This is a genomic window from Streptomyces sp. NPDC031121 (assembly GCF_055570615.1).
On sequence record NZ_JBVIGV010000008.1, the window covers coordinates 216,426 to 273,300 of the forward strand.

Here is a 56,875-nt window from a genome sequence, read left to right on the forward strand (position 1 = left end):
TGTGCTGTTTTCCCTTTTCTGGTTGGAGTGGCAAAACGTTCGCTCGCTTTCCCCCCCCCCCCCCCCCCCCCCCCCCCCCCCCCCCCCCCCCCCCCCCCCCCCCCCCCCCCCCCCCGCCGCGCATCCCGCCCCCCGCCGCGCATCCCGCCCCCCGCCGCCGACCCGCCTCTCGCCCCGCCCCTACCCCCGCCCCAGCACCACCGTTCCCGCGGTGCAGAACCAGCCTCCCGTGCCCGAGGCGACCGCCACCTCCGGTGGGCTGCCGTCTCGGCGCGTCACCTGGGTCGGGCCGCTTTCGCCGCGGAGTTGGCGGACCGCTTCGACCAGGAGGAACAGGCCCCGCATGCCGGGGTGGCAGGCCGAGAGGCCGCCGCCGTCGGTGTTGACCGGGAGGTCGCCGTCGTGCAGGAGGCGGCCCTTCGCGGCGAAGGCGCCGCCTTCGCCCTTGGGGCAGAAGCCGAGGTCCTCCAGGGTGACCAGCGTCATGTACGTGAAGGCGTCGTACAGCTCGGCGATGTCGACGTCGGACGGGGTCAGGCCGGCGCGCCCGAAGGCCAGGCGGCCGGAGGCCGCGGCGGGGGAGACGGTGAAGTCCTCCCACTCCGACATGGTGGTGTGGGAGACGGCGGTGCCGGCGCCGAGGACCCAGACGGGCCGCTTCGCCGTGTCGGGGACGTAGTCCTCGGCGGCGAGCAGGACCGCGCAGCCGCCGTCGGAGCGGATGCAGCAGTGCAGCTTGGTGAACGGGTCGGCGATCATCTCGCCGGACAGGACGTCGTCGACGGTGATCGGGTCGCGGAACATGGCGTCCGGGTTGCCGGCGGCGTTGGCGCGGGCCTGGACGGCGATCGAGGCGAGCTGTTCGAGGGTGGTGCCGTACTCGTGCATGTGGCGGCGGGCGGCCATCGCGTACTTCGCGATCAGGGTGTGCCCGTACGGCGCCTCGAACTGGAGGGGTCCGCGCGCGCCGAAGGAGAGGTTCGCGGTGCGGCGGCGGGCCTTGATGTCGGCGCGGGCCGTGGAGCCGTAGGCGAGGAGGACGGCGTTGGCGTGGCCGGCGGCTATGGCGTCCGCCGCGTGCGCGGCCATGACCTCCCAGGCGGCCCCGCCCACCGACGTGGAGTCGGTCCAGGCGGGGCGCAGCCCCAGGTACTCGGCGACCTCGACCGGGGCGAGGGTGCCGAGGCCGGCGGAGGCGAAGCCGTCGATGACGGAGCGGTCCAGGCCGGAGTCGGCGAGTGCGCGCCGGGCGGCCTGGGCGTGGAGGGCGTACGGGGTGGGGCCGTCGACGCGCCCGCAGTCGGAGAGGGCTGCGCCGACGATCGCGACGCGGCGGCGGGGGGCGGCTTCGGGTGCGGGTCCGGAGAGGGGTCCAGGTCCAGGCATGGGACGAACGTACAGCTGACGGATCGTCAGTTCCAGTGGCGGGCGGTGGTGGTCGGCGGTGGATGTCCGTGCGCTCCCCGCTCTGGGCATGTCGCGCCCCCGCCCCTAATATGACGGCCCGTCAGTTACGGGGAGGAGCCCGATGATGGATGCCGCCTTCACCGCGGAGCAGGAGGGGATCCGCCGCACGCTGCGCGAGGTCCTCGGCAGGCGCTGCGGCCCCGACCGGGTCAAGGCCGCCGTGCGCACCGCCGACGGCTACGACCGGGAGCTGTGGGAGCAGCTGTCGCGGGAGATCGGCCTGCCGGGCCTGGCCGTGCCCGAGGAGTACGGGGGCGTGGGCTGCGCCCCCGCGGACCTGGTGCTGGCCTGCGAGGAGACGGGGCGGGCGCTCCTGCCGTCGCCGCTGCTGGCCACCGCCGTGCTCGCCGCGCCGCTGGTTGCGGCGCTCGGCAGTGCCGGGCAGCGTGCGGCGCTGCTGCCGCCGCTGGCCGGCGGCGGGCTGACGGCCGCGCTGGCGGTGCCGGGCCCGGCGTTGTCGGCGGCGCTCGGGCTGACCGGGGACGGCGGGGCGGGGGAGTGGGCCGGCGGCGGCCGGGCGGGCGGGGTGCAGGCGCGCCGGGCGGCGGACGGGGGGTGGCGGCTGTACGGGGAGGCCGCGCAGGTCCTCGACGGGCACAGCGCGGGCCTGCTGCTGGTGCCCGCCCACGCGGGGGGTTTCGCGCGGAGCCGCGTTCTGCTGTTCCTGGTGCGGGCGGGCGCCGCGGGCCTGGTACGGGTCCGGCAGACGGCCCTGGACGAGACGCGCCCGCAGGCCCTGGTGCAGCTGCGGGACGTGGAGGCGGAGTGGCTCGGCGACGGCGACCCGCTCGGCGACGACACCGGCGCCACCGCCGCCGGCGGCCCCGCCGCGGTGCGCGGTGCGCTGGCCGCCGTGGGGCGCACCGCGGCGGCCGTGGTCGCGGCGGAGGCGGCCGGGGCGGCGGGGCGGGCGCTGGAGCGGACGGTGGAGTACGTCCGGACCCGGGAGCAGTTCGGGCGGCCGATCGGCTCGTTCCAGGCGGTCAAGCACCGGCTCGCGGACCTGTACGTCCAGGTCCAGGCGGCCCGCTCGGCGGTCTGCTACGCCGCGTGGGACCCGGAGCAGGGCGGCCTCGCCCTCGCCCAGGCGCTGGAGGCGCTGCGGCTCGCGGCGGCGGAGGCGATCCAGCTCCACGGCGGGATCGGCTTCACCTGGGAGCACGACGCGCACCTGTACTTCAAGCGGGCCGCGGCGGACGAGCTGCTGTTCGGGCCGGTGCACCTGCTGCGGGCGCACGCGGCCCGACGGGCGGGCCTCTTCGACCCCTCCTCCGGCCCCGACCCGTCCTCGGGCCCGGACCCCTGCCCCGGCCCGCACCCCGCCCGCACCACCCCCGCGCCCGTCCCCACTCCGACCGGGAAGGCGGCCGTCTGATGGCCCTCGGCACCACCCTCATGCAGAAGGCGTCCTCGACGAGGCTGTTCGCCAAGGTCGCCCCGCACGTCATCCCCGCCCTGGACAAGGCGGTGCACCGGCTGACGGGCGGAAAGGTGATCCTCAGCGCCCGCATGCTGCCCGGGTTGATCCTCACCTCGACGGGCGCGCGGACGGGCCGGTCCCGCGCCACGCCGCTCGCGTGCATGCCGCTGGAGTCCGGCTCCGGCTGGATCCTGATCGGCTCGAACTTCGGCCGCCCCGGGCATCCGGCGTGGACCGCGAACCTGCTGAAGAACCCTGACGCGCAAGTGAGTTGGAAGGGCCGGGACATCGCCGTACGGGCACGGCTGCTGCGGGGCGCGGAGCGCGCCGAGGCGTGGCGGGCCGTGCTGCGGTTCTGGCCGCCGTACGCGACGTACCAGGCGCGCATCGAGCGGGAGATCCGGCTGTTCCGCCTGGAGCGCCGCTGATCGGAGGTGGGCCGGCGGGCCGGGTGGGCGGCCCGCCGCTACTTCGTCGGCTTCTTGCCGGTGATGCCCAGGTGGACGAGGAGGGCGAGGTTGGGCTTGAGCTCGGCCTGCTTGACGCCCCAGGTCTGGAAGCCCTTCTGGTGCGAGGCGACCGCCGCCAGCATGGCGACCAGGGAGCCGGCCATGGCTGCCGGGTTGACGTCCTTGTCGACCCTGCCCTTGGCCTGGAGTTCCTTCACCGACTCCGTGAGGGAGTTGGTGACGGAGTTCAGGATCTTCATGCGGATCTTGTAGAAGCGCTTGTCGCCCTCGGCCGCGCCGAGGTCGACGACGCGCAGGATCGCGTCGTTGCGCCGCCAGAAGTCCAGGAACCCGTCGACGAGCTCCTCCGCGGCCTGCCAGCCGGCCTTGCCGACCCAGGTGCGGCCCTCGACGAGCGAGGTCAACTGCGCCCCTTCGGCGGCCATGTGGTCGGCGATCTCCAGGACGGCGCCCTCGACGTCCGGGAAGTACTGGTAGAAGGTCGCGGGGGAGGTGCCGGCCTTGCGCGCGACGTCGATCACCTTGACATCGCGGTACGGCGAGGAGCTGAGCATCTCGCCGAGGCAGTCGAGCAGCTTCTGCCGCGTCGCCTGACCGCGCCGGCCGGCAACGCGGCCGTCGACGGTGCGTACTTGTCCTGTCATGCCGTCAGCTTACCGAGGGGGTGTCGGAGCGCGATTCGGCCGCCTGCAAATGGGGATACCAGCCGCCCGGCCTGGGGGAAGTCCGCCCCGGGCCGCTCCGGGCGAAGGATTTCGGCCGTTCGCGGCCCCCTCCGCAGCCCGCCTCGCAGCCCGCCTCGCAGCCCGCCCCGCGGCCCCTCCCGCAGCCGCGCCGCCGACCCGACCGCTTCCTCCCTTTACCACCCGATTAGTCTTGTCAACAGGCTGTGGACAACGCTTCGGGCGGACCATGGCCCCGAGAGGACACCGCACCGCCGCGGCTGCGCGGGAGCGTGGGAGCGTACGGAGGGTACACACCCCCGCACAACGGAAGGAAACGGGCCATGGCCGCATTCGCGGAAGGCACCCCCTGCTGGGTGGATGCCTCGCTTCCGGACGTCGAGGCGGGCAAGCGCTTCTACGGCGAGCTCTTCGGCTGGACCTTCAGCGCCGGCTCCCGGCAGTACGGCGGCTACACCCAGGCCTACAGCCACGGCCGCAACGTCGCCGCGCTCGCCCCCAAGCCCGACGGCCGCATGCCCACCGTCTGGGGGATCTACCTCGCCACCGCCGACGCCTACGCCTGCGCCGCCCGCATCCGCGCCCACGGCGGCCAGATGGTCATGGACCCCCAGCCCGTCGGCCCGTACGGCACCGCCGCCCTGGCTGCCGACCCCGGCGGCGCCGTCTTCGGCCTGTGGCAGCCCGGCACCCACGACGGCTTCGAGGCGCACGGCGAGCCCTTCACGTACTGCTGGGCCGAGCTGTACACCCGCGCCCGCGACGCCGTCGACGTCTTCTACGCGAACGTCTTCGGCTACGTCCCCGAGGACCAGGACGACGACGGCTCCGGCGTCGAGTACCGGCTGTGGTCGCCGCCCGGCAGCCCGCCCGGCGCCGAGACGGCCGTACTGGGCCGCAGCCTGATCACCGACGCCTTCCCGGAGATCATGCCGGCGCACTTCCTCGCCTACTTCGCCGTCCCGGACTGCGACCGGTCCGTCGAGGCGGTCAAACGGCTCGGCGGCCGGGTCACCGCCGACCCCTTCGACACCCCGTACGGGCGGATCGCCGTCGTCGCGGACAACCAGGGAGCCGTCTTCGCCCTGCTCTCCGAGAACCCCGGCCGCCCGCCCGCATAGCCGCCCCCCGCCCGCCGGGACCGCCCCCCGCACCCCTTCCCGCCCCGCCCTCCGGCCCCTCCCGCACCACGCGCACCGGCGCGGCCCCGACTGTGGCGACACGGCCTGGGCGCGGGCCTGACAGAATCGGGGTTGCACGACCACCGGCGGCGCCCGGAGTGAGACGCTGCACGGGGCCGACCGCCGTGCCGGCGTGCGTGCAGGTGTGAACGGGCCAGGCCAGGCCCGTACGGGGAGGTGTGGGAGGCGAGTGGTGGAGCAGCTGACGCAGCACGACCCGAGACGGATCGGCCCCTTCGAGGTGCTGGGACGTCTCGGCGCCGGCGGCATGGGGCTGGTCTATCTCGCCCGGTCGGCGTCCGGACGCCGCGTGGCGATCAAGACGGTGCGCACCGAGCTGGCCGAGGACCAGCTGTTCCGCGTGCGCTTCACCCGGGAGGTGGAGGCGGCCCGCGCCGTCTCCGGCTTCTACACCGCCGCCGTGGTCGACGCCGATCCGCGGGCCGCCGTGCCGTGGCTGGCGACCGCGTACGTCCCGGCGCCCTCCCTGGAGGAGATCGTCAACGAGTGCGGGCCGATGCCCGCGCAGGCCGTGCGGTGGCTGGCCGCCGGCATCGCCGAGGCGCTCCAGTCGATCCACGGGGCGGGCCTCGTCCACCGCGACCTGAAGCCGTCGAACGTGCTCGTCGTCGAGGACGGCCCCCGCGTGATCGACTTCGGTATCGCCAGCGGTGTGTCCAACACCCGCCTGACCATGACGAACGTCGCCGTCGGCACCCCCGCCTACATGTCGCCCGAGCAGGCGAAGGACTCCCGCAGCGTCAAGGGCGCCAGCGACGTGTTCTCCCTCGGCTCGACCCTCGTGTTCGCCGCGACCGGCCACCCGCCCTACCACGGCGCGAACCCGGTGGAGACGGTGTTCATGCTGCTGCGCGAGGAGCCCAACCTGGAGGGGCTGCCCGAGGAGCTGCGGCCGCTGATCGAGTCCTGCATGCAGATGGACGCCTCCCAGCGCCCCACCCCCGCCGACCTCCAGGCCCAGCTCGCCCCGCACCTCTTCGACGGCGGCGACGACAGCGGCACCGCCTCCGCCTGGCTGCCGGGGCGGGCCGTCGCCCTCATCGAGTCCCGCCGAGCCGGCCAGCGCACCTCCGCCCTCCCCGCACCGCCAAGCCCCCGCGGCGGCGACGCCCCCGCCGCCCGGCGCGAGCCCCGGGGCGTCGCCGACCCGTGGGTGGACCCGCGGACCGGCCAGGCGATCCCGCAGCGGCCCCACCACCCGCCGCGTCCGGCGGCCGCGCCCGCCCTGTCCGGCGAGCCCGTCCGCCTCGGCGGCTCGCCCGTGCCGATCGGGCCCGGCCCGTTCGCGTCGGCGGCCTCGCCCGCCGCGCAGGCGGGCGCCGCCGACGCGGCGACCGGCTGGATCCGCCCGCCCGGCGCGACCGGCTCCGCCGCAGCGCCCGCAGGCGCCTCCGCGGCCGCCCCCGCCGCACCCGCCGTCCCGAACCCGGGCCCCGCGCCGGACAGCGGCCGCTGGCGGCCCTGGCGGTTCCGCATGTCGAACGAGGTGTGGGGCACCCCCGCCGTCGCCGGCGACCTGCTGTACGTGACCTCCTTCGAGGTCCACGCGCTGGACGTGGCCACCGGCCGCCGCCAGTTCAAGACCCGGGACGTCGCCTGGGCCATGGCCGTCTCCGACGGCCGCATCCACGCCTCCGACGGACCCTCCCTGTACGCCCTCGACGCCTCCGACGGCTCCGAGCGCTGGCGGCTGTCCGCCGACGCCTGGGTGTACGCGCTGCGCGCCGACCGGGGCACCGTCGTCACCGCCACCCGCGGCGGCGGCGTCCAGGGCTGGGAGGCCTCGAACGGCCAGAAGCTGTGGGAGCTGACCGGCGCGCAGAGCGACTTCGAGACCCCCGAGGCGGCGCCCGTCCTCCACGACGGCACCGTCTACGTGTGGCAGGACGCCCGGCTGCGCGCCCTGGACGCCCGCACCGGCCGCGAGTCGTGGTCGTACCCGGTCGGCGACGCCGCGGCCTGCGGGAACGTCCCCGTACGGGTCACCCCCGCGCCCGACGGGAACGTGTACATCAGCGCCGGCACCCGCGTGCTGTCCGTGGACCGGGCCTCCGGCCGGGTCCGCTGGCACTTCGAGGCGCCGGCCGTGTTCCTCGCACCGCCCGCGTTCGCGCCGGGCGCGGCCGTCACCGGCGGCGGCGTGTACCTGGCGGACTACCTGGGCACCGTGTACGCCCTCGACGCGGCCACCGGCAAGGACCGCTGGCGGATCGCCACCGAGCCGCGGACCTCCGCGGACCCGGTGCTCGTGGCCGCCGGCAACGTCCACCTCGGCGCGGGCAGCGCCGTGTACACGCTCGACGCGGTCACCGGCACGCCGAAGTGGCGGTTCGCGGCGGGCGGCGAGATCACCGGCCCGCCGGCGGTCGCGGACGGCCGCGTCCACTTCGGGTCGGCGGACCACTGCCTGTACACCCTGGACGCGGCGGGCGGCCAGCTGCGCTGGAAGCTGGCCACCGGCGGGGAGATCACCGGCGCCCCGGTCGCCGAGGGCGGCGTGGTGTACGCGTGCAGCAAGGACCGCTGCGTGTACGCCCTGGACGCGGCGAAGGGGACGGGCACCCGTACGGCCGGGTGAGCGCGGGCGGGGCCGTGTACCGGCCCCGCCGAGTCGCACACGGCACCGGGAGTGACAGGATGGACCCCATGAGCAACGTCTACTTCGACATCACCATCGACGGCCAGCCCGCCGGCCGCATCGTCTTCAACCTGTTCGACGAGGTCGTCCCGAAGACCGCGAAGAACTTCCGCGAGCTCGCGACCGGCGAGCACGGCTTCGGCTACGCGGGCTCGCCGTTCCACCGCGTCATCCCCCAGTTCATGCTGCAGGGCGGCGACTTCACCCGCCAGAACGGCACCGGCGGCAAGAGCATCTACGGCGAGAAGTTCGCGGACGAGAACTTCGACCTGAAGCACGACCGCCCGTACCTGCTGTCGATGGCGAACGCCGGCCGCAACACCAACGGCTCGCAGTTCTTCATCACCACCGTCGTCACCCCGTGGCTGGACGGCAAGCACGTCGTCTTCGGCGAGGTCGTCGAGGGCAAGGACATCGTGGACCAGATCGAGAAGCTGGGCACCCCGTCGGGCGCCACCCGCGCCAAGATCGAGGTCGCGGCGTCCGGCACCGTCGAGGCCTGATCCCTTCCGTTTCCCGGGCGCGCCCGGTACGGCCGGAGGCCCGCCCCTCGGGGGCGGGCCTCCGCCGCGTCGTGCCCGTCACCGCAGGCCCGTCACAGCCGGCCGAACAGCACTCCGCGCCAGGTCCAGCCCGCGCCGAGGACCGCCTTCTGCAGCGGCGCCTTCAGGTCCGACGTGGCGAAGCGGAACGTCTCCGTGGCCTCCGTACGGCCCCCCTTGCCGCGGCCGATGGTCCACTGCTTCGACAGCGTCGTCACCTGGCCCCGGGCGTACTCGCCCGACGTCCTCAGCTGCGGCGTGCCGCCGATCCACGTGACCTCCCACTGCCGGTCGGCGCTGCGCACCTCGTGCCCGTCCGGGTCGATGCGCATCCGGATCTGCACCTGCCGCTCCAACTGGTGGCGCTGGAAGAAGCCGTGCCAGGCGGGCTCCCGCACCCGCCACTCCGCCACCAGGTCGGCGTCCTCCCCGGGAAGGGCGTTGCGCACCGTGTAGGGCGCGCCCTGCCCGCCCAGCGCGAGCAGCGCGGCCCGGACCTCCGCGGCCGGCTCGGGCGGGATGCCGCCGTCGGGGTGCCGGGTACCGGTCAGCCTGTCCTTGAAGCCCACCGCTACGCCCCGCCCGCGGCGTCCGTGCCGGGGGTCCCGGGGTCCGGTGCGACCGAGCGCAGGAACTCCTGGAAGTCCGCCCGCACGGCGTCCTCCTGGGCCGCGGTGACGGTCAGGATGAGCCGGATCACCACGCGCTTGCGCGGGTCGCCCACGTCCTGCATGGCGAGGTAGACCTGGGACTGGACGAGCTCGCGCGGCACGCCGCCCACCACGGCGGTGAGCGTCAGCCTCTGCGCGAGGCCGGGGGAGTCCTCGGAGCCGAGGGGGCGGCGGCCGGCGACCTCGACGGACCCGACGGACCGGCGGAGCCGTTCCACCGAACCGTCGGCGATGTCGGCGAGGGTCTCCTCCTCGGCGGTCCAGAAGTCACCGTCGATGGTGATGTTGGCGGTGAATCCGGCGTCGGGTTCCGGGTGCAGGGCGACGAACGCCGCGTCCGGGGCGCCGACCTCGTCCGGCGGGGCGGGCCGCCAGCCCTCCGGCAGGACGAACTGGATGGGAATCGGCAGTGTCGTGGGCATGTTGTCTCACGCCCTCCTTCCGTCTGCGGGACAGTGCATCAGTCGAACAATCCGACGACGCCGTCCTTGATGTCGCCGGCCGTGTCGCCCACCCAGTCGGCGGCGTCACCGGCGGACTTCTTGAGCTTGTCCGTGTCGAAGGTGAACTCGCCGCCCACGGAGCCGCCGATGCCGAGGGCGACGCCCACCTTGCCGCCGACGTGCCACTTGCCGTCGTCGCCCTTGCCGAAGGTCACCTTGGCCTCCGCGCCCGCGCCGGCCCAGCCCTCGGCCGTGGCGCCGGCGCCGATGCCGGCGAGCTCGCCGCCTCCGGCGACGCTTTGCTTGCCGCCGGCGAAGGCCTTGGCGCCGGCGCTGACGCCCTCCCAGCCCGCAGAGCCGCTGAGCGCGGCCTCCCCGCCGGCGAACCCCTCGGTGCGCCCGTAGAGGCCGCCCCAGTGGCTGTAGTCGGCGCGTCCCTCAAGCAGGGTCCTGACGCCCGCGGAGGTCTCGGCCTTGCCCGCGAGGCCCTCGTGGGTGAAGCCGTAGTTCGCGCTGGCCCTGGCCCCCACGGTGATGTCGTCGATGCCGGAGAGCGCGAAGTCCCCGTTCTGGTACTTGCCCTCCGCGGTCATCTTGAAGAGGTCGGCGTACGCCTTCGCGGACCCCTCCTTGCCGTATTTCTGGCCGGTGACCGTGGTGCCCGCGCTCGGGCCGGTGATCTTCAGGCCGCCTTCGGACTTCGGTCCGTTCTTGGCGTCCTCCGCCTCCTTGGCGGCCCGGTCCCGCGCGGCCTTCTCGTCCTTCAGGGCCTGGTCGAGGTCGCCGGTGGCGCCGGCGTTGAAGCCGGCGAGGGACATGTCGGCGCCCTGGCCCAGAGCGTCCTTGTTGCTGTCGGTGACGGCGGTTTCGAGGACGGCCTTGACGTTGTGGTCGAGCTCGGTGACGGCCTTCACCCGGTCGTCGATGTGCTTCTGCCACTTGCCAACGGCCTCGCTGATGGCCTTCTGTCCGTCGGGGTCGTGGTGGTAGGCGCTGCGCTCGCCCGGGGTGAGCTTGGCCCAGTCGAAGGCGACGGCCCCCTGCTCGGAGACGGTCATGCCGGCGGCTATCGCGTCGTCACGGGCGCTCACCAGCTTGTTCTTCAGGTCGGTGAACTTCTCCTGGGCGTCCCGCAGCAGGCCCGCGATCGCCTTCGCCTGCACCTGCGCCGCCGCGTACTCGTAGCGGGTCGCCGCGAAGCCCTTCTCGGCGCTCACGGCGCTGCGCCCGGCCCAGCCGTCCGTCGTGGTGATCTTCTGGACGGTCTCGCCGTAGCGGGTCTCGATCTTCTTCAGCTCGCCCGCCATCGACTGCCACTTGCCGGCGGCGGTGCCGAGCAGCCCGAAGTCGGTGTTCATGACCTCGTAATAGTTCAGCGCCACAGCTCAGCTCCCTACAGACCGTTCAGACCCGACTTGCCGGCCAGGAAGTCGTTGCGAAGTCCGATGTCGTTGCGGGCGAAAAGACCCGAAGCGCCGCGAAGGGCGCCCTTCTCCGCTTCGAGCCGGGCGATCAGGTTCTTCACCTGCTGGTCCCAGGTCTCCGCGACCTTCTTCAGGCCGGCGGCGGTCTCCCAGCCGTCGAAGCCCTTCTGGGCGGCGGCGGTCGACTCGTCGGCGTCGTCGGCGGCCTTCTTCGTGTTCGGCTGGAGCTCGGTCTCGATCGTGTTCGCGGCGGCCTTCTTCTCGGCCGGGGTCGAGGCGAAGTCCTGCCCTCCGGGCGCCTGCAGCAGGGGCGGCGGCGGGTTCGTGCCCGTTGCCAGCAGCGGCGGGCGGGCCGTGTTGGGCTGCTGCTGCACCAGCGGTGGCGGTGGTGCGGTGACGCCTGGGGCCAGTGGCCCCTCGCCGTTCAGCCGCATGCCCACCTGCTGCTCCGGATGAAGTTCATCTGCCATGTCTGCACTCCCCGTTGGCTGGCGCTGATCATATGCATGGCAAGTGCGAACCGGCCAAGCAGTCCCGCTCCGGGAAGGGGACGGCCAGGCGCCCGAATTCCGGCACACCGGGCCCCAGGGGCGGGCGGACGTCCTGCCAGATGCCGCCCGAGCTGCGGCTTTCCGCCAGCCGCCGGATGGCCGGTACTCGTCACCGCACCCGCGGCTCCGGCGCCGCACGCCGGCCGGCGAACAGGGCGGCCTGCCGGTCCGGCGGCAGGTTGCCCAGTGCGATCAGAGCCGGGGCCTGGGCGAGGGCCTGCTGGAGTGTCGCCTGCTTCGCCGACCACAACGCCCGTACGGTGCCCTGCACGGCCTCCGCCGGGAACGACGCCAGCGTCCGCGCCGCCCGCAGCGCCGCCTCCGGAAGCTCCTCGGGCTCGGCCAACTCCGAGACCAGGCCGATGGCGTACGCCCGGCGCGCGGACAGCCGCTCGGCCGTCCCCATCAGCGCCATCCGCGCGGCCTCCCCGAACGGCATCCGCTGCGCCATGTACACGGCCTCGTACGCGCTGACCATGCCGTAGGAGGTGTGCGGGTCGAAGAACTCCGCCGTGTCGGCGGCGATCAGGAACTCCGACTCGCCCAGCAGGTAGAACGCCCCGCCGCAGGCCATGCCGTTGACGGCGGCGACGACCGGCTTCCACAGGTCGCACGCCTTCGGGCCGACCGACAGGAGCGGGTCGTCGACCGAGTACGGCGAGCCCGGCTGGGGGACGTCGGCGTCCCGGTCGAGGCCCGTGCAGAACGCGGCGCTGCCCGACCCGGTCAGGACGACCGCCCGCACGCCGTCGTCGTGGCGGAGCTCCCGCCACAGCGCGGTCAGGGCGGCGGCGGTCGGCAGGTCGATCGCGTTGTGCCGGTGGGGCCGGTCCAGGATGACGACGGCGACTCCGGCGGCCGCGTCGCGCTCCACCCGCAGCGTCACGGCCTCTCCGGAACCCAGCGCGGCACGGTGACGCCGCCGCAGTCGGCGAAGACGGCCCGGACCCGGGCGCCGATGCGGACGGCCGCCGGGTCGGCCGAGCCGAGCGGGGCGTCCGCGGAGGCGACGAGGTTGCCCACGAGCCGGATGCCGGGGGCGTCGGCGAGTTCGACGAGGACGACCGTGTAGGGGGCGTGGGCGGCGTACGCGGGCAGCAGCGGCGGGTGCGGGCGCACGTACGACCAGATCCGGCCGCGGCCGGAGACGGGCTGCCAGTGGGAGGTGAAGGAGCGGCAGTGCGGGCAGCACGGGCGCGGCGGGAAGCGCGGCCTCCCGCAGGCGGTGCAGGCCTGCACGCGCAGCTCGCCGCGGGCGGCGTACTCCCAGAACGGGGCGCCGTCCTCGTCGGGGACGGGTGCCAGCAGGGCGTCGGCGGGAGTGGTGGGGGTCATGGGCGTCTCGCTCCTCTCGTCGGCCGGGAGGCCGGCCGTCCGGTCGTACGGCCGTCAGGCGCGCAGCAGGATCGCGGACGTGGGAACGCCCTCGCCCGCGGTCACCAGGCAGGTACGGGCGTCCGGCACCTGGGCGGTGGAGGTGCCGCGGAGCTGTTTGACGCCCTCGGTGATCAGGTTGAAGCCGTGCACGTACGCCTCGGACAGGCCGCCGCCGCCCGTGTTGATCGGGAGCCGGCCGCCCGTCTCCAGGGCGCCGCCCTCGGTGAAGGCTCCGCCCTCGCCGCGCCCGCAGAAGCCGTAGCCCTCCAGGGACAGGGGGACGAGCGGGGTGAAGGCGTCGTAGATCTGGGCGACGTCCACGTCCTGGGGGCCGAAGTCGGCGCGTTTCCACAGGTGGCGGGCGGCCGTCCAGGCGGGGCCGGACAGCGGGTCGTCGTTCCAGTAGTTGACCATGCCGTGGTGCTGGGAGGGCAGGCCCTGCGCGGCGGCGTGGACGTGGACGGGCCGGTGGCGGCAGTCGCGGGCACGGGCGGCGGAGACGACGACGCAGGCGAGGGCGCCGTCGGTCTCCAGGCAGTTGTCGAAGAGGCACAGCGGCTCGCTGATCATGCGGGAGGTCATGTACATCTCGCGGGTCAGCGGCCGCTCGTACATGATCGCGGCGGGGTTCTCGTTGGCCCGGTTGCGGCAGGCCATGGCCACGTTGAAGAGGTGGTCGCGGGTGGCGCCGTACTCGTGCATGTAGCGGCGGGCCAGCATGGCGATCTCGTCCGCGGGCCGCAGCAGCCCGAAGGGGCGCGTCCACTGGCCGGGGGTGGGGAGCTGGACGGCCGTGTTCGTCCAGGGGCGGGGACCGGAGCCGCGCTTGCGGGAGCGCCAGGCCACGCCGACGCTCGCCTGGCCGGTCGCGACGGCGGCGGCGAGGTGGCCGACGGTGGCGCAGGAGCCGCCGCCTCCGTAGCCGACCTTGGAGAAGAAGGTGACGTCGCCGGCGCCGATGGCCTTGGCGACCTCGACCTCGTCGGTCTCCTCCATGGTGTAGGAGGCGAAGGCGTCGACCTCGCCGGGCGCGATGCCGGCGTCGTCGAGGGCGGCGAGGATCGCGCGGCAGGCCAGTTCCTTCTCGGACTGGGGGAGGCGTCTGGCGAAGGGGGTCTGGCCGATGCCGACGATCGCCGTAGCGTCCTTGAGGGTTGCCGCCATCGCCGCCTCCGGGGCACGTCGCCAGTGCTGACAGCCGCGAAGGGTACAGCTAATCTGACGAACAGTCAGCTACTGGTGTGGCGGGGAGGCGGACGATGGACCGGCGCGCAACCAGCACCGACGGCGGGAACACGCACGGCAGCACGGCGTACGGCGGCACCGCGTACGACGGCGGGGCGCAGGGCGGCACCGCGTACGACGGCGGGGCGCAGGGCGGCACCGCGTACGACGGCGAGGCACACGGCGGCACCGCGTACGACGGCGAGGCACACGGCGGCACCGCGTACGACGGCGAGGCGCAGGGCGGCACGGCGACGCACGGCACCGGTGCGCCCGTCCCCGCCGCACCCGGCGGCGGCGCCCAGCGGACCGCGGACGGCCCCGCCGACGAGGGCGTGCGGGGCGACCTCCGCTGGGGCACCATCGCCGGGCTCGTCCGCGACGCCGCCACCCGCCACGCCGACCGCGAGGCCGTCGCCGACGGCCGCACGCGCCTCACCTACCGGGCCCTCGGCGAACGCGTCGAGCGCGCCGCGGCCGCCGCCATCGCCGCCGGCGTCCGGCCCGGCGACCGCGTCGCCGTCTGGGCGCCCAACACCCCCGACTGGATCACCTGCGCCCTCGGCGCGGTCTGCGCGGGCGCTGTCCTCGTCCCCCTGAACACCCGTTTCAAGGGCGCCGAGGCCGCGTACGTCCTGGACCGCAGCCGGGCCCGGCTCCTCTTCGTCACCGGCACCTTCCTCGGCACCTCCTACGTGGCCTCCCTGCGCCGCGCCGCCGCCGAGCGCCAGGATGCCGCCGACGCGCCGGCGGCCCCCGGCCGCGGCCCGCTGCCCGGGCTCCCGCACCTCGAACAGGTCGTCGTCCTCGCCGACGACGCCCCGCACGACTTCCGCACCTGGAAGGACTTCCTCGCCGCCGGCGACGCCGTCCCCGCCGCCGAGGTCCGCCGCCGCGCCGACGCCATCCGCCCCGACGCCCCCTCCGACATCGTCTTCACCTCCGGTACCACCGGAAGCCCCAAGGGCGCCGTCACCACCCACGCCCAGTCCCTGCGCTGCTACGAGCTGTGGAGCGAACTCGCCGGACTCCGCGCAGGCGACCGCTACCTGATCGTCAATCCGTTCTTCCACACCTTCGGCTACAAGGCCGGCATCCTCGCCTGCCTCATGCGCGGCGCCACGATGGTCCCGCAGCCCGTCTCCGACACCGGCACCGTCCTCGCCAACATCGCCGCCGAACGCATCTCCGTCCTCCCCGGCCCGCCCACCCTCCACCAGTCCCTCCTCGACCACCCCCACCGCGACCGGCACGACCTGTCCGCGCTGCGCCTCGTCGTCACCGGCGCCGCCGTCGTCCCCCTCCGCCTCGTCGAACGGCTCCGCGGCGAACTCCGCATCGCCACCGTCCTCACCGCCTACGGGCTCTCCGAGGCCGCCGGCATCGTCACCATGTGCCGCCGCGGCGACCCCGACGACATCGTCGCCACCACCTCCGGACGTGCCGTCCCCGGCACCGAGGTCCGCATCGCCGGCCCCGACGGCAGCCCCCTGCCCGCGGGCCGGCCCGGTGAGGTCCTCGTCCGCGGCCACCAGGTCATGCGCGGCTACTTCGAGGATCCGGAGGAGACCGCCCGCGCCCTCACCCCCGACGGCTGGCTCCGCACCGGCGACGTCGGCGTCCTCGACGCCGCCGGGAACCTGCGCATCACCGACCGGATCAAGGACATGTTCATCGTCGGCGGCTTCAACGCCTACCCCGCCGAGATCGAGCAGCTCCTCGGCCTCCACCCCGACATCGCGGACGTCGCCGTCGTCGGTGTCCCCGACCCGCGCCTGGGCGAGGTCGGCAAGGCGTACGCGGTCCGCCGGCCCGGCTCCACGCTCACCGCCGACGACCTGATCGCCTGGTCACGCCGCGAGATGGCCAACTACAAGGTCCCGCGCACCGTGGAGTTCCTCGCCGAACTCCCGCGCAACGCGAGCGGCAAGGTCGTCAAGCACGCCCTGCGCACGGCCCGCCCCGGCACCTGAGCCGACCGGCGGCAGAGACGGCTACGGCTGCGTCCCCGCCGGCTTGCGGGCCAGGGCCAGGCGCCAGCGGGGGCTGCCGTCCGGGCGGCGTCCGAAGTGCTCCAGCGGCAGCGTCTCCACGGAGAACCCGGCCGAGGCCAGGTCCCGGCGCACCCCGCCCCACGGGAACGTCCGGTAGTACATGACGAACGGCGGCCGCCACACCGCGTTCCGCACCCGCATCACCGCGTCGAAGCCCGCCGCCGCCCACCACAGCGGCGAGGACGGCGGCAGCGGCGCCCCGACCGGGAACGCGAACAGCCCGCCCGGGCGCAGCGCCCCGTACACGCCGGAGAACAGGGCGGGACGCTCGGCGGGCAGGAAGTGCCCGAACGCGCCGAAGCTGACGGCCAGGTCGTAGCCGCCGGACAGCGCGGCCGGCAGGGCGAGGGCGTCCGCGCGGACGAAGTCGACGCGGTCGGCGGCGGCGTGGGCGCGCTCCGCCTCGGCGAGCATGCCCGCGCTGAGGTCGACGCCGGTGACGCGGCCCCGGCAGAGCCGCGTCAGCATGCCGATGGCCGCTCCGGTGCCGCAGCAGACGTCGAGGCCGTCCCCGAAGGAGCCCTCCGACGCGGCGAGGGCCTCCTCTACGGCGTCGAGGAGGCGGTCCGGGGTGCGGAAGGGGGTGTGGTCGAATTTCGGCGCGAGGAGGTCGTAGCCCCGCTCGACCGAGGAGAACGCCTGGACGGCGAGCTCGCGCAGGCTCGGACCCTGGGAGGTGAACACACCCCCACCCTAGTGCTGTGGCACGCGCACGTGCGGCGGCCGCGGTGGCTCCCCCTCCGGGCCACCGCGGCCGCCGTCACCGGCCGGACCGGCCGGCCGTGCGGTGGTGCGGTCGTACGTGGTGCGGCGGTGCTCCCCCGTGTCGCGCCCCCGTGTCGCGCCCCCGTGTCGCGCCCCCCGTGTCGTGCTCCCCGCGGGGACCCCGTGTCCCCCGTGGTCCCCGCGAGGCCTTGCTCCCCCGTGTTCCCCCGTGTTCCCCCGTGCCCCCCGGGCCGGGGAGCCCGACGTCCCCCGTCGGCTCCCGCGGCCCGTGCGCCCCCCGTATCCCCCGTGGGACGCCGTGCGGCTTACGGGCGAGGGCTGGACGCGTGGTTGTCCAGCGTCACGATGTCCTCGTCCGCAGCCGGCTTGTCGACCGGCTTGATGGCGATGCCGGAAGCGTGGTTGTCCATCGGCGTGATGTCGGTGTCCGTCGCGGCGGTCCCGTCGACGGGCCTGAACCCGATGCCCGAGGCGTGGTTGTCGAGCGGGATGATGTCGCTCTCGTTCGGCAGGACGTTCTCGTTCGTCGTCATCGGATCTCCTGATGGATTGCTGGGCCCGTTCGGCGATTCCCCCGCGGACCGCCGAACGGGCGGTCCAGCAGGACTCCCGCGCCCCCCGACGCGGTGAGTCGATGGATCCATCGTGTCGGACGGCGATAAACGAACGATGAATGCTTCCCGTACGGCTCCCCGGGCCCTGGCCCCGGCCGTGCGGTCAGGCAGCGATCTCCGGCGCCAGCAGGGCCCGCACCTCGGCGAGTTCCGGCGACCCGAGCCCCGCGAACACGGCCTCGGCGTCCCGCCAGCACGCCCGGGCCCGGTCCCGCTGCCCCAGTCCGTGCAGTGCCTTGCCCAGCACCGTCAGCACCGTCGCCCGGCGCCATTCGCCGCCGATCCCGCGGAGCGCGATCGCCTGCTCGGCGTGGGCGGCGGCCAGCGTCGGCCGGCGTGCCGCCAGGTGGGCCTCCGCGAGCCGGAAGTGCGTGACGCCCTCCCACAGAGGCTGGCGGTTGTCGTGGAAGAGGGCCAGCGCCTCGGTGAGCTGCGTTAGCGCCTCGGCGAGCCGGCCGGCCTGGGTGAGGGCGATGCCGAGGGCGTACCGGCCGTTGGCGAGGCGCAGGGTCAGGCCCATGCGGTCGTATATGGCGATGCCCTGCTCGGCCAGGTCGATGGCGCTGGCGAGGCGGCCCAGCTCGACGTGGATGCGGGAGAGGTTGCAGAGGGCGCTGGCCTCGCCGATGTGGTTGGCGTCGGCGCGGAAGTTCTCGATGGCTTCGAGCAGGTACCGCTCGCCGTCGGCGTGGCGGCCCTGGTAGAGGGCGATGATGCCGCGGTCGTTGGGCGCCCAGCAGCTGGGCAGGGGGTCGCCGGCCTCGCGGGCCAGGACCGTCGCCTGCCGGGCCTCGTCGTCGGCTTCCGCGAACCGGCCGGCCACGAGGTGGACGTTGGTCAGTGTGGTGCGGGCCCGGCCCTCGGCGTGCGGGTCCTTCGCGGCGCGGGCGGCGTCGCGCAGGGCGACGGCGGAGGACTCGTACTGCTTGGAGTCGGCGCCGGACTCGGCGAGGTCCTTGGCCGCCCACAGCAGGTCGACGGCCCGGCGCAGGACGTCGGCGCGGCCGGTGGTGCGCAGGGCGGACTGGCGTGCGCAGGCAAGCAGCGGGTCGGCTTCGGCGTACAGCCAGTCCAGGGCGGCGCGCGGCTCGGTGAAGGCGAGGCCGGGGTGGGCGGTGGCGGCGAGGTGGGCGGGCAGCCGGTCGCCGGGCCGTTCGACGGCGTACACGGCGGAGGCGGTGGCCAGGTAGAAGTCCAGCAGCCGGTCGAGGGCGGCGTCCCGCTCGGTGGCGGGCTGCTCGTCGCGTTCGGCGCAGGCACGCGCGTAGAGGCGTACGAGGTCGTGGAAGCGGTAGCGGCCGGGTGCCGCGGATTCCAGCAGGGAGCAGTCGACTAAAGCCTCCAGCAGGTCCTCGGTGTCGTGCTCGGGCAGGTCGAGGGCGGCGGCGGCCGCGGCGAGGGAGATGTCGGGGCCGTCGGCGAGGCCGAGGAGGCGGAAGGCGCGCTGCTGGGCGGGCTCCAGCTGCCCGTAGCCGAGTTCGAAGGTGGCCTTGACGGCGAGGTCGCCGGCCTGGAGCTCGTCGAGGCGGCGGCGTTCGTCGGCGAGCTTCGCGGCGAGCACGGAGACGGTCCAGGTGCGGCGGGCGGCGAGGCGGGAGGCGGCGATCCGGATGGCGAGCGGGAGGAAGCCGCAGGCGCCGACGACGTCGAGGGCGGCCTGCCGTTCGGCGCCGACCCGTTCCGCGCCGACGATCCGGGTGAACAGCTGGAGGGCCTCCTCGGGGCTCATCACGTCCAGGTCGACGAGATGGGCCCCGGCGAGGCCCGCCATGCGGACCCGGCTGGTGACGAGGGCGGCGCAGCCTGCGGTGCCCGGCAGCAGCGGCCGGACCTGGGCGGCGTCGCGGGCGTTGTCCAGGAGGACCAGCACGCGGCGGCCGTCGAGGGCGGAGCGGTAGAGCGCCGCCCGCTCGTCCGCGGTGTCCGGGATGGCGGTGTCGGGGGTGCCGAGGGCCCGCAGGAAGGATCCGAGGACGGCGACGGGCTCGGCCGGGCGGGGCTCGGTGCCCTGGAGGTCGACGTACAGCTGCCCGTCGGGGAAGTGCGGGCGGGCGGCGTGCGCGACGTGCACGGCGAGGGTGGTCTTGCCGACGCCGCCGATCCCGGCGAGGGCGGAGACGGCCATGACCTGCCCGTCGGCGGCGGAGAGGATCTCGCTGAGCTCGGAGACGAAGGTGGTGCGCCCGGTGAAGTCGGGGACGGTGGCGGGCAGCTGCGCGGGCCGTACGTGGACGGGGGCGGCGGCGGAGGGCGGGGCTTCGGCGCGGGCGAGTTCGGCGTCGGCGCGCAGGATGCGCTGCTGGAGCGCGGACAGTTCGGGTCGGGGGTCGACGCCGAGTTCGTCGGCGAGGAGCCGCCGGGTGTCGGCGTACACGGCGAGGGCCTCGGCCTGGCGGCCGCTGCGGTACAGGGCGAGCATCAGCAGCTCGCGAAGCCGTTCACGCAGGGGGTGGGCGGCGGTGAGGGCGGTGAGCTCGGAGACGGCCTCGGCGTGGTGGCCGACCTCCAGGTCGAGGTCGAGGCGGGCCTCCAGCAGCTGGAGCTGCCATTCCGCGAGGCGGGTGCGCTCGGTCTCGGCGTGGGGGCCGGGGACGCCGGCGAGGGGTTCGCCGTCCCACAGGTCGAGGGCGCGGGAGAGCAGGGAGCGGGCGCGGTCGCGGTCGCCGGCGGTGCGGGCCCGCTCGGCGTCGGCGGCGAGTCCGCGGGCGACGGCGAGGTCGAGGGTGCCGGGCGGGGTGTGGACGGCGTAGCCGCCCGACTCGGTGACGAGGGTGCCCGGTTCGAGGATCTTCCGGAGGCGGGAGGCGTAGGTGCGGATGGTGGCGAGGGCCTGCTGGGGCGGGTCGTCGCCCCAGATCGCGTCGATCAGCTCGCGGGCGGTGGCGGTGCGGCCGTCGCGGAGCAGGAGGACCGCGAGGAGGGCGCGCTGCTGCGGGGTTCCGGAGGGGAGGGCCTCGCCGTCGCGCCAGGCGCGGACCGGGCCGAGGACGGCGAAGCGGGAGCCGCTGCCGGCGCCCGCGGCCTGCGCGGCGGGCGGGGCCGCGGTGTCCGGCGGGGCGGTTCCGGGCGCGGCGGGGCGCGCCTCCGGGGCGGTTGCGGCGGCTTTCGGCCCGGGGGCGGTCGGGGCTGCCCCGGGGGTGCGCCGGGCTGCCTCGGGGTGGTTCCGCTGCTGCGGGATGGCCGGTATGCCGTCCATCGGTCGTCCTCCCCTGCCTTCCGTCGGTGTAAGGGCCAGTCTGCCCTGTCTTGGACGCACCCGTCAGCCCGTGTCGGGCCGATCACTCCCCAAGTAGCTGACGGTGCGTCAGATCAGCGCTACGGTGGGCCCCATGGAGACCTTCCCGAAGATCATTTCGGTGGACGACCACACGGTCGAACCCCCACGCGTCTGGCAGGACCGGCTCCCGGCCCGGTACCGCGACACCGGCCCCCGCATCGTCCGCGCCCCCCTGAAGGAGATGACCTTCCTCGGCGGGAGGTTCGCCCCCGTCATGGGCGCCCCCGGCGACGACGGCCCCCTCGGCGACTGGTGGGTCTACGAGGACCTCCGCCGCCCCCTCACCCGCCTCGACACCGCCGTCGGCTTCGACCGCGACGAGATCCGGCTGGAGGTCATCACCTACGAGCAGATGCGCCCCGGCTCCCACTCCGTCCCCGAACGCCTCGCCGACATGGACGCCAACCACGTCCAGTCCGCCCTGTGCTTCCCCACCTTCCCCCGCTTCTGCGGCCAGACCTTCACCGAGGCCCGCGACCGCGACCTCGGCCTCCTCTGCGTCCGCGCCTACAACGACTGGATGGTGGAGGAGTGGTGCGGCCCCGACGCCCGCGGCCGGCTCATCCCCCTCACCCTCATCCCCCTCTGGGACGCCGCCCTCGCCGCCGCCGAAGTCCGCCGCAACGCCGCCCGCGGTGTCCGCGCCGTCGCCTTCTCCGAGATCCCCCCGCACCTCGGCCTGCCCTCGATCCACACCGACGCGTGGGACCCCCTCCTCGACGCGTGCAACGAGACCGGAACCGTCATCGCCATGCACATCGGCTCCTCCTCCCGCATGCCCTCCACCTCCGCCGACGCCCCGCCCGCCGTCGGCTCCACCATCACCTACGCCAACTGCTGCTTCTCCATGGTCGACTGGCTGATGAGCGGCGCGTTCGAACGCTTCCCGAACCTGCGGATCATGTACGCCGAAGGCCAGATCGGCTGGATCCCGTACATCCTGGAACGCGCCGACACCGTCTGGCAGGAGAACCGCGGCTGGGGCGGCGTCGCCGACAAGGTGCTGCGCCCGCCGTCCGAGCTCTTCGCCGAACACGTCTACGGCTGCTTCTTCGACGACGCCTTCGGACTGCGCAACCTCGACGCCATCGGCGTGGGCAACGTCCTCTACGAAACCGACTACCCGCACTCCGACTCCACCTGGCCCCGGTCCCGCGAGGTAGGCGAGGCCCAGATGGGGCACCTCGCCCCCGACGCCGTCGAACGCATCGTCCGCGGCAACGCCATCGACCTCCTCGGCCTCACCCCCGAAGGCCTCTGGCCGGGCGCCTGACGCCGTACGGCGCGCCCGGTCCGCCGGGGCGCGCGGCCCGCCCCTTGCGACGGGCACCCACCCCCAGGCATGCTTCGCCAGAGCAAAGCTGAAGGGGTGGGGAGCGGTGGACAAGCGGACCTTGGCGACCGGCGTGCTGTGCGCGATAGCGGCCATCGGCGCGTCAGCGGCCATGACGAAGGTCGTGCCCGACCCGGGCAGCAGCCCCGCGCCCCGCGCCGCGGCCGCCCCCTCCGCCCAGCCCACCACCAGCTCCACTTCGCTCCCGCAATCAGCGAAGCAGCCGCAGCTCGCGGCCCCCGGCACCCCCGCCCCGGGCACCCCGGCGGCCTTCACCGGAGCCCTGTTCGAAGGCGGCGTACAGGGCAGCCACTTCTGCACCGCCACCGTCGTGAAGAGCCCCGGCCGGAACCTCATCGTCACCGCCGGCCACTGCCTCCTCGCAGGCAAGCCCACCGGCCAGGGAGCCGTCTTCGCACCTGCGTACGCCAACGGCACCACCCCGTACGGCGCGTGGAAGATCGAGGAGGTCTTCGAGGACCCCCGCTGGGACGAGGGCGCCGACGACGACTACGACCTCGCGTTCGCCCGCCTCGCCCCCGCCCCCGACGGCCGCAACATCGAGGACGTCACCGGCGGTGCGCCCCTCGACACCACAGGCCGCGCCGGCGAACAGGTCACCGTCACCGGCTACCCGGCCGACCGCAGGGTCCCCCGCACCTGCACCGCCACGGCCGTACGCGAAACCCCGACCCGCCAGCGCTTCGACTGCGCGGACTTCCCCAACGGCACCAGCGGAAGCGCCTGGATCGCCCGCGACGGCCGCATCATCGGCATCCTCACGGGCGGCGACACGGACGACGTCTCCACGAGCACGGTCCTGGGCGACTACGCGGCCACCCTGTACGCCAAGGCAGCGGGGGCGGCCCCGGCGGGCGGCTGACCGGGCGGGCGGCTGGCCGGGCGGGCAGGCCCGGGCTCAGCCCACCAGGCCCAGGTGCACCGGCTCGACCGCCCCCCGGGCCAGCAGCTCCGCCAGCCGCGGCGGCCACGACGGCTCCCCCAGCCCTGCCAGCGCACCGGGCGACAGCCACCGCCAGTGCGCCTGCGGATCCTCCGGCACAGGCTCCCGCCGCGGCCCGGAGGTCACGTAGATGTGCTCGTACTGGCGCACGCGGATGCCCTGGTGGGTGAAGTCGTGCTCCCAGGTGCACAACAGCCGCTGAGGCCGGAGATCGGTCCACCCCGTCTCCTCCCGCAGCTCCCGCCGCACACACTCCTCAGGCGTCTCCCCCGGATCGATCCCCCCGCCGGGCGGCAGCCAGTGAATCCCCACCTCGACGTTGTTCTCCCGGAACAGGAACACCGCCCCACCGGGATCCAAGACGACAATCCGCGCTGCATGCCTGGGAGTTCTCATCATCCCAGCGTACGACGGGGGTGGGACAGCGGAAGAGGGCCCGGGAGACGAAAGGCGCCGGGGACATCCTCAGACACCCCCCGACCTCCGACCCATCGGCTCCCGCCCGCCGCCCCCCCGCCGTCTCCCCTCCGACCCCGCGTGCTCGGCCCCCGCTTCCGGCGCCCCTGCCGTCTCCCTCCCGAGTCGAGTCACCGGCTCCCGCCCCACCCCCCGGGCCCCGCCGCGCCGTCCACGCCGTGTCACCTCGCGGGTGCGTTCTGTGTACGGTCGGGGGAATGAGCAAGCGTGTCCGGGCCGGCTCTCTGCGGTCCCGTACGGTCAAGCGCGCCGGTGCCGGTGCGGCCCTCGGTCTTCTGGCCTGCACCGCGGCCTGGGTGCATGCCGTCGACGGTGCTTCCGGGGCCACCGAGGCGCGGGCGTACAGATCCGACGACCGGCCTCCCGCGGCGCAGGAAGCCCGGGTCGGGCGGGTGCGGGAACGGGTGGCCGTGCAAGGGCTGTTCGGGGTGAGTGAGCGGACGGCGGCGCGGATCCCGGCCGCGTCGCGGCAGCTGGTCCTGGTGACGGGGCGCGGCCGGAACTCCTCGCACGCCACGGCGGCGCTCTACACGCGGCCCGCGGCCGGTGCCGACTGGGTGCTGGTGGAGAGCTGGCCCGCGCGGAACGGCGCGAAAGGGTGGTCCGCGGACCGCCGGTACGGGGATCTGACGTCCCCCGAAGGGGTGTTCTCGCTGAGCGATGCGGGTGGTCTGCTGCCGAAGCCGCCGGGCACCCGGTTGCCGTACGACCACAGCCGGGCGTTCGTGGCGTCGGGGCACGGTGTGGAGGGGGAGTCGCTGGAGGGGTCCTTCGACTACGTCATCGCGATCGACTTCAACCGCCGGCGCGGGGTGTCGCCGCTGGATCCGGTGAAGCCGGAGGGGGCGGCGAAGGGCGGGAACATCTGGCTGCACGTGGACCACGACGGTCCCTCGCAGGGCTGCGTCGGGATCTCGAAGGAGGCCATGGCGCGGCTGCTGGCCGTCCTGGACCCGGCGGCGAGGCCGTTGATCGCCATGGGACCCCGGGGGTTCTGACGCCCGCTCCGGCCCGGCCCGCCGCACCCCTCTTGTCTGACGGTCCGTCAGCCCCGACGATGTCCCCCGTCGCCCGCACGGCGGCGGGCCGCGGACGAAGGCGAGGCGTGGCATGGCGGGTACGGCGGGTACGGCGTGCGTGTTTCCGGAAGGCCGGCTGGTGTACGGGATGCAGCTGCCCGTCCAGTCGCAGAGCCCCCTGTACGCGGAGCCGTGGGAGGCCTCGGCCGGTGCCGGGGACCTGGCCGAGGTGGCGCGGGCCGCGGACCGGGCGGGGTTCGCGTACGTCGCGACCTGCGACCACGTGGCGATCCCGCGCCGCCTTGCCGGCGCGATGGGCGCGGTCTGGTACGACCCGGTGGCGGTGCTGGCCTTCCTCGCCGGGGTCACCGTGCGGGTGCGGCTGCTGAGCCATGTCGCGGTGGTGGGTCTGCGGCATCCGCTGGTCACGGCGAAGCAGTACGCGACGGTCGACCGCCTGTCGGGCGGCCGGCTGGTGCTGGGGGTCGGTGCGGGCCATGTGCGGGAGGAGTTCGAGGCGGTCGGGGCAGGCTTCGCGGGGCGCGGGGCGCTGCTCGACGAGTGCGTGGACGCGCTGCGTGCGGCGCTGGGCCCGGAGGAGTATCCGGTTTTCGAGGGGGAGCGGTTCGCGTTCCGGGATCTGGCGCAGCTGCCGCGGCCGGTGCAGGCGCGGGTGCCCGTGTGGGTGGGGGGTTCGTCGCCGGCGGCGGTGCGGCGGGCGGCGCTGCGGGGGGACGGCTGGCTGCCGCAGGGGGATCCGCCGGAGCGGCTTCCGGCGCGGATCGCGCGGATCAGGGGGCTGCGGGAGGCGGCGGGGGTGGTGGGGCCGTTCGTGTTCGGGGCGATCACGGAGGCGCTGTACGTGGGGGAGCCGGCGTGGGAGGCGGGTGGGCGGACGCTGTCGGGGAAGCCGGAGGTGCTGGCGGAGTCGCTGCGGGAGTACGGGGCGATGGGGGTGGGCCAGATCCAGGTGCGGTTCCGGAGCCGGGGGCGGGCGGAGCTGGTGGACCAGGTCGCGGCGTTCGGGTCGGAGGTGGGGCCGCTCCTGAACGGGTGACCCCGTACGCCATCACACCCGGTGCATTCTGACGTCTCGTCAGGTATTGACGGTCCCCTTCCCGCGGTGGAACAGTCGACCCCATCCGATCTGACGGTACGTCAGAAACTTGAGGACGGTGAACCCCCTTGGAATTCGGGCTCTTCGTGCAGGGATACGTGCCCCGGGCGCGTTCCGAGGTCGACCCCGCGGCGGAGCACAGGGCGCTGGTCGAGGAGACCGAGTACGTCATCCAGGCAGACAAGTCCGGCTTCAAGTACGCCTGGGCCTCCGAGCACCACTTCCTGGAGGAGTACTCCCACCTGTCGGCGAACGAGGTCTTCCTCGCCTACCTCGCCCATGCCACCGAGCGCATCCACCTCGGATCCGGCATCTTCAACCCGCTCGCGCCCGTCAACCACCCGGTCAAGGTCGCCGAGAAGGTCACCATGCTCGACCACCTCTCCCGGGGCCGCTTCGAGTTCGGCACCGGCCGCGGCGCCGGCAGCCACGAGATCCTCGGCTTCCTGCCCGGCGTCACGGACATGAACCACACCAAGGAGATCTGGGAGGAGACCATCGCGGAGTTCCCCAAGATGTTCCTCCAGGAGGAGTACGAGGGGTTCCAGGGCAAGCACTGGTCGCTGCCCCCGCGCAAGGTATTCCCCAAGCCGTACGGCAAGGCCCACCCGGCCATGTGGTACGCCGCCGGCTCCCCCTCCTCGTACGCCATGGCCGCCCGCAAGGGCCTCGGCGTCCTCGGGTTCAGCGTCCAGAAGGTCTCCGACATGGAGTGGGTGCTGGACCAGTACAAGACCGCGATCCGCGAGGCGAAGGCCATCGGCGCGTTCGTCAACGACAACGTCATGGTCACCTCGACCGCGATCTGCGCCGAGACCCACGACAAGGCCGTGGAGATCGCCGTGAACGCGCAGATGAACCGCTTCCAGTCCCTCGTCTTCCGCTACCACGACACCTTCCCCCGCCCCGAGGCGATCCCGCAGTGGCCCGAGATCCTCCCCGAGTACAACGCCGAGATCATCGAACTCCTCATCGCCGAGGAGCTGCTGATCTGCGGCGACCCCTCCGAGGTCCTCGGCCAGTGCCGGCGGTGGGAGCAGGCCGGCGCCGACCAGCTGTCCTTCGGCCTTCCCACAGGGGTCTCGTACGAGGACACCATGACGACGATCAAGCTGATCGGCGAGCACGTCATCCCGCAGATCGACACCGACCCGGTGCACCGCACCACCCGCTTCCGGCAGGCCGCCTGAGGATCCGGGCCGGCGGTTTCCCGGACCGCCCGCCCGGCAGGGGCCCCGCGGGCACGGCCCCGGGCCCCGATGCCCGGCCGGAGCGGGCGGAGCAGCGGCCTGCCTCCCGCTCCGGCCGGTCGACCCGAGAAGGGACGTCACCGACATGCTCGACCACCTGATCAGGGGCGCGACCGTCGTCGACGGCGGCGGCGCCCCCGCCCGCCCCGCCGACGTCGGCATACGCGGCGGCCTGATCGCCGTCGTCGCGGCCCCCGGCACCGTCACCGAGCCGGCCCGCACCGCCGAGGACGCCGCCGGCCTCGTCCTGTGCCCCGGCTTCGTCGACCCGCACACCCACTACGACGCCCAGCTGTTCTGGGACCCGTACGCCACACCCTCCATGAACCACGGCGTGACCACCGTCGCCGGCGGGAACTGCGGCTTCACCCTCGCCCCGCTGCACCCCGGCCGCCCCGAGGACGCCGACTACACGCGCCGCATGATGAGCAAGGTCGAGGGCATGTCCCTCCGGGCGCTGGAAGAGGGCGTCGACTGGACCTGGTCCACCTTCGGCGAGTACCTCGACGCCCTGGAGGGCCGCATCGCCGTCAACGCCGGCTTCATGGTCGGCCACTGCGCGCTGCGCCGGCACGTCATGGGCGCCGACGCCGTCGGCGGGCAGCCCACCCCCGACCAGCTCGCCCGCATGACCGCCCTCCTCCACGAGGCCATGGACGCCGGCGCGTGGGGCCTGTCCACCACCCAGTCCTCCACCCACTCCGACGGCGACGGCGCCCCCGTCGCCTCCCGGCACGCCCGCCCCGACGAACTCGTCGCCCTCGCCCGCGCCGTCGGCGACCACGAGGGCACCCAGCTGGAGGCCATCGTCGCCGGCTGCCTCGACCGCTTCACGGACGCCGAGATCGACCTGCTCGTCGAGATGAGCGCGGCCGCCGGCCGGCCCCTCAACTGGAACGTCCTCACCATCGACGCCGCCGTCCCCGACCGGGTGCCCCGCCAGCTGGCGGCCTCCGCGCGCGCCCGTAGGGCCGGCGGGCGGATCGTCGCCCTCACCATGCCGATCCTCACCCCCATGAACATGTCGCTCGGCTCGTTCTGCGCGCTCAACCTCATCCCCGGCTGGGGCGCCGTCCTGGGCCTGCCCGTCCCCGAGCGGATCGCCGAACTCCGCGACCCGGCCGTCCGCGCGGAGATGCTGCGCCGCGCCCAGGGCCCCGAGGCCGGGGTGTTCCGCCGCCTCGCCGACTTCGGCCGGTACGTCATCGGCGACACCTACAGCAAGGAGAACGAGGGCCTCACCGGCCGCGTCGTCCGCGACATCGCCGCCGAACGCGGCCAGGACCCCTTCGCCTGCCTGGTGGAGATCTGCTCCAACGACGACCTGCGCACGGTGCTGTGGCCGATGCCCACCGACAACGACCCGGCGAGCTGGGCGCTGCGCGCGCAGACCTGGCAGCACGAGGACGTCATGCTCGGCGGCTCCGACGCGGGCGCGCACCTGGACCGCATGTGCGGGGCCCCGTACACGACGCGCTTCCTCGGGGACTGCCTGCGCGGGCGCCGCCTGGTGCCGCTGGAGCAGGCGGTGCGGATGCTGTCCGGCGACCCGGCGGGGCTGTTCGGGCTGCGCGGGCGCGGCCGGATCGAGGAGGGCGCGTACGCGGACCTGGTGCTGTTCGACCCGGAGCGGATCGACGCCGGCCCGGCGACGCTCGTCCACGACCTGCCCGGCGGCAGCCCGCGGCTCGACGCGCGCGCCGTGGGGATCGTGTCGGTGCGGGTCAACGGGGTGGAGACGGTCCGCGACGACGAGGTGACGGGCGCGGTCCCGGGCCGGGTGCTGCGCTCGGGCCGCGACACGCGGACGGTGGCGACCCGGTGAGCGGGGCGCAGCACGGCGACGGCGCCCGGCGGCTGTTCATCGGCGGGCAGTGGGTGGAGCCGGCGGGCGGCCACTACGAGGTCGTCGACCCGGCGGACGAGACGGTGGTGGGCCTGGCCCCGGAGGCGTCGCCGGGCCAGGTGGAGGAGGCGGCCGCGGCGGCGGCCGGGGCGTTCGAGGGCTGGTCGCGGACGGATCCGCAGGAGCGGGCCCGGATCCTGGACCGGGCCGCCGACGTCATCCGGCGGGAGTTCGAGCCGTGGTCGGAGCTGGCCCGCGCGGAGAGCGGCGCCCCGACGGCGGTGGCCCGCGCCATGCAGGTGGGCGTCGGCGCCGCCCGGTTCCGGCGGTACGCGCGGGGCGCCCTGGAGCCGGTGGAGCGCGGGCTGCCCCCGCAGGTCGCCGCGGCGGGGCCGATGGGGCGGTCCGCGGTCCTGGGGGCGCTGGAAGTGCGCCAGCCGGTGGGCGTGGTCGCCTGCATCACCTCGTACAACAACCCGTGGGCCAACCCGGCGGGCAAGGTCGCGCCCGCGCTGGCCATGGGGAACACGGTGGTCGTCAAGCCGGCGCCGCAGGACCCGCTGTCGGTGTTCCGGATGGCGGAGGCGCTCGCCGAGGCGGGGGTCCCGGCGGGCGTCGTCAACGTGGTCGGCGGGCAGTCGGCGGGCGTCGGCGAGGCTCTGGTGGCCTCCGGGGATGTCGACATGGTGTCGTTCACCGGTTCCACCGCCGTCGGGCAGCGCATCGCGGAGGTGTGCGGCCGCACGATGAAGCGGCAGCTGATGGAACTCGGCGGCAAGGGCGCGGCGGTCGTCCTGGACGACGCCGACCTCGACGCGGCCGTCGCCGGCATCGGCACCACGTTCTCCTTCTACAGCGGCCAGATCTGCACCGCGCCGACCCGCGTGATCGTGCACCGGTCGGTGTACGGGGAGCTGGTCGGGAAGCTGGCCGGCTACGCGGCGCACCTGCGGATCGGGCACCCGGCGGAGCCGGGGACGGTCGTCGGCCCGGTGATCTCGGCCGCGCACCGGGACCGGGTGGAGGCCTACGTGGAGCTGGGCCGCAAGGAGGGCGCCCGGCTCGTGCACGGCGGGCAGCGGCCGGCGGTCGGTTCGGGCCGGGGCTTCTATGTGGCGCCGACGCTGCTCGCGGACTGCACGGCGGACATGCGGGTGGTCCGGGAGGAGGTCTTCGGGCCGGTCGTGGCGGTCGTGCCGTTCGACGGGGGCGAGGACGAGGCGGTGGCGCTGGCGAACGACAGCGAGTACGGGCTGCTGAGCTACGTCTGGTCGCGGGACGCGGCGCGCGCGTTCCGCGTGGCGCGGCGGCTGCGGGCGGGCGGGGTGGGGGTGAACACGGTCGGTCGGAACATGGAGGCGCCGTTCGGCGGGTTCAGGCGCTCGGGGGTCGGGCGGGACGTGGGCTCGTACGCGCTGCACGCGTACAGCGAGGTGCAGGCGATCGTCTGGGCGGGGTGAGGGGGAGGGGCCAGGAGGGCGGAAAACTGGTGCGGGAAAATTTCGAATCCGGCAAAACGGGCATGGCTGCGGTTTCCGTATGACGAAACCGCCGGACTGAGTCCTGCGAACCGGGGGTAACGCCTGCGAGAACACCTTTCAAACGGGCGTGATGGCCGAAACTCTCCGTCGCTTTCCAAGGTCAATCCGGCGCGGCAATTCCGGACTCTCATCTTCCGGATGTGGAAACCGCAGGCTCTAACGTCCATTGGCATGACTCAGCTGGACGTTCGGCCCGCGGCCGAAGACACGGCACGCGACGTCACCGACGTACGCGGCAAGGGCCTCGGCAAGGGGTCCGTGGGACTGGTGGGAAGCGCCGTCATCGGCATCTCCACCGTCGCCCCCGTCTACTGCCTGACCTCGACCCTCGGCTCGACGGCCGGCGAGGTCGGCGTCCAGATGCCGGCCGTCTTCCTGGCCGGCTTCCTGCCGATGCTCCTCGTGGCCTTCGCCTACCGCGAGCTCAACAAGGCCGTTCCCGACTGCGGCACCTCCTTCACCTGGACCGTGAAGGCCTTCGGCCCCCGCATCGGCTGGATGTGCGGCTGGGGCCTGGTCATCGCCACGATCATCGTGCTGTCCAACCTGGCAGGCGTGGCCACCTCCTACTTCTGGCTGCTCGCCGGCGAGATCACCGGCAGCCCCTCCGTCGCGGCCCTCGACGACAACAAACTCGTCCACATCGGCACCTGCCTCACCCTGATCGCCGTCGCCACCGCCATCAGCTACCGCGGGATGACCGCCACCAAGGGCGTCCAGTACGCCCTGGTCGGCCTGCAACTCGTCGTGCTCGGCCTCTTCGTCGCCATGGCCGTCCAGAAGGCGTCCGCCGGCAGCTTCGACACCGGGCTCGACTTCTCCTGGGAATGGATGAACCCGTTCGCGGTCGAGTCCATGGCGGCCTTCACCGCCGGCCTCTCCCTCTCGATCTTCATGTACTGGGGCTGGGACGCCTGCCTCGCCACCAACGAGGAGACCACCGGCTCAGCCAAGACCCCTGGCCGCGCCTCGCTGATCGCGATGGTCGTCCTGGTCGGCTCCTACCTCGCCACCGGCATCGCCGCCCAGATGGCCGTCGGCTCCGGCGGCACGGGCCTCGGCCTCGCCAACCCGGACACCTCCGACAACGTCTTCGCCGCCCTCGCCGGACCCGTCATGGGCCCCGCCCTCGGCATCCTGCTCTTCGTCGCGGTCCTGGCCTCCGCCGCCGCCTCGCTCCAGACCACCTTCATCCCCGTGGCACGCACCGTCCTCGCGATGTCCACGTACGAGGCGCTGCCGCCCGCGTACGCGAAGGTCCACCCGAAGTTCAGGACCCCGGGCCGCGCCACCGTCATGGCGGGCATCTCGACCGGCGCCTTCTACACCGTCATGACCCTCGTCAGCGAGAACGTCCTCACCGACACGATCTTCGCGCTCGGCCTGATGATCTGCTTCTACTACTCGCTGACGGCCTTCGCCTGCGCCTGGTACTTCCGCGCCGAACTGCGGCGCAGCGCCCGCGACCTCTTCTTCAAGGGCGTCTTCCCCGTCCTGGGCGGCATCCTGCTGGCCGCCGTCTTCCTCAAGACCCTGGTCGACATGTGGGACCCGGCGTACGGGTCCGGATCCACGGTCCTCGGCGTCGGCAGCGTCTTCGTCATCGGCGTCGGCCTGCTCGTCCTCGGCCTGGGCGTCATGTTCGTCACCGAACGCCGCAGCCCCGCCTTCTTCCGCGGCGAGGTCCTCACCAAGTCGACGCCCGCCCTGGTCGTCGAGGACTGACCCGGCGCGTACGCAACGGGCGGCCCTGCCGGGCCCGGGGGTGACCCCCGGGCCCGGCAGGTCGTTGTACGCGGCATGAACGCCAAGAACACGAAGAACGCCGTGAAGCGCGGCCTCACGGCCCTCGCCCTCTCGTCCGGCGCCCTCGGCCTGGCGGTCGGCGCCGCCCACGCCGACAGCACGAGCCTCCAGGCGGCGGCCCCCCTCGCCAAGCGCGTCGGCGACATCGTCGACCACCCGGGCCAGGCCGTACAGGACACCAAGACGGCCCTGGCGGTAACGGGCGCGGCGGCAGGCTCGGCCACCAAGTCCACGAACGCATCGCTGGCCGGCGCGGGCGGCGGCGCACTGCAGACGCTGCCGCAGGGGCCGGGGGTCAGGTAGGGGGAGCCGAGCACTCGGGGGCGGCGGGGCGACGGCGGGGGGGTTCGGCGGGAGCCGGCTGATCGGGGGCGGCGGGGCGGCGGCGGGGTTCGGCGGGAGCCGGCTGGTCGGGGCCGGTGGGGCGACGGCGGCGGGGCTCGGCGGGAGCCGGCTGGTCGGGGCCGGTGGGGCGCGGGGTGGTGGCGTAGCCGGTAGCCGATCAGCCGGCATCAGGGTGGGTACTGGGGGTGTCCCCGGCAGTTGATGGTGTCCGGGGCGGGCCGGTCCCTCAAGGGCGCGCCCGTTGGGCGCGTCGCTGCGCGATGGCCCTTGCGGGCCACCCTTGACCGACCGACCCGCCCCGGAGGCATTTTTTTCTGCCGGGACGCCCCCAGGGGAACGGCCTGGAGGGACCATCACCTACCGGGCGGATCAGAGCCGTTGCCCTCCCGACCCAGGGGTCCCTTTCACCCCACCGGCATCAGCAGACCCGCCAGCGAGAGCCGGGTGGGCGCTGACGTCGGGAAACGACGTCCAGAGCATCATCCGCAGACAGGAGCGCCCCACATCGCTACGTGCTCCCCTCTCTTCGGCGTCTGTTCGTCGTCTGGGGCGGGCGCACGCGACAGATCGCTACACGCCTCCGTCTGCACCGCGTCCGGCCGCCGCTTGGGGCCGCGAAGCGCCCCACCTCGCTGCGCGCTCCTCTCACCTCGGCGTCCGGCTGCCGTCCGGGGCGGCGAAGCGCACCAGCTCGCTCCCTGCTGCTCATAACTTGGCGGTTGAAGGCCGTCGGGGGCAGCGAAGCGCCACCTGTCCGCTCCACCTCCCTCGTATACCGGCGTCTGGCGGCAGAAGACCGCTTCCGCCCCCGCCCCCTGCGTTCCTGCGGTCAGTCGCTGAGCCGAGGGCGCCCCTGTAGCGATCCGGCGCGCTCCCGTCTCCGGATGATGCTCTGGACATCGTTTCGCCGCGTCATAGCCGACCCGGATTCCGTCGGCGGGTCTGCTGATGCCCGCGGGGCGGGAGAGGAGGCTCTCTGATGGCCCCTCATGCCTGGCCCTCCCCCCTGGCCGTTTCCCTGGGGGCGTCCCGGCAGAAAAAAATGCCTCCGGGGCGGGTCGGTCGGTCAAGGGTGGCCCGCAAGGGCCATCGCGCAGCGACGCGCCCAACGGGCGCGCCCTTGAGGGACCGGCCCGCCCCGGACACCATCAACTGCCGGGGACACCCCCAGTCGCATCTCCGATGCCGGCCGGTCGGCTCCCGCCCGCACCCCGCCCCCGCCGTCGTCCCCCTGGTCCCGCTCAGTCGGGCTCCCGCCGCCCCCCCCGCCCCCGAGTCCGGGCCTCCCGCTCTTCCCTCCCCCTACAAGTACTGCGCGTACTCGTCCAGCACCCGCAGTACCTCCGCCTCCCTCCCCGGCGGGAGTTGCAGCACGACCTCCTCGATGCCCAGGTCCGCGTAATGCGCCAGCTTTCCCGGGTTCGGGCGGACCGCGTACGGGACCACCTGCAACGCCTTGGGGTCGCGGCCCGCCCCTTCCCATGCCCGGCGCAGTGCCGGCAGGGATTCCGTGAGGCCGCCTCCGCCGATGGGCAGCCAGCCGTCGGCATGGGCGGCGATCGCCGCGAAGAGCTTCGGGCCCGCCGCGCCGCCCATGAGGGTGCGGGGGCCGTGGAGGGGTCGGCCCGGGGTGAGTTCGCGCGGCGTCTGGGCCGGCTTGGGGTGGGCGGCGCTGGCGCTGACGGAGGCGTACGGGCCGGTGTGGGCGGTGGGCTCGGGGGCCCAGAGGGCGCGCATGAGGGCGAGGTGGTCGTGGACGCGTGCGCGGCGGGTGCGCCATTCGACGCCGTGGTCGGCGGCTTCCTCCGCGTTCCAGCCGTAGCCGACACCGAAGGTGAGGCGGCCGCCGGAGAGGTGGTCGAGGGTGGCGACCTGCTTGGCGAGGACGATCGGGTCGTGCTGGGCGACGAGGGTGATGCCGGTGCCCACGCGGAGGCGGCGGGTGACGGCGGCGGCCTGGGCGAGGGCGACGAACGGGTCGAGGGTGCGCCCGTACTCGTCGGGGAGTTCACCGCCCATCGGCGCCTCGGTGTCGCGGGAGACCGGGATGTGGGTGTGCTCGGGCAGGTAGAGGGCGTGGAAGCCGCGTTCCTCCAGGCTGCGGGCGAGACGGACGGGGGTGACGGTCCGGTCGGTGAGGAAGATGGTCGTGGCGATCCGCATGGGCGAGGGCACCTCCGTGACTGTCCGCGGCTCGGCTGCTCCCGGGTCGGGTGCGGATCACGCTACGGCCTGTCGGCCGGATTGTTGAGGGGGTGTCAGCCCGGTGGCGGTCAGCCCCGCGGGTAGCGGGCGAGCCAGCCGGGCGCGGAGGCGGCCGGGCCGTGCAGGGACGGGCCCTGGGTCATCTCCAGGGCGAAGTCGTCGGCGAGTTCCAGCAGCGTGGCGCGCCCTTCGAGGTCGGTGAGCCAGGCGGCCGGCAGGGCGGTCTCTCCGTGGAGGGCGCCGAGGAGGGCTCCGCAGAGGGCGCCGGTGGCGGAGGAGTCGCCGCCGTGGTTGACGGCGAGGCGCAGCCCGTGGCGTACGTCCTCGGCGGTGAGGGCGCAGTAGACGGCGACGGCGAGTGTGTCCTCGGCGTCGCGGCCGTCGCCGGGGGAGAGGGACTCGACGGCGCGGGCGGTGGGGGCGGCCGCTTCGGCGGCGGCGGTGAGGGCGCGTCCGAGGGCGTCGGTGACGGGCTGGTGGCCGGGGCGGGCGGCGAGGAGGGCGAGGGCGCGGCGGACGGCGCCGTCGAGGGTGTCGCCGCGGGTGAGGCCGTGGACGATGACGGCGAGGGCGCCGGCGGAGAGGTAGGCGGTGGGGTGGCCGTGGCTCTGTACGGCGCACTCGACGGCGAGCTGGAGGACGAGTGCGGGTTCCCAGCCGACGAGGAGGCCGAACGGGGCGGACCGGGTGGTGGCGGCGGCGTCGCGGGCGGTGGGGTTCTTCGGCTGGTCGAGGGTGCCGAGGATGGTGTCGGCGAAGCCGGTCATGCAGGCGCGGTCGGGGCCGCGGCGGGCGTAGAGCCACTCCTGCTGGGCGAGCCAGCCGTTGTCGGTGCGGCGTTCGTCGGGGCCCCAGTCGTTCTGGGTGGCGGCCCAGCGGAGGTAGGCGCGGTGGACGTCGGTCGGCGGGTGCCAGGCGCCGGTGTCGCGGCGGACGTGGGCGCGGATGAGGCCGTCGACGGTGAAGAGGGTCAGCTGGGTGGAGGCGGTGACGGTGCCGCGGCGGCCGTGGGCGGGGGCCGGTTCGGTGAGGCCTTCGACGCCGTGCGTGTTGCGGATGCCGTCGAGGGAGAGGCCGGCGACGGGCGCGCCGAGGGCGTCGCCGATCGCGGAGCCGAGGAGGGTGCCGCGGACGCGGCTGCGGAAGTCCTGCTGCTCGGTGCGGCCCCACGTGCCGGTGGTGAGCGGAGAGCGGGTGCCGGGGGTGTCGGCGTCCGGGGCCGGGGTGGTGGCGGGGGCGGTGTCCGGGGCGGGCTGCGCGTCCGGCGCCGGACCCGCCTCCGCGGCCGGACCCGCCTCCGCGGCCGGACCCGCCTCCGCGGCCGGACCTGCCTCCGCGGCCGGGCTTGCCGCCGGGCCCGTGGCCGGTGCCGTGTCGGTGGTCGTTGCGGTGTCCATGGTGCGTCCCCCAGCCTGCGAGCCCGCCCCCCGCGGGCTCTGGCGCGCACTGTAGTTGACAGTTCCGGTCGGTTTCGGAACACGGCGGTCAGGCGGCCCGTATGTGGACGGAGAACGGCCGAAAGTGCGCGTGGCGCGGCGGCCGGCGGCCCGGGGGCCGGTCTTCAGCCGGCCCCCCGGCCCCCCGGCCCCCGGCCCCCCGGCTCCCGGCCCCCGCCGCGACGGGGGTCAGTCCAGGACGGGGAGCAGCCGCGGCAGGTGGCCGTCGGAGGCTTGGGCGGCGAGCCGGCGCTCCTCCGGGACCTCGCCGTACAGGGTGGTGCGGGGTGTGGCGGGGCGGCCGGCGGCTTCGGCGATGGCGGTGAGGTCCCGGATGGAGCGGTAGGAGCCGTAGCTCGATCCGGCCATGCGGGAGATGGTCTCCTCCATGAGGGTGCCGCCGAGGTCGTTGGCGCCGGAACGGAGCATTTCGGCTGCGCCCTCGGCGCCGAGCTTGACCCAGCTGGTCTGGATGTTGGTGATGTGCGGGTGGAGCAGCAGGCGGGCCATGGCGGTGACGGCGCGGTTGTCGCGGACGGTCGGGCCGGGCCGGGCGATGCCCGCGAGGTAGACGGGGGCGTTGGTGTGGATGAAGGGGAGCGTGACGAACTCGGTGAAGCCGCCGGTCTGCTGCTGGATGCGGGCGAGGGTGCGCAGGTGGCCGAGCCAGTGCCGGGGCTGGTCGACGTGCCCGTACATCATGGTGGAGGAGGAGCGTATGCCGAGCTCGTGGGCGGTGGTGACGACGTCGATCCAGTCGGCGGCCGGCAGTTTGCCCTTGGTGAGGATCCAGCGGACCTCGTCGTCGAGGATTTCGGCGGCGGTGCCGGGAATGGAGTCGAGGCCGGCTTCCTTGGCGGCGGTGAGCCAGTCGCGTACGGACATGCCGGTGCGGGTGGCGCCGTTGACGATCTCCATGGGGGAGAAGGCGTGGACGTGCATGCCGGGGACGCGCTGTTTCACGGCGCGCGCGATGTCGAAGTAGGCGGTGCCGGGCAGGTCGGGGTGGATGCCGCCCTGCATGCACACCTCGACGGCGCCGACGTCCCAGGCCTGGGCGGCCCGGTCGGCGACCTGGTCGAGGGAGAGGGTGTAGGCGTCGGCGTCGGTGCGGCGCTGGGCGAAGGCGCAGAAGCGGCATCCGGTGTAGCAGACGTTGGTGAAGTTGATGTTCCTGGTGACGATGTAGGTCACGTCGTCGCCGACGACGTCACGCCGCAGCCGGTCGGCGATCCGGCACAGCGCGTCCAGCGCGGGCCCGTCCGCGTGGAGCAGGGCCAGCGCCTGGGCGTCGGTGAGGCGTTCGGGGTCGTCGGCGGCCTGGGAGAGGGCGGCGCGGACGTCGGTGTCGATGCGTTCGGGGGCCATGCCGGGCGCGGCGGCCTCGCGGAGGGCGTCCCAGTCGCCGTAGACGTGGTCGAAGTCCTGGCGGCGGTCGCCGGTGCGGCCCTCGGTGTCGACGGCGGTGTGCAGGTCGGTGCGCCCGGAGGCGGTGAAGGCGTCCTCGGGTTCCTGCCAGGGCCGGCCGGTGGCCTCGGCGTCGGGCCGGGCGAGTCCGGTGGCCGGGTCGGCGAGGGCTTGGACGTGGGGCAGCAGCCGCGGGTCCAGCCAGGGTTCGCCGCGCTGGACGAACTCGGGGTAGACGCAGAGCCGCTCGCGCAGCTCGAAGCCGGCGGCGGCGGACTGCTCGGCCAGCAGGTCGATCTGCGGCCAGGGCCGTTCGGGGTTGACGTGGTCGATGGTCAGCGGGGAGACGCCGCCCCAGTCGTCGATGCCGGCGCCGATGAGGCGGGCGTACTCGCCCTCGACGAGGTTGGGCGGGGCCTGGAGGCAGGCGGAGGGGCCCATGATGTGGCGGGCGACGGCGATGGTGGCGACGAGGTCGTCGAGTTCGGCGTCGGGCATGCCGCGCATCGCCGTGTCCGGCTTGGCGCGGAAGTTCTGGATGATCAGCTCCTGGATGCCGTGGTACGCGCGGGCGGTGCGCCGGAGCGCGAACAGCGACTCGGCGCGCTCCTCGTACGTCTCCCCGATGCCGATGAGGAGGCCGGAGGTGAAGGGGACGGAGGAGCGCCCGGCGTCTTCGAGGACGCGGAGGCGGACGGCGGGCTCCTTGTCGGGGGAGCCGTGGTGGGGGCCGCCGGGCTCGGACCACAGGCGGGTCGCGGTGGTCTCCAGCATCATGCCCATGGAAGGGGCGACGGGCTTCAGCCGCTGGAAGTCGGCCCAGGTGAGGACGCCCGGGTTGAGGTGGGGGAGCAGGCCGGTCTCTTCGAGGATGCGGATGGAGATGGCCCGGACGTACGAGACGGTGTCGTCGTAGCCGTGGGCCTCCAGCCACTCGCGGGCCTCGGGCCAGCGGTCCTCGGGCTTGTCGCCGAGGGTGATGAGGGCTTCCTTGCAGCCGAGTGCGGCGCCGCGGCGGGCGATGTCGAGGACCTCGTCCGGTGACATGAACATCCCCTGGCCGGCGCGGCGCAGCTTTCCGGGGACGGTCGCGAAGGTGCAGTAGTGGCACTTGTCGCGGCACAGGCGGGTGAGGGGGAGGAACACGCTCTTCGAGTAGGTGATCACGCCGGGCCGGCCGGCGGCGGTGAGGCCGGCGTCGCGGACGCGGGCGGCGGACGCGGCGAGGTCGTCGAGGTCGGCGCCGCGGGCCCGGAGCAGGACGGCCGCCTCGGTCGCGTCCAGGGCGACACCGTCGCGTGCGCGCCGCAGGGCGCGCCGCATCGCGTTCTGGGTCGGGGCGTCACTCGGAGGGGTCATGCGGTGAGCATACGGTCCGGGGGTCCGGCGGCAGGCCGGCTCCCCGGCGCCGACCGCATCGGCTCCCCGGCGTTGACCAGCGGGATTGGCCGGTTGTCGCCCGCGACCGGTCGGGGAGGCGGGGAAGGCGGCGGCAGGCCCGACCAGTCTGCTGACGCTATGTCAGGTCGGGCGCTTGGGCTGCGGGGGGAAGGGGCGCCCGGCAGGTTCCGGCGGGGACGCGACCGGTGCGATCCGGCCCCGTTCCGTCCGGAAGCCGCCGGTTCGCCAAACATCTCCCCGCTCAAGATCACCGCATCGGGGGACAGGTGTGGCTCCGGAGGGGGTGAACCCGTGGTCAGGCCGTTACTGTTCCCCGGGATCTGGCCCGATTCCCGGATATTCACCCCCTTCCTCCCTCTTTTCACCGGTGCCGTGTGGGTACGCCCGGTCGCCGTCCTTCGCGAAGGAGAGCTTGTCCGATGACCGTTGACAGCAGCCCCGAGACGCAGCTGGATCCGCCCCGGCAGACCAGCCTTGCCACGGCGGCCGCACGCAACCTCGCCACCACGACCAAGTCCGCGCCGCAGATGCAGGAGATCACCTCCCGCTGGCTGCTGCGGATGCTCCCCTGGGTGGAGACCAAGGGCGGCACCTACCGCGTGAACCGACGGCTCACCTACGCCGTCGGCGACGGCGTCATCGAGTTCGTCCAGGACGGGGCCAGCGTCCGCGTCATCCCCCGCGAGCTCGGCGAACTCGCCCTGCTCCGCGGCTTCGACGACGAGGACGTCCTGCGCGAGCTGGCGTCCCGCTGCGTCCAGCGCGACTTCCGGCCCGGCGAGGTCATCGTCGAGCGCGGCACTCCCGCCCAGCACATCCACCTCATCGCCCACGGCCGCGTCGGCCACACCGGCGTCGGCAAGTACGGCGACACCGTCGACCTCGCGGTCCTCGGCGACGGAGACCGCTTCGGCGAGCACGCCCTCCTCGACGGCCAGGGCACCTGGGACTACACCGCCACCGCCGAGACCGCCGGCACCCTCCTCACCCTCTCCCGAGCCGACTTCGACGCCGTCCTCGCAGCGTCGCCCGCGCTCCAGGACCACGTCACCCGGTTCAGGTCGCTCCCGCAGCAGCGCCAGAACCGGCACGGCGAAGCCGAGATCGCGCTGTCCGCCGGCCACACCGGCGAGCCGGAGCTCCCCGGCACCTTCGTCGACTACGAACTCCGCCCGCGCGAGTACGAACTCTCCATCGCGCAGACCGTCCTGCGCGTCCACACCCGCGTCGCGGACCTCTACAACGAGCCGATGAACCAGACGGAGGAGCAGCTCCGGCTCACCATCGAGGCGCTTCGCGAGCGCCAGGAGCACGAGCTGGTCAACAACCGAGAGTTCGGCCTCCTCCACAACGCCGCGTTCAAGCAGCGCATCCAGACCCACTCCGGGCCGCCCACCCCCGACGACCTCGACGAACTGCTCTGCCGCCGCCGCGGCACCCGCCTGTTCCTCGCGCACCCGCGGACCATCGCGGCGATCGGCCGCGAGTTCAACGCCCGCGGGCTCTACCCGGACCACGTCGACGTCGGCGGGCAGAGCGTCCCGGCCTGGCGCGGCGTCCCGATCCTGCCGTGCAACAAGATCCCGATCAGCAAGGAGAACACCAGCTCCATCATCGCCATGCGCACCGGCGAGGAGAACCAGGGCGTCATCGGCCTGCGCCAGACGGGGCTGCCGGAGGAGTACGAGCCCGGCCTGTCGGTCCGCTTCATGGGCATCGACGAGAAGTCGATCATCTCGTACCTGGTGACGACGTACTACTCGGCCGCGGTCCTCGTGCCCGACGCGCTCGGCGTGCTGGAGAACGTGCAGATCGCCCGCAGGCGCGACTAGGGCCTGTCCGGCGGCCAGGGGGTGTTGCGGAAGTCCCGCCCGGCGCCCGCGGCGCCCGGCACGCACTCCCGCCGCACCGGCCGAAGCCCCGAGTACGCCCGGTACGAGGGCCTTCGCCCGGCACGCCGAGCGCACGCACCGGGCACCGCGGGCACCGCACAGGACTTTCGCAACACCCCCAGGGCCGGACAGCCCCGGGGCCCCGCGCCAGTCCGGGGCCGGACGCGACAGCCCCACCGTCCCGGGCCGGCCCGGCGCGCCCGGGATCCGGGCCGGCCCACCCACCCCACCGAGGAGGAACGGATGCCCGAGCCTGGGCCCTCCCCCATGCAGTCGAGCCTGCCGGCCGCCGCGGCCCGCTTCGGGGCGCACGGCCACGGCCGCGGCGCGGAAGCCGCCGCCGCGGGCCGGCCCCGGCTGCCCGCCGCCCCCGGACTGCCCTTCCCGCCGCGCCCCCAGGGCCCCCGGCCCCCGGAGGCCCCGGAGGCCCCGGAGGCCGCGCCCGCCGACCTGCCGTACCCGGCGGCCCCGCCGGTCCCGGAGCGCGGGCACGGCGAGGCCCTGGAGCGGATCACGGCCGGCCCCAGCGGCCTCGGCACGGCGAGCCTGCACTTCGCGCCCCGGACCGGCCTGGCGGCGCCGTCGGCTGCTGCAGCCCTGCCCACCGCGCCCGCCGCGCCGCCCCCGCCGACGCGGCCGGTCCTGCCGACCCGGCCGGTCCTGCCGACGCGGCCGGTCCTGCCGGCGGCGCCGGCCCTGCCCGAGCTGCCGCACCCGGCGCAGGCGGGGGTCGCCACCGCCGAGGGCAGGCCCATCCCCGGCCTCTACCACCACCCCGTCCCCGAACCCGACCCGGTCCGTGTGGCCGAGGTCAGCCGCCGCATCAAGCGGTGGGCGGTCGACGAGGTCGAGGCGTACCCGCCCGAGTGGGAGGACCAGTTCGACGGCTTCTCCGTCGGCCGCTACATGGTCGCCTGCCACCCGGACGCCCCCACCCTCGACCACCTCATGGTCGCCACCCGCCTCATGGTCGCCGAGAACGTCCTCGACGACTGCTACTGCGAGGACCACGGCGGCTCACCCGTCGGCCTCGGCGGCCGGCTCCTCCTCGCCCACACTGCGCTCGACCCGCTCCACACCACCGACGAGTACATCCCGGCCTGGGCGGAAACGCTCCTCTCGGACGCCCCCCGCCGCTCCTACCGGTCCGCCATGCAGTACTTCCTCCAGCTCGCCACCCCCTCCCAGGCCGACCGCTACCGGCACGACATGGCCCGCCTCCACCTCGGCTACCTCGCCGAGGCCGCCTGGGCGCAGACCGACTACGTCCCGCAGGTGGCCGAGTACCTGGCGATGCGGCAGTTCAACAACTTCCGCCCCTGCCCCACCATCACCGACACCGTCGGCGGCTACGAACTCCCCGCGGACCTGCACGCCCAGCCCGCCATGCAGCGCGTCATCGCCCTCGCGGGGAACGCCGCCACCATCGCCAACGACCTGTACTCCTACACCAAGGAACTCAACAGCCCCGGCAGGCACATGAACCTGCCGGTGGTGATCTCCGAACGTGAAGGCCTCTCCGCCAAGGAGGCCTACCTCAAGGCCGTCGAGGTCCACAACGACCTCATGCACGCCTTCGAGGCCGCGGCGGTCGAACTCGCCGCCGCCTGCCCCGACCCGCGCGTCCTGCGCTTCCTCAAGGGCGTCGCCACGTGGGTCGACGGCAACCACTACTGGCACATGACCAACACGTACCGCTACAGCCTGCCCGACTTCTGGTAAGAGGAATGGATTCACCCGTGTCCAGCATCGAACTCACCACCCCCGCCACGTTCATCCCCGCCCCGGCCACCCCGTACCAGGGCGACATCGCCCGCTACTGGAACGAAGAGGCCCGGCCCGTGAACCTGCGCCTCGGCGATGTCGACGGCCTCTACCACCACCACTACGGCATCGGCGACATCGACCACGACGCCCTCGGCGACCCCGCCGACAGCGCGTACGAGAAGAAGCTCATCGCCGAACTCCACCGCCTGGAGTCCGCCCAGACCGACATCCTCCTCGACAACCTCGGCACCATCGGCCGCGACGACCTCCTCGTCGACGCCGGCTGCGGCCGCGGCGGCTCCATGGTCATGGCCCACCAGCGCTTCGGCTGCAAGGTCGAAGGCGTCACCCTCTCCGCCAAGCAGGCCGACTTCGGCAACAACCGCGCCGCGGAGCTCGGCATCGCGGACTTCGTCCGCTCCCGCGTCTGCAACATGCTCGACATGCCGTTCGAGACCGGCCAGGCCGCCGCCTCCTGGAACAACGAGTCCAGCATGTACGTCGACCTCCACGACCTCATGGCCGAGCACTCCCGCATCCTCGCCGTCGGCGGCCGCTACGTCACCATCACCGGCTGCTGGAACCCCCGCTACGGGCAGCCGTCGAAGTGGGTCTCGCAGATCAACGCCCACTTCGAGTGCAACATCCACTCCCGCCGCGAGTACATGCGCGCCATGGCCGACAACCGCCTCGTCCCCCAGGCCGTCATCGACCTCACCCCGGCGACCCTCCCGTACTGGGAACTGCGCGCCACGTCGTCGCTGGTCACGGGCATCGAGGAGGCGTTCATCAACTCCTACAAGGACGGCTCGTTCCAGTACGTCCTGATCGCCGCCGACCGCGTCTGACGCACCGGCCGGGCCCGCGACACCGGGCCCGGCTCCCTTCGGCCGCCTACGCGGCGTGCCGCGCGCCCGCGACGAACCAGGCCCAGGCGGCGGGGGAGAAGCTCAGGTGCGGGATGGCGGTGTCCTTGGAGTCGCGCACGAGGACGGCGGCGGGGGTACTGGCCACCTCGACGCAGGAGTCGCCTTCACTGCCGCTGCTGTGGCTGCTCGTGGCCCAGCCGACCTCGACGCAGTCGTTGATGTCGCTGGAGCTGCTGTAGCTGCACTTGACCCAGGCGACTTCCACGCAGTCGTTGATGTCGCTGCTGTCGCTGTAGCTGCTCTTAAACCAGACCAGTTCGAAGTTGCGGTTCATGCTGCTCCCAGCAGTTGTTCGATGAAGGACCGCGACTCCCGGGGCGTGAGAGCCTGGGCCCGGATCATGCCATACCTCGATTCCAGAATCCGGAGCTGCTTCGGATCGGCCACTGGTCGCCCGTGGAAGGTGCCCTCCGCCCGACCGACGGCAGTCCCGTCACCGAACTTGAGCACCTGGATGAGCCCTGCCATTCCCGCGTGCTCCTCGCACGCGGTTGGCATCACCTGGAACGTCACATTGCGCAGCTGGAGCACCTCCAGCAGGTGTTCGAGCTGTCGGCGTCGAACCGTGGGTCCCCCCAGTGGCCGCATGAGGGCCACCTCCTCTACGACGAAACTCAGTGCGGGTGCGGGGTCACGGTCAAAGATCGACCGCCGTGCCATCCGTGCTGCCACGCCACGCTCTATCTGCGCCTCCGATTCGGCCGGGTGCGCCATCTCGAACAGTGCCCGTGCATATTCCTCGGTCTGCAGCAAGCCGTGAATGTTGTGGTTCCCGTACGACAGCAGCTCAACCGCGCGCGATTCGAGCATGGCAAGATCACGGATCCGCTTGGGGTAGCGAGCGGGTTCGACATCCTTCTTCATGGCCGCGATGCGGCCCTCCGCGCCCAGGACCTCATCCGCACGGTCGAGGTACTCGGGGCGCGGGATGCGGCGCCCCGCCTCGACCTTGCGGACCAGGTCCTCGCCGTACCCCATGCGGGCCGCAAAATCACAGGCCCGCAGGCCGGCGGTCTCTCTCCACACCTTCAACTGTCGGCCGACGGCGGCGACGACCGCCGCGCCCTGTTCGTCCTCCGGGTCGACCTCCCAGCCCGGCTCTTCCGTTCCGTCGCCGTCCACGCTCATGCGCACCCACTTCCGACGTGCCCGTGCCCGACCTGCTCAACGCCCCGTACCCGCAGGCGTGCCTCGGACAGGCAGGACAGGATCGGACAGCGTCCGGACAGCCGCGGTACGCACGGGCGTCGCCGCTTCTCAGCGTAGACACACCTCGCCACGCTGAGTGACGTGATTCCACGACTCTGCGACCTCGGAGATCCTGTGTACCCGGCGTGCGTCCTCCAGCTTTCCGCCACCCCCCGCGGCGCCCGCCTGGGGCGCCTGCTCGCGGTCGAGCAACTCCGCGCATGGGGCGTGCCCTGGGAGCGGCCCGAACGCATCCTGGCCGAGCTGCTCGCCAACGCCGTCACCCACGGCCGCGTCCCCGGCCGGGACTTCCGCCTCGCCCTCACCGTCCACCCCGCAGGCACCGTCCGCATCGAGGTGACGGACACCCGCCACGACTGCATGCCGGCCCCGACGACCGGAGGCCGCGGGCTGGCGGTCGTCGAGGAACTCTCCGACCGGTGGGGCGTCGTACCGGGCCCGCCCCCGTGGAAGACGGTCTTCGCCGAGGTCTCCCCGTACCGCCCACCGGCACCGGGAATCCCCACAACGGCGGATCGCAGGGGCCGTCAGCGGTAGGCGGCGAGGAAGACGCGGGCGCCGGCGGCGGCGTAGCGGTCGAGGTCCGCGTCGCTGTGCTGGGTGGCGCCGGTGAACATGGCCTTGTTCACGGGGATCCACAGCAGCAGGCCGGAGAAGTGGTTCGCGGCCAGGAGCGTGTCGTCGATGCGGAGGAGCCCCTGGTCGGCCAGGCGCCGGAAGGTCGCCGCCAACGTGGTGAGCCCTCGTTGGAAGCCGCGCTCGTACCACTCGGTTCCCAGTTCGGGGAAGACGTCGGCGTTGGCGATGATCAGGCGCCGTAGCTGGATCACTCGGGGGTCGGTGAGGGCGGTCAGGAACTGACGGGCGAGCCGGGTCAGGTTCTCTTCCAGGTTGGCCTCGTCGGTGGGGAGGTCGGCCAGCAGGTCGATGGTGGTGTCGAGCCGGTCGGTGGTGGCGAGGACGATGTCGGCGAAGAGCTTCTCCTTGTCGGAGAAGTGCTTGTACACGGTCTGCTTGGACACTGCGGCCAGCTTCGCGATGTCGTCCATGCTCGTCCCCGCGTATCCCTTGTCCAGGAAGACGCTGGTCGCGGCCTCAAGGATCGCCTCGTGCTTGCGCGCTGAACGGCTGTCCATCATCAACTCCTTCTCGTGCGACGGCCCCCTCCCGAAGAGTACTGGACTGATCAGTACTCATTCGAGTACTGTACCGTCCAGTTCCTAACGGATGGAGTGGTTGCTCATGGACAAGGTGTTCTCTGCCGACGGCACGGCCATCGCCTACGAGCGGCAGGGCTCGGGCCCCGCGGTGGTGCTCGTCGGAGGCGCTTTCATGACGCGCGGCGATTCCGCCGCACTCGCCGGCCTGCTGGCCGAGCACTTCACCGTCATCACGTACGACCGCCGGGGCCGCGGTGACAGCGGGGACAGCCCGGAGTACGACGTGCAGCGCGAGGTCGAGGACCTGGACGCCCTGATCGAGCGCGCGGGCGGCGAGGCGATGGTCTTCGGCATGTCCTCCGGCGCCGTGCTCGCACTGGAGGCCGTAGCCCGGGGCAGCGCCGTTTCCCGGCTGGCCGTGTACGAGCCGCCCTTCATCACCGATTCCAGCCGTCCCCCGCTGCCCGCCGACTACGTCGCCCACCTGACGGACCTCGTACAGCTGGGGGCGTACGGCGACGCCGTCGCCTACTTCATGACCGCAGCCGTGGGCATGCCCGCCGAGGTCGTCGCCGGGATGCGGCAGGCCCCCTTCTGGGCCGGTATGGAAGCCACCGCCCGCACCCTGCCCTATGACGGCCGCATCATGGGCGACGGCATGTCCGGCCGGCCGCTGCCCGCCGACCGCTGGCGCTCCGTGACCGTACCCGTCCTCGTCGGCAGCGGGGACGCGGGCGCCCCGCACATGCTCACCGGCGCGAGAGAACTCGCCGCCCTGGCCGACAACTTCACCCTGCACGTCTTCCCCGGCCAGGAGCACACCATCGCCCCGGAGCTCCTCGCCCCCGTCCTGACCGGTTTCCTCACCGCCGGGCAGCCGGCATGAGCAAGGTCTTCGCCAGCCTGGGCATGTCCCTGGACGGCTTCATCGCCGGCCCCGATTCGCGGCCCGACAACCCGCTCGGCAACGGCGGAATGCGCATCCACGAATGGGTCTTCGACGTCGAAAGCTGGCGCGAGCGACAGAGCATGGGCGGCGGGCAGACCAACCAGGACGACGACATCGTCCAGGAGAACTTCTCTCGCGCCGGCGCCTACATCATGGGACGGCGGATGTTCGCCGAGGGCGAGGCCGGCTGGCCCGACCCGCCGCCCTTCCGCGCCCCCGTCTACGTCCTCACCCACACCCCGCGGGAGCCGTGGGTACGGCAGGGCGGCACCACCTTCACCTTCGTCCCGGAGGGGATCGACAGCGCCCTGGCCCAGGCCCGCCAGGCCGCGGGGGACAAAGACGTCCAGATCTCCGGCGGTGCGGACACCGTGCGACAGTTCATCGACGCCGGACTGCTGGACGAACTCCAGATCCACCTCGCCCCCGTCGTGCTCGGCGCCGGCGTCCGCCTCTTCGACGGCGTTTCCCCCGGCCTCGGCATCGAACCCATACGGGTGGTCGACTCCCCGCAGGTCACTCACCTCACGTACCGGATCACGTCGTCGTAGGTGCTCTGCTGAGGGAGGTCAGGACAGCGTCGGGGTCGGGTGGAGTGGGCGGGATGCCCTGGGGCGGGGTAGGGACGTGACCCAAAGGGCGCTCCCTCCGGTCGCGTTGCTACGCGATGGCCTTACGGCCATCCTTGACGACCTGACCCGGAATGCAGCAAGCTGCCGGGAAGCCCCAGGAAAACGGCATGGAGCGGAGGGAGGGAGCCCTCCCGGCCGGCCGCCGCATCCAGCCCCACCGGTCAGCAAGTCCGTGATCAGCGCCGGGGGTCGGCCGCACGCTCACCAGCCTTACTCTTCGGGGCCTCTCTCCGGTCAGGCAGCCACACTGCACGAAGGCCGCTGGGCGCCCACGTAGCGATCTGCGGCGCTCCTGTCTCCGGATGACGCTCTGGACGTCGTTTTCCGACGTCACGGCCCTTTAGGGCTGCCGCCAAGGGTCGGCTGATGCGGGCGGGGTTAAAAAGGGTCCCGCACCATCCCTGATGCCGGCTGATCGGCTACCGGCTACGCCACCACCCCGTCGCCTTCCCGCCCGTGTCGCCGGCTCCCGCCCTTCCCCGCCCCCAGCCCCCCGTCGCCCCTCGCCCCTGCCCCCCGGCTCTCCCGTCCCCCTCACCCCACCGCCGCCCCCAGCCGATCCAGCCCCACCGCGATCTCCTCCGCCGTGTGCGTCGTGAACGACAGGCGCAGCGTCCGCGGATCCGGAGTGCCCGTGTAGAACGGTGCCCCCGGGACGAAGGCGACGTCCTTCGCCACCGCGCGCTTCAGCAGCGCCGTCGCGTCGTGGCCCGCCGGGAGGCGGGCCCAGACGAACATGCCGCCCTCCGGGCGGTTCCACTGCGACCCCTCCGGCAGCGCGTCGCCCAGGCCGGCCAGGAGGGCGTCGCGGCGGATGCGGTAGGCGTCGCGGACGGTGGCTGTGTGGGCGTCGAGGTCGGCGGCGGCCAGGTAGTGGGCGGCGGCCAGCTGGTCCACCGTCGACGTGTGCAGGTCGGCCGCCTGCTTCGCGACGACCGCCGCCCGCCGCAGGGCGGCCGGGGCGCGGAGCCAGCCGAGGCGCAGCCCAGGCGCCATGATCTTCGAGAAGCTGCCGAGCAGCGCCGTACGGTCCTCCGCGCCGGGATGCGCGGCGAGCCACGGCACCTCGTCGCCCTCGAAGCGGAGGTCGCCGTACGGGTCGTCCTCGACCAGCCACAGGCCCAGGCGGGCCGCGACCAGCGCCACGGCGGCCCGGCGGGCGGCGGGGAGGGTGCGGCCGGTGGGGTTCTGGAAGGTGGGGATGCAGTACAGGAGCTTCGGGCGCTCCCGGCGGACGATGTCCTCCAGGGCGTCCGGCAGGATGCCCTGCTCGTCGCAGGGCACGGGTATGACGCGGGCGCCGGCCAGGCCGAAGGCCTGGAGGGCGGCGAGGTAGGTGGGGTTCTCGACGAGGACGGTGTCGCCCGGCTCGACGAGGGTGGCGGTGATGAGGGTCAGCGCCTGCTGGGAGCCGGTGGTGACGAGGACGTCGTCGGCGGTGGTGGCGAGGCCGCGGGCGGTCGCCCGCGCGGCGACGGCCCGGCGCAGCTCGGGCGCCCCTTCGGTGGTGGAGTACTGGAGGGCGCGCGCGGCGGAGGTCGCGAACGCGGCGTCGTAGGCTGCGCGCAGCCCGTCGGTGTCGAAGAGTTCGGGCGCGGGCAGGCCGCCGGCGAAGGAGACGACGCCCGGGCGTTCGGTGAGGGCGAGGATCTCCCGGACCGGCGAGCCGCCGACGGCGGTGGCTCGGGCGGCGAACGGCGGCGGCTGGAGGGCGGGCGTGGAGGCGGGCTCGGGGGCGGACGCGGCGGCAGAGGCGGAGGCGGTCATGGCGGGCGGCTCCTCGCGGGGGGTGGGTTCGGGTGCGCACATCCTAGGAGCGGTATGTGTAGGCAGCACCCATGTGTTCGAGGAGTGAACGGCGTCCGGTTGTGCCGGGTCTGGCGCCATGCCGGCTGCAGCCGCCACCGCCACCGCCACCGCCGCCGCCACCGCCTCCCCCGCCACCCACCCCGAACACGACGGAGCCCCCTCGGCCAGGACGGCGGGCCGGTCGAGAGGGCTTCTGTCGATGCGTTGTGCGGTTGTTCCGGGGCCTGGCGGTCGGATCCGGCGTTCGCCGGGTTCCGGTGCTCCGGTCTCGTGCGGGTGGGTGGGGGTGGTGGGGGTGGAGGCGGCGAGGCGTCGCCGCCGTAACGTTTAGGCGAGGCGGCCGAGCGCGCCTTCGGTGACGCCGGTGACGAACGAGGTCCAGGAGCCCGGCGCGAAGGTGAGCGAGGGGCCGTCCTGCACCTTCGAGTCGCGGACCGCGATGGCCTCCACGACGGGGGACTTGACCTCGACGCAGGCGCCGTTCCCGCCGGAGTAGGAGGACTTGGTCCAGTTGTCCGTGGCGCCCTGACGAATAGCCATGATTTTCTCCGGTTCAGCGAGTAGTGCCAGGTGGGTGGGTTCCCCCGGCCGACGTGATCGACGCTACCGGCACCTTCCGGAGGGCGAAGAGGTCATTCACCCGACCGAGTGGCATATTCCATTCAGGCCTTCTGTGGCCGGGGAGTGACGGTGTACGGTGCCCGGCCCCGCCCGCCACCTGCCTGGTTTGCTCTGCATTTACCGGTTCCTGCCTCCGAAATCATCGATGATGCCGGCGATGAACTCGCGGGTCTGCTCGACGTTCAGGGCCTGCGCGCGCAGGTGCTCGTACATGACGCTGTACATCTGGACGTCGTTCGCCTTCTCCAGGTACAGGTCGCTCGTCACGCCCTCGATGTAGACGACCGTCGAATCCGTCGCGTCCGGGAATTCGAGGATCGCGTACTGCCCGGTCATCCCCGGGTGCGCGCCCATCCCGAACGGCATCACCTGCACGGTGATGTGCGGCTGTTCCGACTGCTCTATCAGGAACTCCAGCTGCCGGGCCATCAGTTGCGCGTCGCCCACGCGCCGGCGCAGCGCCGCCTCGTCGATGACGGCCCACAGCCGCAGCGGCCCCACCTCGGGGTTGTTGTTGTCCGTCTCCGACAGGCGCTTCTGCCGGTGCATGCGCACCTGCACGCGCTTCTCGACGTCGGCCGGGGAGGTCTCGGGCACCGCCCCGCGGATCAGGGCGTGCGCGTACTCCGGGGTCTGGAGCAGACCCGGCACCATCTGCGGCTCGTACGTGCGCAGGCTCGCCGCGTCGGTCTCCAGGCCGATGTAGACGCTGTACGGGATGTCCCCGAAGGCGTGCCACCAGCCCTGCTGGCGGGAGTCCTTGGCCATCTGCATGAGCGACTCGACGAGGCGGCGGTCCTCGACCTCGTACACGTCGCACAGGTCGCGCACGTCGCGCTGGCTGATGGACCGGCGGCCGTTCTCCAGCCTGCTGATCTTGGACTGGGAGACGAGGAGGCGCTCGGCGACCTGCTCGGCCGTCATGCCCTTGTCCTCGCGGAGCTTGCGCAACTCCATGCCCAGCCGGCGGCGTCGGACGGTGGGATTGACATTGGACGCCACGTGAACGGCACCTCCGCCTTCTTCTGGATCTGTCTCTCTGCGTGCCTGATGGGGAGCAGACTGCCACCGAAGGGCGGGGCTGCGCCGGAGAACTGCACGGAAAGACAGGCGTGCGGGGCGGCTGGGACCGGGCGGACCGGCCCCGCCGCCCCGCGCGCACTGGGCGGCTCCCGGACCGGGCCGTCAGTGGGGCCGGTCGGGGTGCTGGCGGTGCGGTGGTGCGCTGGAGCTGTGGATCTGCGTGTTTGCGATGGTTCAGGTGGTTCAGGTGGTTCTGGTGGTGCCGCGGTGCGTGGTGGTGCCGGTGTGGTGCCTGGTGCAGGGGTGAAACGGTGGTGGATCAACGGCCGTTCGGCGGTCGTGCAGCAGTAGTTCAGCGGCCGCTCAGTGCGCGGCGACGCGCGCCATCGCACCCGCACGGCGCGGCTGCATCGGAACAGCGTTCGCCGTGGGACGCGCCGCCTGCGCGGCGGACGCCCGCTCGCGGCGCGGCTGCGCCGCCACCCCGTTCTGGACGTCCATCACGGCGTGCGCCACGAGACCGCCCATCGGGTCGTGCCGGATCAGGTCCCGCAGCCGGGACCTGGACGACCGCCCCTCGTTACCGGGGTACAGGTGCTTGCCGAGGCCGACCGCGTGGGCCAGCGCGGCGAGCGCCGCGGTCCGCGGGTCCGGCGGTACGCCGGTGCGGATCGCACTGTCGAGCCGGGCGCGGATCTCCCGGCTGATCGCCGTGTCCGTCGCCTGGTAGCGCGTCGTCGGCAGCACTCCGCACATCTGGCCCGCGACGGCATGCACCATGCCGCAGCGCTCCAGGTGCGCGAGATAGATCTGGCGCAGCCCCAGCCGGGGCCCGCCGATCCAGTGGACGGCCCGTACCGGACTGCCGCGCCTGCGCAGCAGTTCCAGTGCGGAGTCCAGTGTCGGATCTCCTGTCGGCCGCGGCATCACCACGGCGATACGATCCCCGTCAGGGGCTATCCGTCCTGCCAGAGCCAGCTCCACTAGCTGTGCCCCGGCCAGGCCGAGGTCGAGCGACTGCGGCTGCGCCGTGGTACCCGTGGCCGGGTCCAAAGCGAGCAGCAGAAGCTCCTCCGGAATTGTTCTGCGGCTCCTGCCCATCCATGCCTCCCCGCGTGGATGAGTGACAGGGTGACCCCTCTCACATTCATCTGTCGAGAGTGCCTGGTCGCTTTGTAGGGGAACCGGCAGCTATGTCGTTCTCGTCTAGGGCGAGGGCGATGCCCCCGAGACGGGACACTGTTAGACATTCGGACAGCCGGACACGACGCGGTGGCGAACGAGGAGGAACTGGTGGCGGGCGAGTCCCCCGACAAGTCGGTTGATGAAGCAGTGCCGGGGGCGGCGAAGTCCGCTGCGGAACGGGATCCCAGGTTGTCCGTGTTCCGTCCCCGCGACCCCGAGGACGCGGCGGCTGCGGCGTCCGGTTCCGGCCGGGAGGCGAAGGCTGCGGAGGAGGAGTCGGGCGCGCCTCGTGCGGGTTCGGCCGGACGGGCGGAATCCGCGTCCGAGGACGAGGGCGAGTCCGAGGCCGGGACTGCCGCTGCGGACGAGCCGGATGAGTCTGGCGAGTCGGTCGAGTCCGGCGAGTCCGGCGATGCGGACGTGCCCGCGGACGCTCCCGCCGTGACGGCCTCCGCGAAGACCGCCGGCAACGCTGCCGGCAAGGAGACCGACAAGGCGGCCGGGAATGCCGCCGCGAAGGCCGCCGAGAAGGCCGCTGAGAAGGCCCCGGCGAAGGCCCCCGCGAAGGCCCCCGTGAAGGCTGCATCCGGCTCCGGCGACGGTGGCGACGGTGAGCGCACCGCCGTCTTCCGGGCGCCGGTGTTTGATTCCGGTTCGGCGCAGGGCCGCGGTGCGGCCGCGGCCGGGGCCCGTTCCTCCGGGGAGTCGGCGGGCGAGTCCGCCGCCGAGGGCGGCGCCAAGGAGGCCGCGGAGGCCGCGGGCGGTGCCGGCGGCGGTGAGCGCACCGCCGTGTTCCGGGCGCCGAAGTTTGATTCCGCTTCTGATTCCGCTTCTGATTCCGGTTCTGCGCCCGCCGCCGGGGCGGCCGATGGCGCGAAGCCGGCCTCCGGGGGTGCTGCCAAGGCTCCTGCCGCGTCCGGTGGTGACGACAGTGAGCGCACCGCGGTGTTCCGGGCGCCGCGGCTCGATTCCGGTTCCGGTCGGGTCGGCGGTTCGGCCGCGGCAGCCGCCGGGGCCGCGGGCCGTGGCTCCGCCGCGGCGAAGCCCCCGGCCGGGGACTCCGAGGACAGCGAGCGCACCGCCGTCTTCCGCGCGGTCAAGCCGCCGGCCGCCGACGCCGGAAAGGCGTCCGGTTCCGCTTCCGCCGCGGCTGCGGCGAAGCCCGCCGACGGGGAGCCGGAGGACAGCGAGCGCACCGCGGTCTTCCGCGCCGTCAAGCCCCCGGCCGCTCCCGCCGCCCCGTCCTCCCCCGCGGTGGACAAGCCCGTCGCCGAGCGCCCCGTACCGCCGAAGCCGGTCGGCGGGGAGAAGGCCGGCACGTTCGTGCCGCTGCGCACGGACGACGGCCCGGCGAAGCCGGCCGCCCCCGCGCGGGGCCCCGTACCGCCGCCCAAGGCCGCCGCGCCGAAGGCCGCCGACGCGAAGGCGGCCGCGCCCGCTGCCGCACCCGCAGCCACCGCCGCGTCGGCGTCGGCCGCCGTCGACCGGACCGAGCGGACGACGCAGCAGCCGCTGCCGCCGAAGCCGCCGCTCGACATGCTCGCGGACCTCACGAACAACCCGCCCCCGCCGCCGACCCCGATGCGCACCTTCGTGCGCCGCGTGAAGATCTACGCGCCGCTCGTCGTGCTGCTCGCCGTCATCCTGTCGGTCGTGCAGCTGGTCCGTCCGCTGCCCGAGCCGAAGCTCACGATGACGGCGAAGAAGTCGTACACCTTCGAGGGCGGCGCTCCGGCCCTGCCCTGGCCCAAGGAGGGCCAGGCCTTCATGGCGGCCTCCGGCCTCGGGACCGTCGGCAGCTTCGGCGAGCAGAAGCCGATCGCCATCGGAAGCGTGGCCAAGACCATGACGGCGTACGTGATCCTGAAGAACCACCCCCTGAAGAAGGGGGAGCAGGGTCCGATGATCGACGTCGACAAGACGGCCGTCGAGGACGGCAAGAAGGACGCCGAGGGCGAGTCGACGGTCAACACGCTGAAGGAGGGCGACAAGATCTCGCAGTACGACGCCCTCGCCGCGATCATGATCCCGTCGGCGAACAACGTCGCGCGGCTGCTCGCCCGCTGGGACACCGGCGGCGACCAGGAGGCGTTCGTCAAGAAGATGAACGACACCGCCAGGGAACTCGGCATGACCAACACGACGTACACGGACCCCTCGGGTCTGGACGCCACGACGGTCAGCACCGCCGAGGACCAGGTCAAGCTGGGTCTGAAGGTCGTCGAGATGCCGGAACTCGTCGCCATCACCAAGCTGCCGAGCTGGCAGGACCCGTCGGGCAAGTCCTGGCGCAACTGGAACGACCTCGTGCCCTACAACGGCTCGCTCGGCATCAAGACCGGCTCCACCAGCAAGGCGGGCGGCAACCTGCTCTTCGCCGCGGAGAAGCAGGTCGGCAAGACCCGGCAGCTGATCGTCGGCGCGGTCCTCGGGCAGCACGGCGTGCCGATCCTGGGCACCGCGATCGCTGCCAGCAAGAACGTCATGCTGGCCACGCAGAAGTCGCTGACCAGCGCGGCCGTGGTGAAGAAGGGCGACGTCGTCGGGTACGTGGACGACGGGCTCGGCGGCCGCACCCCGGTCGTGGCCGGGGCCGACGTCGAGGCGGTCGGCTGGCCGTCGCTGACCGTCGACATCAAGCTGTCCCACGGCGACTCCAAGCTCCCGCAGACCGCGACGGCGGGCACCGAGGTCGGCGTGCTGACCGTCGGCGAGGGGGCCAGCCAGGTGAAGGTTCCCGTGACACTGAAGAACGACCTGGCCGCGCCGGGAATCGGCAGCAAGCTGACCCGGATCGGCTGACCCGGATCGGCTGGTCCGGCCGGCACCGGAGACCATGGACCGGCGCCTCGGGGGCAACCCCGGGGCGCCGGTGTGCGTCCAGTAGCCGGGACGGGCGACCGGGATGCGACGGAGTGACCCCAGGGCTGGGGAGTAGGGCAGTGAGCGACCAGTGACCACCGCTGAGCAGGAGCAGACCGAGGGCCGGGGCGCGCCGGCGGCGGCTGCCGCCGGGGCGGCGAGTGCGGCCGGTGCGGGCGGTGCGGGCGGTCCTGCCGGTCCTGCCGGGGCTCGGGGCGCCGTCGGCGGGGGTCCTGCCGCCCGCGTCCTGGCCGCGGCCCGGCGGCATCCGGTGGCGGTGTCCACTGCGGTGGCGGCCGTGCTCCACGTCGTCTGGTTCTACGCCTTCGCCAACAGCGGCGGCGACCTCGCCGCGCAGGACGCCTGGGCGGAGTTCGTCGGCCGGCATCCGGACTCGGCGTACAACCTCGCCTGGTACGGGGGCATGCACCCCGTCTCGTACAGCGTCGTCTCCCCGTACGTCATGTACATGATCGGCGTGCGGACGACGATGATGGTCGCCGGCACCCTCTCCGCCGCCCTGCTGGCGCTGATCCTGACCCGCTGCCGGGGCGCCGTGCGCGAACCGCTGTGGCCGGCGCTGGCCGGGGTGTACGGACTCTTCTGCAACGCCCTGTCCGGCCGGGTCACCTTCGGGCTGGGCGCGATGTTCGCGCTGGGCGCCGTCGCGGCCGTCTTCTGCTGGCCGCGCCGCTGGGCCCGCCGGCGCTGGGCGAAAGCCGCCGTCGCGGCGCCGCTGGCCGGGCTCGCGACCGCCTCCAGCCCCGTCGCGGGCCTCTTCCTCGGGGTCGTCGCGGCCGCGCTGTTCCTGAGCCGGCGGCGGCCGGGCGCGTACGCCCTCGGCCTCGCCCCCGTGGCGGTCGTCGGGCTGTCGGCCTGGCTGTTCCCCTTCTCCGGGACCCAGCCGATGAAGATCGGCTCGGCGTGGCTGCCGTTCGCGACGGGGCTGGCCGTCGCCCTCCTCGTACCGAAGCGGTGGAAGACAGTCCGGGCCGCCGCGGCGGTGTACGTCCTCGGCGTCTTCCTGACCTGGGCGATCGACTCCCAGGTCGGCTCGAACGTCACCCGGCTCGCCATGCTCTTCGGCGGGGCCGTCCTGCTGGCGGCCGTCCCGTACGCCGCCGCGGGCACGGGCCGCCGCCGGGCGCTGGTGGCGGCGTTCACCGGCGTGACCGTGTGGATCACGGCGAACAGCGTCACCGACATCGTGCGCACCACCCCCGTGGCCGCCTGGAACCGGGAGCTCGCCCCGCTGGTCGACCAGCTCCGCAAGGCCGGTGCGGACCGCGGGCGCGTCGAGGTGGTGCCGGCGAGCAGCCACCGCGAGTCGTCGGCGTTCCCGGCGTACGTCAACCTCGCACGCGGCTGGAACCGGCAGGCCGACCTCGAACGCAACCCGCTCTTCTACGACGACACGCTGACCGCGGAGAGCTACCGGGAATGGCTGGAACGCTGGGCCGTGCACTACGTGGTGCTGCCCGCGGACAAACCCGACTCGGGCGGCGAGGCGGAGGCCCGGCTGGTCGCCGCGGGGCTGCCGTACCTGGAGCGGGTGTGGGGCGACGCGAACTGGCAGCTCTTCCGCGTCGACCGCCCGACGGAACTGGTGTCCGGGCCGGCCACGGTGGTCCGGGCGGGCGCGGACCGGCTGGTCGTCGACGTGAAGGCCCCCGGGCGGGTCCTCGTCCGCATCCCGCACTCGCCGTGGCTCGGGCTGGTCGACGCCGAGGGGCGGCCGGTGCCGCCGCCGCAGGGGTACGCGAACACGGCCGGCTGCCTGTTCAGGGCGGAGGCGGACGGCGCGGGCGACGTGTGGACGGAACTGCTGGCCCCGGCGGCGGGGGAGTACCGGATCGCGGCGAAGTACCAGCTGCCCCGGGGCACGCCCTGCCCGGAGGACCTAGTCC

46 protein-coding genes (1 of these 46 running past the window's edge) are annotated in these 56,875 nt (G+C 73.6%); 23 read left to right on the plus strand and 23 right to left on the minus strand.

The features are described from left to right. Positions 1-180 precede the first annotated feature (180 nt). A complete protein-coding gene (locus tag ACZ462_RS17020) occupies positions 181-1,386 on the minus strand; it encodes a thiolase C-terminal domain-containing protein (protein ID WP_467803427.1) in 1,206 nt (401 codons plus the stop codon). A 145-nt stretch (positions 1,387-1,531) separates the two neighbouring features. Here ACZ462_RS17020 and ACZ462_RS17025 point away from each other — a divergent pair, with 145 nt between their 5' ends. Further along, complete coding sequence (locus ACZ462_RS17025) at positions 1,532-2,842, plus strand: acyl-CoA dehydrogenase family protein (RefSeq protein ID WP_467803611.1); 1,311 nt, start codon at positions 1,532-1,534, stop codon at positions 2,840-2,842. Further along, on the plus strand, positions 2,842-3,315 hold the full coding sequence (locus tag ACZ462_RS17030) for a nitroreductase family deazaflavin-dependent oxidoreductase (RefSeq protein ID WP_467803425.1): 474 nt from the start codon (positions 2,842-2,844) through the stop codon (positions 3,313-3,315). The genes ACZ462_RS17025 and ACZ462_RS17030 overlap by 1 nt, the downstream gene beginning before the upstream one ends. Before the next feature lie 38 nt (positions 3,316-3,353). On the opposite strand, the gene ACZ462_RS17035 is transcribed toward ACZ462_RS17030, so the two are convergent. Continuing rightward, positions 3,354-4,001, minus strand: coding sequence for a TetR family transcriptional regulator (locus tag ACZ462_RS17035; RefSeq protein ID WP_114057969.1), 648 nt, complete (start codon positions 3,999-4,001; stop codon positions 3,354-3,356). 362 nt (positions 4,002-4,363) lie between these two features. Here ACZ462_RS17035 and ACZ462_RS17040 point away from each other — a divergent pair, with 362 nt between their 5' ends. The 3 genes from ACZ462_RS17040 (at position 4,364) to ACZ462_RS17050 (ending at position 8,383) form a co-directional block, all read left to right on the plus strand. After that, on the plus strand, positions 4,364-5,161 hold the full coding sequence (locus ACZ462_RS17040; RefSeq protein WP_467803424.1) for a VOC family protein: 798 nt from the start codon (positions 4,364-4,366) through the stop codon (positions 5,159-5,161). Positions 5,162-5,414: 253 nt separating this feature from the next. Next, positions 5,415-7,820 carry a protein serine/threonine kinase AfsK gene (afsK, locus tag ACZ462_RS17045; RefSeq protein ID WP_467803422.1) on the plus strand — a complete coding sequence of 802 codons (2,406 nt, stop codon included), beginning with the start codon at positions 5,415-5,417 and terminating at the stop codon, positions 7,818-7,820. A 68-nt stretch (positions 7,821-7,888) separates the two neighbouring features. Continuing rightward, positions 7,889-8,383: a peptidylprolyl isomerase gene (locus tag ACZ462_RS17050; RefSeq protein ID WP_467803421.1), complete on the plus strand. Its 495-nt coding sequence runs from the start codon at positions 7,889-7,891 to the stop codon at positions 8,381-8,383. A 92-nt stretch (positions 8,384-8,475) separates the two neighbouring features. Here ACZ462_RS17050 and ACZ462_RS17055 read toward each other — a convergent pair whose 3' ends face one another. The 7 genes from ACZ462_RS17055 to ACZ462_RS17085 form a co-directional block, all read right to left on the minus strand. After that, positions 8,476-8,991, minus strand: coding sequence for a hypothetical protein (locus tag ACZ462_RS17055; protein WP_467803419.1), 516 nt, complete (start codon positions 8,989-8,991; stop codon positions 8,476-8,478). A gap of 2 nt (positions 8,992-8,993) precedes the next feature. Next, the gene (locus tag ACZ462_RS17060) at positions 8,994-9,515 is read right to left on the minus strand and encodes a hypothetical protein (RefSeq protein WP_467803418.1); all 522 of its coding nucleotides are present in this window, start codon (positions 9,513-9,515) and stop codon (positions 8,994-8,996) included. A 38-nt stretch (positions 9,516-9,553) separates the two neighbouring features. Then, on the minus strand, positions 9,554-10,918 hold the full coding sequence (locus ACZ462_RS17065; RefSeq protein WP_467803416.1) for a hypothetical protein: 1,365 nt from the start codon (positions 10,916-10,918) through the stop codon (positions 9,554-9,556). 11 nt (positions 10,919-10,929) lie between these two features. After that, positions 10,930-11,430 (minus strand): hypothetical protein, encoded by a 501-nt coding sequence (locus ACZ462_RS17070; protein WP_467803414.1) that lies wholly within the window; start codon positions 11,428-11,430, stop codon positions 10,930-10,932. A 190-nt stretch (positions 11,431-11,620) separates the two neighbouring features. After that, complete coding sequence (locus tag ACZ462_RS17075; RefSeq protein WP_467803413.1) at positions 11,621-12,397, minus strand: enoyl-CoA hydratase/isomerase family protein; 777 nt, start codon at positions 12,395-12,397, stop codon at positions 11,621-11,623. Continuing rightward, entirely contained in the window at positions 12,394-12,846 is a 453-nt protein-coding gene (locus tag ACZ462_RS17080; RefSeq protein WP_467803411.1) for a Zn-ribbon domain-containing OB-fold protein, read from the minus strand. Before ACZ462_RS17080 ends, ACZ462_RS17075 begins: the two co-directional genes overlap by 4 nt. A gap of 54 nt (positions 12,847-12,900) precedes the next feature. After that, positions 12,901-14,052: a lipid-transfer protein gene (locus ACZ462_RS17085; RefSeq protein ID WP_467803410.1), complete on the minus strand. Its 1,152-nt coding sequence runs from the start codon at positions 14,050-14,052 to the stop codon at positions 12,901-12,903. A gap of 395 nt (positions 14,053-14,447) precedes the next feature. Between ACZ462_RS17085 and ACZ462_RS17090 the strand changes: the two genes are divergently transcribed. Continuing rightward, the gene (locus ACZ462_RS17090; protein WP_467803610.1) at positions 14,448-16,085 is read left to right on the plus strand and encodes a FadD3 family acyl-CoA ligase; all 1,638 of its coding nucleotides are present in this window, start codon (positions 14,448-14,450) and stop codon (positions 16,083-16,085) included. Positions 16,086-16,106: 21 nt separating this feature from the next. On the opposite strand, the gene ACZ462_RS17095 is transcribed toward ACZ462_RS17090, so the two are convergent. The 3 genes from ACZ462_RS17095 to afsR all read right to left on the minus strand — a co-directional run bounded on the left by ACZ462_RS17095 (position 16,107) and on the right by afsR (position 20,702). Further along, positions 16,107-16,850, minus strand: a complete 744-nt coding sequence (locus ACZ462_RS17095) for a class I SAM-dependent DNA methyltransferase (RefSeq protein WP_467803408.1) — start codon at positions 16,848-16,850, stop codon at positions 16,107-16,109. Between the two features lie 347 nt (positions 16,851-17,197). Continuing rightward, positions 17,198-17,425, minus strand: coding sequence for a hypothetical protein (locus ACZ462_RS17100; RefSeq protein WP_467803406.1), 228 nt, complete (start codon positions 17,423-17,425; stop codon positions 17,198-17,200). A 184-nt stretch (positions 17,426-17,609) separates the two neighbouring features. Beyond that, the gene (afsR, locus tag ACZ462_RS17105; RefSeq protein WP_467803404.1) at positions 17,610-20,702 is read right to left on the minus strand and encodes an SARP-family global regulator AfsR; all 3,093 of its coding nucleotides are present in this window, start codon (positions 20,700-20,702) and stop codon (positions 17,610-17,612) included. 133 nt (positions 20,703-20,835) lie between these two features. Between afsR and ACZ462_RS17110 the strand changes: the two genes are divergently transcribed. Both ACZ462_RS17110 and ACZ462_RS17115 read left to right on the plus strand, forming a co-directional pair. Beyond that, complete coding sequence (locus ACZ462_RS17110) at positions 20,836-22,056, plus strand: amidohydrolase family protein (RefSeq protein WP_467803403.1); 1,221 nt, start codon at positions 20,836-20,838, stop codon at positions 22,054-22,056. A 106-nt stretch (positions 22,057-22,162) separates the two neighbouring features. Beyond that, positions 22,163-22,999, plus strand: coding sequence for a trypsin-like serine peptidase (locus ACZ462_RS17115; protein WP_467803401.1), 837 nt, complete (start codon positions 22,163-22,165; stop codon positions 22,997-22,999). A gap of 36 nt (positions 23,000-23,035) precedes the next feature. On the opposite strand, the gene ACZ462_RS17120 is transcribed toward ACZ462_RS17115, so the two are convergent. Beyond that, the gene (locus ACZ462_RS17120) at positions 23,036-23,479 is read right to left on the minus strand and encodes an NUDIX hydrolase (RefSeq protein WP_468252317.1); all 444 of its coding nucleotides are present in this window, start codon (positions 23,477-23,479) and stop codon (positions 23,036-23,038) included. Positions 23,480-23,754: 275 nt separating this feature from the next. Between ACZ462_RS17120 and ACZ462_RS17125 the strand changes: the two genes are divergently transcribed. The 7 genes from ACZ462_RS17125 (at position 23,755) to ACZ462_RS17155 (ending at position 32,439) form a co-directional block, all read left to right on the plus strand. Continuing rightward, positions 23,755-24,555: a L,D-transpeptidase family protein gene (locus ACZ462_RS17125; protein WP_467803399.1), complete on the plus strand. Its 801-nt coding sequence runs from the start codon at positions 23,755-23,757 to the stop codon at positions 24,553-24,555. 169 nt (positions 24,556-24,724) lie between these two features. Beyond that, complete coding sequence (locus ACZ462_RS17130) at positions 24,725-25,633, plus strand: TIGR03619 family F420-dependent LLM class oxidoreductase (protein ID WP_468252320.1); 909 nt, start codon at positions 24,725-24,727, stop codon at positions 25,631-25,633. A gap of 128 nt (positions 25,634-25,761) precedes the next feature. Then, complete coding sequence (locus ACZ462_RS17135) at positions 25,762-26,883, plus strand: LLM class flavin-dependent oxidoreductase (RefSeq protein ID WP_467803395.1); 1,122 nt, start codon at positions 25,762-25,764, stop codon at positions 26,881-26,883. 145 nt (positions 26,884-27,028) lie between these two features. Continuing rightward, entirely contained in the window at positions 27,029-28,768 is a 1,740-nt protein-coding gene (locus tag ACZ462_RS17140) for an N-acyl-D-amino-acid deacylase family protein (RefSeq protein WP_467803393.1), read from the plus strand. Beyond that, positions 28,765-30,249 carry an aldehyde dehydrogenase family protein gene (locus ACZ462_RS17145; RefSeq protein ID WP_467803391.1) on the plus strand — a complete coding sequence of 495 codons (1,485 nt, stop codon included), beginning with the start codon at positions 28,765-28,767 and terminating at the stop codon, positions 30,247-30,249. Before ACZ462_RS17140 ends, ACZ462_RS17145 begins: the two co-directional genes overlap by 4 nt. A 252-nt stretch (positions 30,250-30,501) precedes the next feature. Continuing rightward, on the plus strand, positions 30,502-32,055 hold the full coding sequence (locus ACZ462_RS17150) for an APC family permease (RefSeq protein ID WP_467803390.1): 1,554 nt from the start codon (positions 30,502-30,504) through the stop codon (positions 32,053-32,055). Between the two features lie 75 nt (positions 32,056-32,130). After that, the gene (locus ACZ462_RS17155) at positions 32,131-32,439 is read left to right on the plus strand and encodes a hypothetical protein (RefSeq protein ID WP_467803388.1); all 309 of its coding nucleotides are present in this window, start codon (positions 32,131-32,133) and stop codon (positions 32,437-32,439) included. Positions 32,440-33,783: 1,344 nt separating this feature from the next. Here the strand turns inward: ACZ462_RS17155 and ACZ462_RS17160 are convergent. The 3 genes from ACZ462_RS17160 to ACZ462_RS17170 all read right to left on the minus strand — a co-directional run bounded on the left by ACZ462_RS17160 (position 33,784) and on the right by ACZ462_RS17170 (position 38,888). Then, a complete protein-coding gene (locus tag ACZ462_RS17160) occupies positions 33,784-34,644 on the minus strand; it encodes a TIGR03619 family F420-dependent LLM class oxidoreductase (RefSeq protein ID WP_467803387.1) in 861 nt (286 codons plus the stop codon). A 110-nt stretch (positions 34,645-34,754) separates the two neighbouring features. Beyond that, positions 34,755-36,083 (minus strand): ADP-ribosylglycohydrolase family protein, encoded by a 1,329-nt coding sequence (locus ACZ462_RS17165; protein WP_467803385.1) that lies wholly within the window; start codon positions 36,081-36,083, stop codon positions 34,755-34,757. Positions 36,084-36,311: 228 nt separating this feature from the next. Then, on the minus strand, positions 36,312-38,888 hold the full coding sequence (locus ACZ462_RS17170) for a bifunctional FO biosynthesis protein CofGH (RefSeq protein ID WP_467803383.1): 2,577 nt from the start codon (positions 38,886-38,888) through the stop codon (positions 36,312-36,314). A 461-nt stretch (positions 38,889-39,349) separates the two neighbouring features. On the opposite strand from ACZ462_RS17170, the gene ACZ462_RS17175 reads away from it, so the two are divergent. The 3 genes from ACZ462_RS17175 to ACZ462_RS17185 all read left to right on the plus strand — a co-directional run bounded on the left by ACZ462_RS17175 (position 39,350) and on the right by ACZ462_RS17185 (position 43,437). Beyond that, positions 39,350-40,762 carry a family 2B encapsulin nanocompartment shell protein gene (locus ACZ462_RS17175; RefSeq protein ID WP_467803382.1) on the plus strand — a complete coding sequence of 471 codons (1,413 nt, stop codon included), beginning with the start codon at positions 39,350-39,352 and terminating at the stop codon, positions 40,760-40,762. A gap of 303 nt (positions 40,763-41,065) precedes the next feature. Further along, complete coding sequence (locus tag ACZ462_RS17180) at positions 41,066-42,544, plus strand: family 2 encapsulin nanocompartment cargo protein terpene cyclase (protein WP_467803381.1); 1,479 nt, start codon at positions 41,066-41,068, stop codon at positions 42,542-42,544. A gap of 5 nt (positions 42,545-42,549) precedes the next feature. Continuing rightward, complete coding sequence (locus ACZ462_RS17185) at positions 42,550-43,437, plus strand: geranyl diphosphate 2-C-methyltransferase (protein ID WP_403541811.1); 888 nt, start codon at positions 42,550-42,552, stop codon at positions 43,435-43,437. A 46-nt stretch (positions 43,438-43,483) separates the two neighbouring features. Here the strand turns inward: ACZ462_RS17185 and ACZ462_RS17190 are convergent, their stop codons facing one another. Further along, positions 43,484-43,792 carry a DUF397 domain-containing protein gene (locus ACZ462_RS17190; RefSeq protein ID WP_467803380.1) on the minus strand — a complete coding sequence of 103 codons (309 nt, stop codon included), beginning with the start codon at positions 43,790-43,792 and terminating at the stop codon, positions 43,484-43,486. Next, on the minus strand, positions 43,789-44,646 hold the full coding sequence (locus tag ACZ462_RS17195) for a helix-turn-helix domain-containing protein (protein ID WP_467803378.1): 858 nt from the start codon (positions 44,644-44,646) through the stop codon (positions 43,789-43,791). Before ACZ462_RS17195 ends, ACZ462_RS17190 begins: the two co-directional genes overlap by 4 nt. Positions 44,647-44,808: 162 nt before the next feature. On the opposite strand from ACZ462_RS17195, the gene ACZ462_RS17200 reads away from it, so the two are divergent. Continuing rightward, on the plus strand, positions 44,809-45,264 hold the full coding sequence (locus ACZ462_RS17200) for an ATP-binding protein (RefSeq protein WP_467803377.1): 456 nt from the start codon (positions 44,809-44,811) through the stop codon (positions 45,262-45,264). Here the strand turns inward: ACZ462_RS17200 and ACZ462_RS17205 are convergent. Further along, a complete protein-coding gene (locus ACZ462_RS17205; protein WP_467803375.1) occupies positions 45,255-45,863 on the minus strand; it encodes a TetR/AcrR family transcriptional regulator in 609 nt (202 codons plus the stop codon). The genes ACZ462_RS17200 and ACZ462_RS17205 overlap by 10 nt on opposite strands. Before the next feature lie 91 nt (positions 45,864-45,954). Between ACZ462_RS17205 and ACZ462_RS17210 the strand changes: the two genes are divergently transcribed. Continuing rightward, a complete protein-coding gene (locus ACZ462_RS17210) occupies positions 45,955-46,773 on the plus strand; it encodes an alpha/beta fold hydrolase (protein WP_467882537.1) in 819 nt (272 codons plus the stop codon). Continuing rightward, positions 46,770-47,387, plus strand: a complete 618-nt coding sequence (locus ACZ462_RS17215; protein WP_467803371.1) for a dihydrofolate reductase family protein — start codon at positions 46,770-46,772, stop codon at positions 47,385-47,387. The genes ACZ462_RS17210 and ACZ462_RS17215 overlap by 4 nt, the downstream gene beginning before the upstream one ends. A gap of 615 nt (positions 47,388-48,002) precedes the next feature. On the opposite strand, the gene ACZ462_RS17220 is transcribed toward ACZ462_RS17215, so the two are convergent. The 4 genes from ACZ462_RS17220 to ACZ462_RS17235 form a co-directional block, all read right to left on the minus strand. Next, positions 48,003-49,235: an aminotransferase-like domain-containing protein gene (locus tag ACZ462_RS17220; protein WP_467803369.1), complete on the minus strand. Its 1,233-nt coding sequence runs from the start codon at positions 49,233-49,235 to the stop codon at positions 48,003-48,005. Between the two features lie 369 nt (positions 49,236-49,604). Next, the gene (locus ACZ462_RS17225; RefSeq protein WP_189810508.1) at positions 49,605-49,817 is read right to left on the minus strand and encodes a DUF397 domain-containing protein; all 213 of its coding nucleotides are present in this window, start codon (positions 49,815-49,817) and stop codon (positions 49,605-49,607) included. A 198-nt stretch (positions 49,818-50,015) separates the two neighbouring features. Beyond that, the gene (locus tag ACZ462_RS17230; RefSeq protein WP_467803367.1) at positions 50,016-50,900 is read right to left on the minus strand and encodes a helix-turn-helix domain-containing protein; all 885 of its coding nucleotides are present in this window, start codon (positions 50,898-50,900) and stop codon (positions 50,016-50,018) included. A gap of 384 nt (positions 50,901-51,284) precedes the next feature. After that, complete coding sequence (locus tag ACZ462_RS17235) at positions 51,285-52,022, minus strand: GOLPH3/VPS74 family protein (RefSeq protein ID WP_467803366.1); 738 nt, start codon at positions 52,020-52,022, stop codon at positions 51,285-51,287. Between the two features lie 279 nt (positions 52,023-52,301). On the opposite strand from ACZ462_RS17235, the gene ACZ462_RS17240 reads away from it, so the two are divergent. After that, positions 52,302-54,908, plus strand: a complete 2,607-nt coding sequence (locus tag ACZ462_RS17240; RefSeq protein WP_467803365.1) for a D-alanyl-D-alanine carboxypeptidase family protein — start codon at positions 52,302-52,304, stop codon at positions 54,906-54,908. Between the two features lie 151 nt (positions 54,909-55,059). Continuing rightward, positions 55,060-56,875: the 5' portion of an MFS transporter gene (locus ACZ462_RS17245; RefSeq protein ID WP_467803364.1), read on the plus strand. 38 nt of this gene lie beyond the right edge of the window; only the first 1,816 of its 1,854 coding nucleotides appear in the window; the start codon lies at positions 55,060-55,062; its stop codon lies beyond the right edge, outside the window.

Bases quoted from the DNA above. Each gene is read 5' to 3' on its own strand.
- ACZ462_RS17020 (WP_467803427.1), bottom strand. From the start codon at position 1,386: ATGCCTGGACCTGGACCCCTCTCCGGACCCGCACCCGAAGCCGCCCCC.
- ACZ462_RS17035 (WP_114057969.1), bottom strand. From the start codon at position 4,001: ATGACAGGACAAGTACGCACCGTCGACGGCCGCGTTGCCGGCCGGCGC.
- ACZ462_RS17190 (WP_467803380.1), bottom strand. From the start codon at position 43,792: ATGAACCGCAACTTCGAACTGGTCTGGTTTAAGAGCAGCTACAGCGAC.
- ACZ462_RS17185 (WP_403541811.1), top strand. From the start codon at position 42,550: ATGGATTCACCCGTGTCCAGCATCGAACTCACCACCCCCGCCACGTTC.
- ACZ462_RS17130 (WP_468252320.1), top strand. From the start codon at position 24,725: ATGCAGCTGCCCGTCCAGTCGCAGAGCCCCCTGTACGCGGAGCCGTGG.
- ACZ462_RS17040 (WP_467803424.1), top strand. From the start codon at position 4,364: ATGGCCGCATTCGCGGAAGGCACCCCCTGCTGGGTGGATGCCTCGCTT.
- ACZ462_RS17150 (WP_467803390.1), top strand. From the start codon at position 30,502: ATGACTCAGCTGGACGTTCGGCCCGCGGCCGAAGACACGGCACGCGAC.
- ACZ462_RS17060 (WP_467803418.1), bottom strand. From the start codon at position 9,515: ATGCCCACGACACTGCCGATTCCCATCCAGTTCGTCCTGCCGGAGGGC.
- afsR (WP_467803404.1), bottom strand. From the start codon at position 20,702: ATGGACGGCATACCGGCCATCCCGCAGCAGCGGAACCACCCCGAGGCA.
- ACZ462_RS17225 (WP_189810508.1), bottom strand. From the start codon at position 49,817: ATGGCTATTCGTCAGGGCGCCACGGACAACTGGACCAAGTCCTCCTAC.
- ACZ462_RS17205 (WP_467803375.1), bottom strand. From the start codon at position 45,863: ATGGACAGCCGTTCAGCGCGCAAGCACGAGGCGATCCTTGAGGCCGCG.
- ACZ462_RS17070 (WP_467803414.1), bottom strand. From the start codon at position 11,430: ATGGCAGATGAACTTCATCCGGAGCAGCAGGTGGGCATGCGGCTGAAC.
- ACZ462_RS17155 (WP_467803388.1), top strand. From the start codon at position 32,131: ATGAACGCCAAGAACACGAAGAACGCCGTGAAGCGCGGCCTCACGGCC.
- ACZ462_RS17170 (WP_467803383.1), bottom strand. From the start codon at position 38,888: ATGACCCCTCCGAGTGACGCCCCGACCCAGAACGCGATGCGGCGCGCC.
- ACZ462_RS17235 (WP_467803366.1), bottom strand. From the start codon at position 52,022: ATGGGCAGGAGCCGCAGAACAATTCCGGAGGAGCTTCTGCTGCTCGCT.
- ACZ462_RS17120 (WP_468252317.1), bottom strand. From the start codon at position 23,479: ATGATGAGAACTCCCAGGCATGCAGCGCGGATTGTCGTCTTGGATCCC.
- ACZ462_RS17030 (WP_467803425.1), top strand. From the start codon at position 2,842: ATGGCCCTCGGCACCACCCTCATGCAGAAGGCGTCCTCGACGAGGCTG.
- ACZ462_RS17220 (WP_467803369.1), bottom strand. From the start codon at position 49,235: ATGACCGCCTCCGCCTCTGCCGCCGCGTCCGCCCCCGAGCCCGCCTCC.
- ACZ462_RS17180 (WP_467803381.1), top strand. From the start codon at position 41,066: ATGCCCGAGCCTGGGCCCTCCCCCATGCAGTCGAGCCTGCCGGCCGCC.
- ACZ462_RS17125 (WP_467803399.1), top strand. From the start codon at position 23,755: ATGAGCAAGCGTGTCCGGGCCGGCTCTCTGCGGTCCCGTACGGTCAAG.
- ACZ462_RS17025 (WP_467803611.1), top strand. From the start codon at position 1,532: ATGGATGCCGCCTTCACCGCGGAGCAGGAGGGGATCCGCCGCACGCTG.
- ACZ462_RS17080 (WP_467803411.1), bottom strand. From the start codon at position 12,846: ATGACCCCCACCACTCCCGCCGACGCCCTGCTGGCACCCGTCCCCGAC.
- ACZ462_RS17175 (WP_467803382.1), top strand. From the start codon at position 39,350: ATGACCGTTGACAGCAGCCCCGAGACGCAGCTGGATCCGCCCCGGCAG.
- ACZ462_RS17195 (WP_467803378.1), bottom strand. From the start codon at position 44,646: ATGAGCGTGGACGGCGACGGAACGGAAGAGCCGGGCTGGGAGGTCGAC.
- ACZ462_RS17210 (WP_467882537.1), top strand. From the start codon at position 45,955: ATGGAGTGGTTGCTCATGGACAAGGTGTTCTCTGCCGACGGCACGGCC.
- ACZ462_RS17110 (WP_467803403.1), top strand. From the start codon at position 20,836: ATGGAGACCTTCCCGAAGATCATTTCGGTGGACGACCACACGGTCGAA.
- ACZ462_RS17140 (WP_467803393.1), top strand. From the start codon at position 27,029: ATGCTCGACCACCTGATCAGGGGCGCGACCGTCGTCGACGGCGGCGGC.
- ACZ462_RS17165 (WP_467803385.1), bottom strand. From the start codon at position 36,083: ATGGACACCGCAACGACCACCGACACGGCACCGGCCACGGGCCCGGCG.
- ACZ462_RS17100 (WP_467803406.1), bottom strand. From the start codon at position 17,425: ATGACGACGAACGAGAACGTCCTGCCGAACGAGAGCGACATCATCCCG.
- ACZ462_RS17085 (WP_467803410.1), bottom strand. From the start codon at position 14,052: ATGGCGGCAACCCTCAAGGACGCTACGGCGATCGTCGGCATCGGCCAG.
- ACZ462_RS17160 (WP_467803387.1), bottom strand. From the start codon at position 34,644: ATGCGGATCGCCACGACCATCTTCCTCACCGACCGGACCGTCACCCCC.
- ACZ462_RS17215 (WP_467803371.1), top strand. From the start codon at position 46,770: ATGAGCAAGGTCTTCGCCAGCCTGGGCATGTCCCTGGACGGCTTCATC.
- ACZ462_RS17050 (WP_467803421.1), top strand. From the start codon at position 7,889: ATGAGCAACGTCTACTTCGACATCACCATCGACGGCCAGCCCGCCGGC.